This is a genomic window from Streptomyces spiralis (assembly GCF_014654675.1).
In the GTDB taxonomy this organism is placed as follows: domain Bacteria; phylum Actinomycetota; class Actinomycetes; order Streptomycetales; family Streptomycetaceae; genus Streptomyces; species Streptomyces spiralis.
Genome location: NZ_BNBC01000008.1, coordinates 170,615 through 222,330, shown reverse-complemented (window position 1 = coordinate 222,330; position 51,716 = coordinate 170,615). Strand labels below are relative to the sequence as shown.

The following is a 51,716-nucleotide window of genomic DNA, read 5'->3' as shown; positions in this document are numbered from 1 at the left end:
GCCTGGTTCGGTACGTAGCCAAGTTCCGCCACCGCTTCCCGAATACGCTCGGCGACCGCTTCCCGAACCCTCGGCTCACCGTTGATCACCCGCGACACCGTGGACTTCGACACACCTGCCCTCCGCGCCACTGTGTGTCACGTGTGACGGTGATCGTGCGGCCAAGGTCGTGGGCAGTCCGCGCCCGGCTCCGGCTCCACCGATGAGTTCTTGCGAGCTGCCGGGTCAGTACGGACATGACTGCTGAGAACAAGCCGCCGGTCGTCTTCCGCAAGGAGTGGCTGGCCGCGATCGACACCCTGCGCGTGAGGGAAAAGGCGCACACCCGCGAGGGCGATGCGATCGCCGCCGCCCGGCGACGGCTGCCCATGACCGAGGTGGACCCGTCAGCTCCGCTCGTCGGAGGCGACGGCCCCGTCCCCCTGATCGACGTCTTCGAGGGCCGCACCCAACTGTTCGTCTCGTATCACATGTGGCACAACGGCCACACCGCCGCCGACCAGTGCGAGGGCTGCACGTTCTTCACCGGCCAGGTCCGCGAACTGTCCTATCTGCACCAGCGTGACGTCACCTTCGCCGTCTTCTGCCAGGGCCCCTACGACGAGTCCGACCGCTACCGCCGCTTCATGGGCTGGGACATGCCCTGGTACTCCGTACCCGCCGAGTCCCACGAACGGCTCCTCGCCGACCGCCACTTCGGGATGAAAGCGATCTACCTCCGCGATCGGGACCGCGTCTACGAGACGTACTGGACCACCGGACGCGGCGTCGAACCCATGGCGCCGTCCTACGGCATCCTCGACATGACCGTCTACGGACGGCAGGAGACCTGGGAGGACTCCCCGCCAGGCTGGCCGCAGCCGTACGAGACCCTCGGCCAGCAGTTCCGCAAGGACGGACGGCCGACCGCACAATGGGCACGGATCGCCGCCGGCCACGACGACGACCTCCACGGCGGACAGTCCAGCACAGGCGGCTCAGGCTGTTGCTCGTGAACCCGCGCCCGACGGCCGTCGCGGCGGCGTGGTCAGGGCGACCTCGACCTCCGCCTTCGCCAGCAGCGCGCCGACGCAGAGGTGCCCGCTACGACGTTGCTCAGCAACACCGCGGTGGCATCACCCGCGGTGTAGTCCTTGGCCTCGACCAGAGGACCGGTGCCACCGACGTTGTTGATCAGCACGTCGAGGCGATCCTCGGTCGTCCCGACGACCTCGGCGGCGGGATCGATCTACGCATCCGACGTCACATCCGCCGGCGGCTGCTGGGTCGGGTGTCTCGACTGCGCTTCGCTCAGGCGTCGTTGAAGGAACAGAGCGCCCAGTCCGAGTGCCCCCGCGCCGAGCAGGCAGGAGCCGATCAGGATGTCGCAGCGCTCCTCGCGCTGCGCGGCCCACTGCTGCTCGTAGGTCCTCATCGCTTCGCCCGGTCCGGGTTGGCACCGGTCCTCGCGCTGCATCGGCGAGGGGTGCTCCTCGCCGTCCGGCCCCTCGTTGTACCACGGGCACACTACATCGCTGCTGAGCCCGTGGTTCGCCATTCCCCCGACGGCCTGGAACAAGCCCCAGAGCACAAACGCCCACATCACCAGCCGCGCCCGGTTGCGCAGTCTCACATCGCCCCGCCTCCCCGTACGTCGGCCATACCCCGCAACGCCGTTGCAGCACGATTTTCCCAGACCGGTCGGCCGCTTCGGAGCTGTCGCACCGTCGCACACCCCTGTCACCCATCGTCGTCGGGCCGGAGCAACCACGGCCTGGACATGCTTGAGTCCTTCGCCGCGCTTCCTGAGGCAGAACGCCCGTCTCGGTTGTCACGGCGACCAGGAGCTTCGCCGTGCCTTGGGGTGCTTCCACCGGGAGGTCCTGGGCCGGTGACAGCCGCCGGAACCACCAGGCGGCACCCCTTGTCGTCGCGCTCATCAGCCAACTGGGCTGTTTGGGCGCCGAGCCTTCCATCGCCTCGCTGCACCGAGCCCTCGCCGAAGCCGAGGCGACCGGCGCACCGGCCGGGCCGGAGATCATCCGCCCCGCGCCGACCGACCGACGAGGAATGCCGCGCCGGGGTCTGCCGGCGGCCCGACCTGAAACCGGCCATGGGCGGGACCTGCTCGTCATCAAGACCGTCGTGAGTGCCGAGGGAGAACTGGCCTCTCGCTGAGCAGATCGAAGACGCAACGAAGGACGTCGTGGCCCAACTGCCGGCGCACGCCCAGAACGAGCACGGCCTGGTCCACGGATCGCCGGCCCGGCTCGTCCGCGGCTGCCGTCACAGGCTCAGCAGCAGGTCCCGGACCGCGGCGGGCTGGGAGAGGAACGGGTGGTGGCCGGCGTCGAGTTCGACGATGCTGCCGGCACGGCGGGCGAACTCGCGCTGTAGCCGCGGCGGGGTGCCCCGGTCCTGGGCGCAGACGAGGTACGTCGAGGGCACCTGCTGCCATGCGGCCGCCCCGACCGGCTGCCCGGTCACCTGCGCGCTCTGCCGGGCGAGGTGGTCCGCCGCCTGCGCTTGGAGCTCGGGGTCGCAGTCCTGCAGGAACGTGTCCACGAGCAGCTCGGGGCGGACCCCGAAGGTGCCGGCGTCGGGGTCGACGTCGAGGAACGGGGCGGGGCCGCCGTCCCCGAACTCCGACAGGCTCTGCCCGACCTCGGGCAGGTAGCTGGAGACCAGCAGCAGGTGGCGTACCGACCCGATTCCCGCGGCGGCTTCCGCGGTGACGATGCCGCCGTAGCTGTGGGCGACCACGACCGTCGGCTCGTCGCCGGCCTGCAGCACCTGCCGTACCGCGGCAACGTCCTCGGACAGCCCCGGACCGCCGACGCCACCGGGCAGGCCTGCTTCGCCGCAACTCGGCAGGCCCGGCGCCACGCTCGTCACCCCTTGCTCCTGCAGCAGCTCGGCGGTGGGGTGCCACCACCACGACCCGTCCCGCACGCACGCCCCGTGCACGAACACGACCCTCATCGCTACCTCCACGTCTGCCTTGGCCTTTCGATCAACGGTAGACGTAATAGCCGTTACGTGAAAAAGTAGGGCCATGGGCAGACGGCCAGAACCGCACATCAAGGAGAGGCTTCTCGATGCGTGCGCTGATCACGCCCTTGCGCACGGCCTCCCCGACCGGCTCGAGCCGCTGGCCACCGCCACCGGCACCTCAGCCCGGATGCTGATCTATCACTTCGGCACCCGCGACGCCCTGCTGCGGGCCGTCCTCGGGCGCGCGCGGCAACGTCAGCTCGACACATTCGGCGACCTCCTGCGGGTACGACCCGACGAGCCATACACGGCCACCCTGTATCGCGCCTGGACCTCCATCACCGGCCCGGACGGGCAGCCGTACCTGCGGATGTTCGGCCAGCTGCGCGAGAGCGCGGAGCAGCAGTTGTGGCCCGACTTCCGGCGCACCGCGACGACCGACTGGCTCGGCCCGCTCGAGGACGGCCTGCGCAGCATCGGCCGGCCGGATCTCGCAACGCTCGTTCTCGCCGTCTTCCGCGGTCTCCTCATGGACCTCGACGCCACCGGCGACACCACCCGCACCGACCGGGCCTTCCGCGACTTCCTCGACGCAGTCGAGCACCTGCCCAGCGGCTACCGACCAACCGCATACCGCTCCCAGGAGCGCCAGCAGCAGCACGACCAGCACCGACACGACATCGTGCACGTAGGCCCTCTCGTGCAGCCGCGGCCAGACGGCGAGCAATAGTCACGACCTGTGGATCAAGTCCGTGGCGAGCCCCCGGAGCCTCCCCTGAATGGTGGACACGCGACACTGGATCCACTTGATCCGGAGAAAGCGAGACCACCGCCGATGGAATGAAGGACTACTCGGACGAGTTCAAGGCCGATGCTGTGGCCTTGAACGGCAGCCCAGGCCGGGTGCGTCGACGATCCGGGTCGCGACGGTCGGCTCCCCCGCAGGAGGAGCACCGGGCTCGGGTCGGGGAGTGGGGGTGGATGCGGGCCCGGTAGCCGGTTGTGCGTAGCGGTCCGGCCCGTGCCGGGGTGAGGCGGCGGGGGTCGATGCCGAGGAAGGCGCCCTGTCGGCGATGAACGTCGGATGGCGATGCCTCGCCATTGCTTCAGCCGGTTGATGCACCGCTCGACGGTGTTGCGCTGCTTGTAGGCCTCCTGGTCGAAGGCCGGTGGTCTGCCGCCCCGGCTGCCCCGCCGCATCCGATGTGCCACCAGTTCAGTGCTGGGGATCGGTCAGCTGACCGGAACAGCCCCTCCGTGCTCCGCCGAAGACTCCCCTGCCGCACCGGCCTCTCCTACCCTTGCGTCGAGGGGGTGGGCCGTATGCAGTCCGGCGCTGAGGTGTGGGAAGCGGGAGCCGAGTACTACCGGGTGCCTCCCCTGTACGTGGATCGATACAGGCGGATCAAGAAGCACGGGGAGCCGACGACCGCATCCCAAGCCCCGCGCCGCAACAGGCGCGTTCGGGCGACTCTCGATGACGCCCCTGACGGGTCCTACGAGGCCAAGATCGGCCCGGAGTTCGTGTCCGTCCTTCTGGTGACCTACGTAGTGGCTCCCTTTCTCCAAAGTGTCGCAAGTCAGGCCGCTACGGCCGTACATGAAGCCTTCCGCGCCAAACTGAGATCCCTGCTCGCCGACCGGGAACTGCACGGCCGCTGGACACTCGTGGTCCTGCAGACGTCCGACGGCCGGCTGACGGTCGAAATCCCGGGGAACCTCCCAGAAGACGCGCACACTGCCCTGGAGCGGGACCTCGTCAGCCTCATCGAGGGGGCTCGCGGTCGTTCGACCATTCGGATCGTGTGGCACGCCCGCAAGCGCAAATGGAAACGCGTGCGGAGGTAAGCGGAATCGGATTGGAGCCGGAGGGCGAGAACGAACGGCCCACCACGGCGTTCTCAGAGTGCCGCGTGGGAGCGGAACATGGCCGCCGCCCGGCAGTTCCACGCCCGCGAGGGCCGGCTGGCTCCTGATGAGGGAGCGACTGTCGCTGTTACCGGCATAACTGTGACGCCGGAGCGACCCTACCGGGCCCGTGGCGCCTGTGACGAAGATTGATAGACGGTCTCGCAACGTTCAGTAGCCGGGGGTCAGCAGCTTGCGAAGAAGGGCTGTTGCCCCCGATGGCGGACGACAGGTGGCCCCGAAGGGCATCGGCTGGTCCTGCTCATGGGGGCCGGTCGCAGCCCGACCGCCCGTAAGGCTATGCGGCCACGGTCACCGGTCAGAACGGTCAAGGTCGACTCGCCCGCTGATCTGCTCTGTGGCTGGGGTTCGGCGAAACGGCGCATACGCGGGCAGGGTCGAGTCCTGACTATGGTCTGGCTGTGCCGGTGGAGTTTGCGGAGGGACAGGTGACGACCCAGGCCGCCTCGATCATCTGAAAGATCTCGCCCACCGCGGCCTGCGGATCGGTCGCCTCACGGGCCAGTGAATAGGCGTCGATCACGAACCTCGCGATCGCCCTGGCGGCCGTTGGGGTCACTGACAGGTCGGGATCGGCGGCGATGGCCGTTGCCAGCGACTCCGCGTGGCGCAGTCTCATCGACTCTTCGTACTTCCGCAGGGCGGGTGATGCGTCGATCATGCGCCAGATCGGGGCGACGCTGTCCGCCGTGCAGTGTCGCACCAAGGCCTGGATCTCGTGGCGCAGCGCGGGGATGAGCGGCTCGTGCGGCGCCCGGTCGGTGACCGCCCGCGTGAGGCGCTGCTCGAAGTCTTCGTCCTGTTCGAAGACCAGGGCCTCTTTCGAGGCGAAGTGGGAGAAGAGCGTGGTGACGGCCACGTCGGCCTCGGCGGCCACGTCACGGATGCCCACCGCGTCGTACCCCTGCTCCAGGAAGAGCCGCAGGGCGGCGTCGGCGATCTTCTGGCGGGTCGCGGCCTTCTTGCGCTCACGGCGTCCGGTCGGCACGGTCATGCCCTCACGCTATCAGGTGCAAATCCATAACGGGTTCAAAACCCTAACGGTTAGTGTTACGGTCGCCGCATGAAGAAGGTGAGCTTCGCCGAGTTCGGCGGTCCGGACGTTCTGCAACTCATAGATGCCGAGGATCCCCACGCGGGCCCCGGCCAGATACGCATCGCCGTACGGGCGGCAGGAGTGAACCCCGTCGACTGGAGGCTCCGTGAAGGCCAGGTCCTGGGGGCCCATCCGATCGAGTTGCCCGCCGGAGTCGGGCTGGACGCCGCCGGGGTGGTGGACGAGGTCGGTGAAGGCGTCGAAGGAGTCGAGGTCGGCGACCGCGTGTTCGGCGAAGGCACGAGCACATATGCCGAGTTCGCCGTGCTGTCGGCCTGGGCCCGCATGCCCGAGGGCCTGACGTTCGAAGAGGCGGCCGGCTACCCCTCCGTGGTGGAGACCGCGCTGCGCATCATCCGCGAGGTCGGTGTGCGGCCCGGGCAGACGCTGCTGGTCAGCGGCGCGTCCGGGGGAGTCGGATCGGCGGTGCTGCAGATCGCCCGCGACCGCGGCATCACGGCGATCGGGACCGCTGGGGCAGCGAACCAGGACTATCTGCGCAGCCTGGGCGCCCTCGCCACGACATACGGCGAGGGCTGGGTCGAGCGGGTGCGGCAGCTCGGCCATGTCGACACAGCCCTCGACCTGGCCGGCTCGGGCGTGATCCGCGAGCTCGTCGAACTGACCGGGGACCCGCAGAAGGTGGTCTCCATCGCCGATCTCGGCGCGCCGGAGCTCGGTGTCCGATTCTCCGGCGTGGCCGGGAGCATGCCGGAAGCGCTCGCCGAAGCCGTCCGCCTCATCTCGCGGGGAAAGCTCCACATCCCGGTCGAGAAGTCGTACACGCTCGCCGAGGCCGCGGCGGCGCACATCGACAGCCAGGCCGGTCACACACGCGGGCGGCGGGTCCTGGTTATCTGAGAACCAGCGGGGCGTCGTCCTCAAGCAGAAATTGAGGACGACGCCGGCCAGGATCCCGCTACTTGATCGGAAGACAGCGGGCCCAAGTCGCAGCGGGGCCAACAACCGATCGGAAGGGCCAACCAGCCCTGCGGACATGTGAGCCCACCCTGAGGCATCGGCGCGGGGGTTTCCTGTCGACCGCCGGGCAGGCCGTGCACCTGCACCACCGAGCAGGAAGCGATGTCGATGAGCGCGAGGGTCGCCTTCGGCACACCTGCAGCACCACATGACTGAACGGACGGAAAGGCCGCCACCTGCGATCGGGAATCGAGCTCTCGGTGATCGGTTGCAGGTGACGGCGGTTTCCCGAACGTTCAGAGACTCAGGACAATGGCGGCAGCGATTCCGCCGAGGCCCAGGGCCAAGGCGCCCTCGACCCACCCGCCGGCACCCCAGCGGAAGAACCGGTCAAGGGCGAGCCGCCCGGGACCGATGGTGGCAATGGACAAGGCGACGACGGCGATGCCGACGCTGTACTCCACACCGCCGTCGGTCTCCCACAGGCCGTTGGCACCCGTCACGGTGGCCATCGCATTGATCATGACGCCGATCAGCGCGGCGGCCGCGAGCGGGGTGAGCAGCCCCACGGCCAGACCGAGGCCGCCGAGGAATTCGGACAGGCCGCAGATCACGGCAAAGAGCTTCCCCGGGCGGTACCCGAGGGCGGCGAATCCCATGCCGGTCGCCGTCAGACCCTTTCCGCCGAAAATCCCGAACAGTTTCTGAGCGCCGTGCCCTGCCATCAGCAGTCCGAATGTCAGCCGGAGCAGCAGGAGCCCCCAGTCGGAGGGTGATGACCTCAGCGTGGCGGTGTGTCGCTCTGTCCTTTCCGTAGGGGGAGAAGCCGGGTTCATGTAACTCTTCGCTGTGTAACTTTTCGCAGCCATGGGATGCTCCGATGAGCACGTGCATGGGGTACTCCCCCGGCTCGGATCACGCGCCGAGCCACTGATCGAAGGTGAGCACCTGCTCCATCGCGGAAGGGTGCTTCCAGGCCCCGCCGTCTCCCCCCGGGCCGGCTCACCGCCCGCAGGCGGTTCCGGATTCCGAGGCGTCCTGGCCCACGCCGTCCGCGCGGAGCTCGACGCAGCACGCGTCGGGTCGCGGGGCGAGCACCGCTGTGTTCTTGTCACTCCCCAGGCCGTGCAGATATCCGGCCAGGAAAGCCTGGTTGACGGCGCAGACCAATTCCGGGGCCTTGGCCGCCAGGGGGTGGAAGGGGCAGTTGCGCAGCCGCAGCAAGGTGGGGGCGGCGCGCTCCGGCTCGTATCCGAACTTCTCCAGCATGTCGGCAGCCAGACTCAGCCCTCGCTCGGCGCCGAGCCGCCCGGGGCGTACCCGTTCCCGCTCCGCGCCGCCGAGGGACTCCCCGCGCCGATACGCCACACGAAGCGCGGCGTCGCGGGCCGATTCGTCCCCGGCTTCGGTCATGACGGCTTCAGTGAGGACGTCGGCGAGCATGCCGTAGCGGCGCTCGGGGATGGTGACCGCGATGGCCTCGGCCACCGGCTCGTACATCTTCGGTCTGCGGCCGACCTTCCGGATGCCTGTGGATGATCCGTAGTGGGCTTGGAGCAGGCCGACCGCTACCAGCTTGTCCAGGTGGAAGGCCGCCAGCTTGCGGGAGATGCCGAGGTCGTCGGCCACCTCCTCGCGCGTGACCGGACGCCGCTCCTGCCGGATGAACTCGAACATGCGGCGGCGCAGATCGTCGCCGAGGGCGGCGAGAGTGGTCAACGAACCGTGGTCCAATCCCACGACACGATCGTATCGCTAATAAAAATGGTCGAAACCCCTGAATGCCTATTTCTTGGAGAAAATACTCGAGCTGGCCAGTCGCCGGTGGACCACCGCCTGACCCTGCTCATCCGAGCCGGGCAGCAGCGCCGGCGTGGCGCCCATGCCGGATCGAGGGTGGCCGAGCAGAGTGCCACCGGTCACACCGGTGACTCGGCACGGAGTGTATTGTGGGCGCCTGCGAAGGGGAGTAGCCCCGAGATACCGGTCGTCGACACACTGGAGCCCAGCGCCGGGTTCCCGGTGACCGGGCCCGCGCCGATCGTGTGCGGGTGGGCGAGACCTTCGGCCCTTTATCGACGACGTATGTCGTGTCGGCGGGGTCGAAGCTGCCGCCGTCCCCTTTTCGCGCGGTCGTCTCGAAGCCCCGCCGGTGCGGGAAGGCTGAACGAGACCTGTGATCCATTTCTTGTTGCTGATCGTCTGCGCGGTCGCGATCTACCTCTCCTGCGAGTGGTTCGTCAACGCCGTGGAGTGGCTGGGCGAGCGCCTGAACGTGGGGAAGATGGCGGTCGGCACGATCCTGGCCGCCTTCGGCACCGCCCTGCCCGAGTCCGTGGTCACCCTCGTCGCGGTCACCACCGGCGGCACCGAGGAAGCCAAGAACATCGGAGTGGGCGCCGCGATGGGCGGACCGCTGGCCCTGGCCACCGTCGCCTACGGCGTCACCGGCGCGATGCTGCTCCTCAAGCGCCGCAAGGAGCATGTGCGGGTGCCGGCCCTCGCCGGCATGCCCTCCAGCGTCCCGGACGAGGACGTGGACACTCTCGCCCTGGGCAGTGAGAAGGACATGAAGCGGCTGGCCAAGGACCAGAAGTGGTTCTTGCCGATCTTCGTTGTGAAGGTGGCGCTCGGCCTGGTCGCGTTCGCTTTCAAGCCCGTCCTCGGTCTGCTCTTCTTCGCCGCGTACGCGGTCTACTTCTGGCGGGAGATCCGCGGCGGCCAGGACGAGGACGGTGAGGAGGTGGAGCTGGAGCCGCTGAAGTTCCAGCCCAAGGCCGCGTCCCCGGCCACCTGGGCCGTCATCGCCCAGACGCTGCTCACCCTGGTGGTGATCTTCTTCGCGTCGCAGCTGTTCGTGAAGCAGCTGGATGCCATCGGCCCGATGATCGGCCTGTCCGCCTCGGTGACCGCCCTGCTGCTGTCCCCGATCGCCACCGAACTCCCCGAGATCATGAACGCGGTGATCTGGGTCCGCCAGGGCAAGACTCAACTGGCCCTGGCGAACATCTCCGGCGCGATGATGATCCAGGCCACCGTCCCCTCAGGCCTGGGTCTTCTCTTCACGAAGTGGCACTTCGACGGCGCCCTGCTGTGGTCCGGACTGATCACCATGGCGGCGATCGTCTACCTGCTGTTGACCATGCGCGCGCACAAGCTCACCCCCGCACGCCTGGCCGTCGCGGCCGGCTTCTACGTCCTCTTCGCCCTCGGTCTGATCCCCATCCTCAGCTGACCGGGCATGCCCGTGCCGCCGCCCGGCCCCGGCGGCGGCACGGACCACGCTGCCGCCTGCGAACGCCTGTGGGCGGCAGCCGGGCCACTCCCATGGAACGACACAGCACTCGGCGCGAGCGAAGGAGCACCCCCGGCTATGGCAGGACACGCACGCAGAACCGCCCGTCGGGAGACCCCGGCCGGACCACGCCGGCGCAGGCGTCCCAAGCGGCGGACCGGTCGTTGGGTGGCGCTCGCCGCCTCGGTCCTCGTCCTGGCCACGGCTGCCGTCGGCGGCTGGGCGTACACGCATCTCAACGGCAACATCAAGGGCGCCGACGTCAGCAACGCACTGGGCGACAACCGCCCCAAGGCCGCCGCCGGCGGCCAGAACATCCTGGTCATCGGCTCCGACAGCCGCAAAGGCCTGGGGGATGCCTACGGCAAGAACCTGACCACGATGCAGTCCGACACCCTGATGCTGCTGCACACCGGCGGCAACGGGAAATGGGCCACCGTCGTCTCCTTCCCGCGCGACTCCTGGGTGCAGATCCCCGCCTGCGACCGCGGGAACGGCACGACGTTCGCGGCCCACCACTTCAAGATCAACGAGGCGTTCGCCATCGGCGGCACCACGGGAGACACCGCCAAGGCCGCCGCCTGCACCATCAAGACCGTCGAGGCCAACACCCAGGTGCGCATCGACCACTTCCTGATCGTCGACTTCCGCGGATTCACCGGCATGGTCGACGCCCTCGGCGGCGTCCAGGTCTGCCCCCAGCAGGCCATACACGACAAGAAGGCCCACCTCGACCTCAAGGCCGGCTGCCAGATCGTCAAGGACGACAAGGCCCTCGGCTACGTCCGCGCCCGCTACAGCATCGGCGACGGCTCCGACATCGGACGCATCGGACGCCAGCAGGAATTCATGCAGTCCCTCGCCGACCGCGCCAAGTCGAAGCTCTACGACCCCACCGCCCTCTACGGCTTCCTGAACTCCGCCACCAAGTCGCTGACCACGGACCCGGACCTGGCCGGCATCAAGCAGCTCTACGGCCTGGCCTCCAGCGTGAAGGGCATAGCCACCGACCGGATCTCCTTCCTGACCGTCCCCAACTACCCGCGCGAGCGCGACGTGCCCACCGACAAGGCCAACGTCACCTGGCAGCAGCCCGCCGCCCGGCAACTGTTCAGCGCCCTGAACCACGACCATGAGACGACCAAGGTCGACCTGAAGAAGGCAACCGCCCACCTGCCCGTCCCGGCGAGCACCGTGCACGTCACCGTCCTCAACGGCACCGGGACCACGGGCGCGGCGCTGAAGGTCGCCGACCAGCTGCGCGCCCTCGGTTTCCAGATCACGGCCACCGGCAACGCTCCCAGCTCCGTTGACAACACGACGCTCTCCTACGCCCCGGGCCGGTCGGAGCAGGCCCAGGCACTCGCCGGCCACCTGCCCGGCCTGACACCCACCCCGTCCACACAGGCGGCCACCACCGTGACCTTGACGATCGGCCCCGACATGCCGGCCATCACCGGCTGAACCACCGCACCCGCACGCCAGGAGTACTGACCAGATGACCGGCGAGTACCACCGACCGCAGCCGGACGCTCACCACAGCAGCACCAGGGCCTTGACCGGCACGGTCAAAGCCCAGCCCAACGTCACGGTGCGCTCCGCCGCCAACACCGGCTCCGCGGCGCTGGGCACCGCAGCCACCGGGCAGCGCTACACGGTCTCCTGCTACGCCACCGGGGCCACCGTCTCCGGCTGGGGCGGCACCAAGTCCTACTGGGACCAGAACAGCTGCAACGGAGGGACCGGCTACATCGCGGACGTGTGGCTGGACACCGGTGGCGACGTCACCCCCCAGGCGCCCGCCTGCGGCGGCCAGTCCGGCGGCGGCACTCCTTACCCCAACACGCTGGCCCGCTGCACCGACTGGCCGATGAACAAGTACCTGCAGGTGCCCTGAACCCGCCAGGCCAACACCGGCAGCTGGGTGGCCTACCAGCAGGGCGGCTACTTCGGGCAGGGCTACCACGTCGGCTGCCACGCGCCCGGGTCGATGAACCAGCAGTACGCCCTGGACTTCACCCTCAACCAAGGTGATGCGGTGCTGGCCCCCGACGGCGCCGACCGCGTCGTCTACGCCGGCCCCGCCACCGACGGCTGGTCCACGTGCGGCAACACCGACGTCGTGGACCACGGCGGCGGCTGGTGGAGCGTGGTCTGCCGCCTCAGCCACGTCGATGTGACAACCGGAGCCCGCATCGGCAACAACACCGTCATCGGCAAGGTCGGCGGCACCGGCGGCTTCGAACCCCACCTGCACTTCTCGCTCATGCACAACGCCCAGATCGACATGGCCCACGGCGGGGTCTACGGCGGGCAGAGCGCCAAGCCACACCACATGTCCCACCTCGGCGACGGCGGCGGCTACTACGAGAACTTCACCCACGGCATGCGCATGAGCTACTGACCGGCGCCACCACAGCATGCCAAGCCCTCAAAGCCCCGCCTCACGGGAGTCCTGTTCCTGGTGATCTCCGCTCTCGCCCACACCCCCAACGCGGCAACCACCTGAAAGGGCGGTTCACGAGTGCAGGTCTGTACAGATGGCGACGCAGCTCCATCGCCGCCGGGCGTCTCAGGCAACACGCGTTCGAGTTCATCAGCCCAAGCCACCTGTGAGAGATGCCGCTGCCGTGCATATGCATTCGCGGTGATTCAGTGAAGGAATAAATGAGGAGCGCGTTCGAATTCACGAACACTCCATCTTCTTCACGGAATGTCTTGTGCGGATTGGGGTGGAGAGGCCCGTTCTCACAGTCGGGTAGAGGCCGAATATGAGGCAATGAAACGGGCGATTAACTGACGCGTATTGGTCGGGAGACCTCGTAACGCTCCACTCCTGGGCACTGCCTTTCACACACAGCGTCAGGAGGGGGCATGTCCTTGTTCGCCAGGGCGTCCTGGCCGGGAGACCATCGCGACGAGATCGTGGCCGGTGCCCTGGTCGCCGCGGTGATCGTCGTGCTCGGATACGCGTCCGGCATTGGCGCACCCGCACCCACGACCTTCAACACAGCCGCACCGCCGGCAGCCCCGCCTCCATCGGCCTCGGCCGGCCCGTCGCAGGGGATGGCGCCCGGGGACGCCGGCAATCCTGGCGGTGATATGGCCGCGGGTTCATCTGGGAATTCCTGGACCGGAGGCGGCGGCGCCGGAATTCCTGTCGCAAGCGACACGTCGTCCGCCGACGGGGGCAGCGGCCAGGAGGCAGGCAACGGAGACGAAGGTCAGATACCGATGCCCGGGCCCTCCGCTTCGGCATCGGATTCCCCCTCACCGCAGCCTTCTTCCACCCCCTCTCCAACGCCGTCGAACGGCTGCCAGAAGGGCGAGGTACACGTGGTGCAGCCGCTGCTGAGCGGCGCGCTCACGTCCGTGACCGGCTTGCTGGACGGCCTGCTTGGGCCGGACGCTCCCGAAGTCACGGCCTCCCCGACGCCGTCTCCCTCCTCGTCGCCGTCAGGCGCAGACCTCTGGTCGCTGTGCGTCGGCGTTGCACCGTCACCCTCGGTATTGCCGGAGGTGCTGCCGTGAGACTTCGTGCTGTGCGCCTATGGGCCACCGCCCCGGCCGCTGTTGTGGCTCTGCTGCTGTTCGCTCCAGCCGCCTCGGCTCACACCGAACTGGAGTCGTCCTCACCCAAGGACGGCACCCGGATCACCCACACGCCCGCCACGGTACGGCTGACCTTCAGCGAACCTGTCGACCTGCCGGAGGTCCGTGTCACCGCAGGTGGCGGGCAGCAGCTCCCTCTGTCTCGTCCGGACCACGGCGATCGTCGGGGAAATGTTGTCGAGGTCTCCGTTCCGAGGATGGTCGGTCAGGACCGGCTCGCCCTGGTTTGGCGGGTGCGGGACATGGAGGACGGCCATCCGACCTCCGGAACGCTCTCCTTTGCCCTCACCGCGAAGACGAAGGACGCCTCCGCCTCCGATGCCGCCGCCGTACCCACGCCTTCTGACAGCGTGCGCACGGTTTGGGCGGCTGCGCGCTGGGCCGGATACCTCGCCCTCGCCCTGTACGTCGGTGGCCTCGTCTTCCTCGCACTTCTCTGGCCGCAGGGCACCCAGGACCGCCGTACCCGCCGCATCCTCACGCTTGCCTGGGCAGGTGGGCTCGCGGCAAGCCTGGTCACACCGGGACTGCAGGGCGCGTACGGGGCCATGGGCGCCCTCGGCGACGCGTTCCACCTGGCCACGTACCGGGACCTGCTGGGCACGGAGGTCGGCATCGTGTCCGCCTGCCGGGTGCTGATGTGGGTGCTTGCCGCGGTCGTGCTCGCCGCGCTGCTCCAGGGAAGTGAACGGGCCGCGCGCTCGCCGGGCTGGCGGGTCGGCGCCCTCGCCGTCACGCTCGGGCTGCTTCGTACGACGGGCATGGCCGGCCACAACGCCGAAGGCACGCATCCCGGTTGGGGCGCCGTGGCCGACCTGGTACACCTGCTCGGTGTGTCCGTGTGGCTGGGCGGTCTGACCCTGCTGCTCCTCGGGGTACTGCCCAGGCGCCGCCCGGAAGAGCTGTCGGCCGCCGTGTCCGGCTACTCCGCCCTCGCCGGTGTCTCCGTCGGGGCGATCGCGGTGGCCGGCGCGGTGCTGGCCTGGCAGGTCGTCGGCTCGTTCGGGGCCCTGTTCCACACCGGGTACGGCCGTCTGCTGCTGCTCAAACTCGCCATCCTGGCCGCGGTGTTGCTCATCGCCCAGGGCAGCCGGAGCTGGGTGCGCACCCGGCTCGACATCGCGGTCCTGCTGCGCGGCAACCGCGCCACCGTACGGCCCTTCATCTACTCGGTCGCAGCCGAGACGGGGCTCGTCCTCGTCGTCCTCGCCGCGACGAGCCTGCTGGTCACGTCCGCTCCCGGCCGCTGACCGGTCCCGCCTACCCCCTCTCATCTGACAAGGAGAGACACACGATCATGCGCACCGACGACACCACCGCGCCCCCGCCGCGCCACCGCCGCTCCCAGGCCGGCAACCGGGTACTGCTGGCCACCGGCGTGGGCGCCGGCATCACGGCCGCCGCCTGTCTGGGCCTCCTCCAGGCATCCAGCGGCGCCGCCGCTCCGGCCACCGCCGCCCCGGCAGCCGAGGCCCACTCCATTGCCCAACCGGCCGCGGCGCAGGCCAAGGCGGCCGATCACACCATCAAAATCACGAACTACAAGTTCGCCCAGCAAGCCCTGACCATCAAGGTCGGCCAGACCGTGAAGTGGGTCAACGAGGACTCCGCTCCGCACACGGTCACCACCACCAGTGGCCCGGCGAAGTTCGACTCCGGCACCCTGAACAAGGGCGACAGTTGGTCGTACACCTTCACCAAGCCCGGCACGTACAAGTACTACTGCGCCGTCCACCCCGACATGACCGCCTCCATCACCGTCGTCGCCGACAGCGGCGGCGGTACGGGCGGCTCGACCGGCGGTTCCGGTGGTTCGACCGGCGGCTCCACGGGCGGCTCGACCGGAGGCTCCACGGGCGGCTCGACCGGAGGCTCCACCGGTGGGTCTACGGGCGGCTCCACTGGCGGCTCGACCGGAGGCAGCACGGGCGGATCGAGCTCTGGCGGCGGCTCGACCGGCGGCAGCAGCGGCTCGGGCGGTACGAGCGGAGGCAGCGGTGACGGCGGCAGCGAGCAGTGCGTCAGCATCCAGCAGGTTCTGCTGCCGATCCTCCAGCACATCGACAAGGCCCACCTGGAGGAGTCCCCGGGCCAGCAGGTCCAGGACGCGCTCAGCCTCGACAGCTACATCAAGATGCACACCGTCTGGGTGGAGTCCATCCTCACCCCGGCCGTGAACGGCGCCGGCTCCGTCGGCGACTCCACCCTCACGGTGCTTCTCCAGCACGTCAACTCCGCGCACCTGGAGGAGTCCCTTGGCCAGCAGGTCTCGGACATCCTCAACCCCGACGCCTACGTGAAGATGCACACCGTCTGGGCCGAGCACATGCTCGCCCCCACCGAGGACTACCTCACCAACTCCTGCTGACACCGGCGCGATGAAACGTGGCGGGCCGGCCGAGTCGCAGTCGGCCGGCCCGCCACCACCGCCATTGTCCCCGATCCGGCAGGCGCCCGCCACGAGCCCGAGGTACCGCCATGACCACCGAACGCCCGCCCACACAACCGCTGCCGGTGCACGCGTCGTCCGCCGCGGCACCGCCTGAGCAGCCAGACCGTGACTGGCTCCCCCGCCCCGGCGCGTACGCAGCCGCCGCCGACCACTGCATCACCGAACTCACCTACCGCATCGGCCCGCTGGTCACCCTGCGCCGACGCGCCGACGTCGAGGAAGTGGGGCTGACCGTCGCCCCCGACCCCGCCCACTGTCTCCTGAGCCTCGCGCTCGGCGGCGATGCGCTCGGCGGCGAGCTGCTCACCTTTGTCAGTACGGCGATCGAACCGGTGGCGGGCGGGACGCGGCTGCGCGTGCCCGGGTCCCTCGGCACCGGCGACGCCTCGCTCGAACCACTTCCCGCCACGCTGCTGCTGCGCGTCGTCGAGCGTACCGGCGCCGGCCTGCTCGTCGTCGGCACCGCGCGTGTCCCCTACGGTCCGCTGCACCGCACGACCGGTTTCGCCCTGTCCCGGACACGCCCCGCACGCCACCTCGGCCTGCTCGTCGCCGCGGAGTTCACATGCACCTCCTGACCATCCGCTTCCGGCCCGGCCACGCCGTACACCTGCTGCTGGCAGCCCTGCTCCTGGCCAGCACCTTCACCTTCCTCGCCCCCCGCCCCGCGCACGCTGCCACCTCGTACCGCGTCGTGATGTCCGGCTACGCCTTCAGCCCGCGCAGCCTGACCATCACAGCAGGAGACACCGTCACCTGGGTCAACCAGGACCAGGCCCCCCACAACGTAAAGACCACCTCCGGTCCGGAGTCGATCCACTCCCCGCTGCTGAGCAAGGGCGGCTCCTGGAGCCACACCTTCACCACGCCCGGCAGCTACGGCTACGTCTGCACCGTGCACCCGGGTATGTCCGCGCAGCTCGTCGTCAAGGCCGCCGCCGCACCCGCTCCCACCACGCACCCGACCACCCAGCAGCACGCCGGTTCCACCCCCTCAGCCGCACAGCCCGCCCGGTCCGCTCCCGCGGTTGGGTCCACCACGCACCCCGGCCACAGCGCGTCAGCCGCCGCGCCCGCGCCGGGCAGTCCATCTGCCTCAGCCACAGCGGCAGCCGCCGCGGCAGCACCCACCCAGCAGGCGGCCGCACCGGCCGACAGCACCACGTCCGCGGCCCGCCCGCTCGACCCGCTGCTCCTCCTCGCCGGGGTCGTCGCCGGGGTCGCCGTCCTCTGCCTGCTCCTGGTCGGTTCCCGCTCGGCCGCCGCCGGCGCACGCCGCGACACCGCCTCGCCGAGCTGACGTACCAGTGGCCGCTCACTCTCTGCGTGCAGGCAGCATCAGTGACGACCGTCCACAGCGACATCCGGTGGTCGCGGGCGGTGATCGACTCCTCCCACGTGCGGGCGGCCGGGCGGGGCCCAAAAGCGGACCCAGCCCGGTCGACCACGCGACTTCACCGCAGACGGACCGAACCGCTGCGACCGAACAAGCGAACCTGAAACCACGTCAACCCGCTCTGACCAGCTAATCGGCCACTCCCGCACTGCGGGGGAACTCAGCGTGAAGAAGGCCGCGCGGCATGCGACGGGGGGGGCGGCTCCTAGCGGCGGCGCGTCGAGAGCCGGTACTCACCGGTCGGCCCCTGCCCGTGCATGGGTGTGGCCGGCAGCCGGCCGGGCGGCGGCTCGTTGCGGTGACGGCGCAGGATCTGCCCCAGCGCACAGCCGCGGGCAGGGCAGGGGCGATGGGCCATGCTGCACAGCATGGCGGGCGGTCAGCCCTCGCCCGGCCACGTCGTCAACACGCTGCCCTGCTCCTCATCGGTGAGAGTGATGCGGGCGCCGGGCATGCTGCCGTACTCCCCCACCCACGACGTGAACTTGCGACGGGCGGTCTCCTCCCCCGCATCACCAGGCGGCCGGTCACGGTCAGGTGGAACCGGTGCACCTCACCCACGGCAGCCGCCCCTGTCGTCGATCACCACGGTCAGCTGCACCCCGGCTTCGGCAGCGGCCGCACGCAGGTCGGCGACGATCCCGTCGACCGTGCCCGGCACCCGGGACGGCTCCAGGTCGACGGCGGCCAGGAAGCACAGTCCCGGCAGCGGTCCAGCCACCGGCGGCCGTAACCGGGAACGTCGACGATGCCCGTCACGCGGGCCGGTTCACCACAGCCCGCACACGGGCACGGGTTCCGGCCGATACGGGCCGCCGCCTCCCGGTGGACCTGCCGGCCCGGCGCCTGGGTCAGCTCGGTGGGGCCCACGCCGAGGCGGTGCAGCACGTCGTCGATCGTCATGCCTGCTCCTCCTTTCCGGCTGACCTGTCTCATCGAAGGTCGAGCGTTCTCACCGAACCTTGAGCGGCCCGCGACAGGGACCGGACTCAGAGTTCAGGCTGTCTCTCCTTCGGTATGAGCCCCCCTGATTCGAGGTCTCTACTTGCCGAGGGGCTCCTTTCCGGAGGCCTTCTTGTCAACGGTCGCCGTCACACCTCATGCGGATCTCCCGCTCACCTCCACGCGCTCCCAGCCCGTTCCTCCCGCGGGGAGCGGGATCCTGCCGGCGCGCCACCAGTGGCGTGACGCCAGTGCGGCCAGACCGGCGCCGACGGTGTTGAGCAGTACGTCGTCCACGGACGACACCCGGTCCAGTTGCAGGACGTACTGCGCTGTCTCGACCAGGATCGAGCAGCCCGCCCCGAGTGCGAGAACCCGCCGTACCGATGCCAGCGCCGCGAACCGCAGCGGGCCGAGGAACCCCAGCGCCGCGAACACCAGCAGGTTGCCGACGATCTGGCCCGCGTCCATCGTGAGCAGGTCCCGCAGCGGCACCAGGTTCACGACCGCCCCGTCCTCGTCGCCCGGCAGCAGGATCAACCAGACCGGCGGCACTGTCCCGTAGACGATGCCGACCTCGGCGAGCGACATGCGCCACGCTCTCGCCGCCCTGGCACCGGTGAGCCTCCGCCAGCGGGCCAGAGCCCACGCCGCCAGCGCTGCCAACGGCAACGCGGCCACCGTGAGGAGCACCACCCCGGTGAACGTACCGACCCAGCCGTGCCACCCTTCGAGTCGCACCCTGCCACCCCTCTGCTTCCATCCGGTTTCATGGGCAGTCTCACCGACGGCACGTATCGGCAGCGTATTGATCGGCGTTTGATCCCGTGACGAACAAGATCATCGCGACGCCGAACCCTGAACTCAGCGCCGCTCAAGCTTCGGTGGAGAACGCTCAACTTTCGATGAGACAGGACACCGGTGTCCTGTGCCGTCGAACTTCGAGTGAGTGTCGTCGAACTTTGAGCGGTAGTTGTGAGCGACACCGCCCTTCTCTCAGGACAGCACGCGATAGGTCACGTGTGTGACCGAGTCCGCTGCTCTCGACTCCACCTGCTCAAGATTCAGTGACGGCACGCCGTCGAACAGCCGTGTGCCGGCGCCGAGTGTGAACGGCACAATGTGTAGCCGCAGCTCGTCGATCAAGCCTGCGGCGAGGTACTGGTTGATGGTGGTCGCGCCCCCGTGGATCGACACGTTGCGCTCCCCCGCCGCCTCGCGAGCCTGCCGCAGTGCGGATTCGATGCCGTCGGTGACGAAGTAGAACGTGGTGCCGCCGTCCATCGGTTGCGGGTCGCGCGGGTGGTGGGTGAGCACGAAGACCGGTGCGTGGTACGGCGGATTGTCGCCCCACCAGCCCTTCCACTGTCGATCCCACGCGCCGCGTACGGGGCCGAACATGTTGCGCCCCATGATGAAGGCGCCGACCGCCGCCAGCCGGTCGAGCTCGGCCTGCCGCTGCTCCGGGGTTTTCGAACATCCAGGCGTGCAGCCTGTCGCCCCAGCCATCACCAGCGTCGTCGCCGAACGGGCGCTGCTCGGTCTGGTCGAGCCCGGCCGAGTACCCGTCGACGGAGATCGAGAGGTCGCATGTCACCCTGCCCAAACGTTTGGTCACTGTGCCGTCCTCTTGGTGGCGATCTTCCGTCGCCTTCGCGGTGAGCAGTCTTCCGTTCATCGCTGGGGTAGACCGTTCCGGGCCCGCGAACTCATCGCGCGGCCGTATCGCCGTTCCCGGCGCCACCCAGCTTGCCCGCGACCCTTGACGCTGTGCTCAAACTTCGACGACACGAACTCGCGTCCGTCAAGGTTCGATGGCACGCGATCAAGGTTCGGTGCCACGGGACAACCTGTGACCTCTCTCAGGGAACGTTGAGCGTTGTCACCGAACATTGAGTACGAGATCGCTGCTGGTCAGAAGCCTGTTGAGCCCTCGGGGCGCGTGCTCGCGGCGAGTCAGCACGCGGCGGAAGTCGCGACGGCCGCCGCGGTCGCCGCTCGGCGCAACGCTTTGACCAGCGCGCTTAATCATCGGTGAGAAAGAGTGCTGGTCACCAGCCTTCGTCGAGAATCGCTCAGCCTTCGCTGCGAGCGATCAACCGGCCCCCTTGGCAGCAGCACCCGCCCCGGCTCGGCCTCCGGCTCCGGCGCGGCCGACGACTCGCGGTGCTCACGCTTGGCCTCGATCACCTGCTCCAGCGCCTCGGTGTAGTGATCGACGAAGTCCGCACCCTCGAGAGCATCAACGGCCATCGTGTCCATCAGCGCCAGGGCACCCTCGTCCTCGCCCACCTCCACCGGCGGCGGCAGCAGCTCGGCCGGGTTGCGGACCTCGGCCGGGAGATGCCGTGGCTCCCGACCGTCCCGTTTTCGACGAACCCCTTCGCGCTCACCGCTGCACCCCCGGATCGTAGCCCGTCGCCGCACCTGCCTCGTCCCACGTCGCGGCGCACCGTCCTCGATGTTGCCGCACCGCAACGACCGAAGCAAGACTCGAAACTTTCGACATGGGGAGCATCTACCGGTCCGTCAAATCTGCGTGGTCGCATAGCAGTTGATCGTCGAGAACGGGTGAGCAGCAAGAATCATCCTCTGACCAGGTGTTATGCGTCGTCAGTAAACCGTCTGCCGCGTAGAAAGTTTCGAAACTTCTACCGAAAGTGTTGACACCCCGGGGCGGCGGTCCAGACTGTTCGCCATCGCCGGTGCTCAGTCGCCGGTGATCCGGGCCGCACGCTGACCCGGTTTCCGGCCGCATTGCTCTTGGCGGTCGGAAGTGTCATGCCCATGTCCTGGCCAACGGTGACGGCCACGGGGCGATGGCGCGCGGCACCCCCACACCCGCACTAGGAGGAACACTCCATGAAAACGCTGACCCACGAGATGCGCCGCAGACGCGGCCTCGTGGCCGCCCTCCGAGGGCTTGTTGCCACGGCGGTGGCGGTCGTGGTGGCCTTCGCGCTGCCCGGCGCGGCCCAGGCCGACACGACCATCAGCTCGAACGGCACCGGTACCAACAACGGCTACTTCTACTCGTTCTGGGAGCAGTCCAGCGGCGCCACCATGACCCTGGGGTCGGGCGGAAACTACAGCCTGACCTGGAACACGGGCTCGCAGAACGTCGTCGCCGGCAAGGGCTGGAACCCGGGCAATTCTGCCAACCCCGTCACCTACTCGGGCACGTGGAACTGCAACGGCAACTGCTACCTGTCGCTGTACGGCTGGTTCCAGAACCCGCTGGTCGAGTGGTACATCGTCGACAACTACGGCAGCTACAACCCGAGCTCGGGCGCGACCAAGCTGGGTTCGGTCAGCAGCGACGGCAGCACGTACGACCTGTACAAGACGACCCGTACCAACGCTCCGTCCATCGAGGGCAACAGCTCGACGTTCGACCAGTACTGGGCGATCCGCCAGGCGAAGCGCACCGGCGGCACCATCACCGTGGCGAACATCTTCAACGCCTGGAAGAGCCACGGTCTGACCCTCGGCACCCCTAACTACGAGATCCTGGCCACCGAGGGCTACCAGAGCAGCGGCAGCTCCAACATCACCGTCGGCAGCAGCAGCGGTGGCAGCACCGGTGGCGGCAGCACTCCGCCTCCGAGCGGCGGTGGCGGCTGCACCGTGAACGTCACGGCCGGGGACTCGTGGAGCGACCGGTACAACCTCAATGTCTCGGTCTCCGGCTCCAGCACCTGGAAGGTGACAGCCAAGGTCCCGTCCCCCGAGAAGGTCAGCGCGACCTGGAACGTCAACGCGTCCTACCCCGACGCTCAGACGCTTGTCGCCACGCCCAACGGCAACGGCAACAACTGGGGCCTGACGATCATGAAGAACGGCAGCACCACCTGGCCGACGTTCTCCTGCAGCACCAGCTGAACCACCGCTGATGCGCCGTTGAACCGGCAATGACCGATGCGGAAACGAGGGGTGGGTACCGGAATTGCGGTACCCACCCCTTCGCGCGCGGCTCGTCATGCGGAGCACGGGCGAGGAGCCGCTCGCGACAACAGCACATGCCAGGGGGCGGCCGGAACACCGGCCGCCCCTTCCCATCCTGTTCGGCTGCGCTCGCCCCGCTCGCCGATCAGGAGGCTCTGCGATCCGCGGGTTGCGGATCGGTCCGCGGGTTGCGCGGATCAGAAGGTCCTGCGCATCAGGACGCCGTGCAGCTCAGCGTCGGGGTCGCGGACGAGCCGCTGCCCTGGAGACCGAAGCCGTGGAGCCCTTCGCCGCACTCCATGGGCTGGGCATGATCGTGGCGATCACCAAGCGCATCCGCAGCCGCGAGGGCTCCCTACGTCTGACGCTCGCCCCGGCCACCATCGCCAAGATCTTCAACGGCAAGATCACCAACTGGACGACGAGGCGATCAAGAAGCTGAACCCACGCGACGATCGCCGACAACGAGGAACGGTTCGCGGCGATCCTGACGCCACCACCGGGCAGGTCGCGGAACGTGGAGATCGGGCGTTGTGCGGTGGCGCGGGTGGGCGGCTTGATCTGGGACCACCGCTGGCAGAGGTGTAGAGCGGCGAGCGCCCGATCGGATCTCAACGCGTGCGGTGATCTCCAGCTCGTCGAGCGAGCGCGTCATGCCGTATTCCCGTGGGCGTGGGCGTGGTGTGGGAGCAGGCAGTCGAAGACGAGCCCCGCCAGCCTCCTGGGCCTCTCACTCGTGCCGCGTCGGCGGCCGGCCGTCAGCGCGGCCACGACGATGGCCTGCACGTCTGCTGCGTCCACGTCGTCGCGCACCGCCCCGGCCTGCTGGGCGCGGGAGAGGAGCGCGCCGAACAACTCGCGAAGCTGTGCCGCCAGTTCCTCTGCCTCGACGCCCATGGGGTCGCCCGCCGCAGTGATGGCCTCGGTCAGGTCCTGCTTCGCATCGGCCTCGGCGGTCATCCGGGCCAGAAAGGCGAAGAACGCCGGCCCGGCATCCGCCTCAGCCAGGGCGGCGCGGGCGTCGAGCGTCAGCTGCTCCAGGTGCTCGCGCACGACGGCCTCGAACAGCGCCTCCTTGGTGGGGAAGTGACGGTGGACTGTGCCCGGCCCGACCCCGGCCCGCCTCGCGATCTCGTCCAGCGGGACCGCGAGGCCCTCGGCGGCGAAGGCTGCGCGGGCGGTCTGCAGGATGCGCTCCCGGTTGCGGCGTGCGTCGGCGCGCAAGGGGCGCTGTCGCTCGGTGGTCAAGTGCCCTCCAGGGACGGGGGTTTGGAGCATTGATAACCGGGGCCTGCGCCCCGTATGTTCAACCACGTAACTGGGGCAATCGCCCCGGTTACATCGAGAGGAGTGTCCCATGACCGCTGCAGCACCGTCTGAAGTCCTCCAGCATTTCCTCCGTCTGACCGCCGACGGCCCCAGCGAGGCGATGGCCGACCCGTTCACCACGGACGCCGTCTTCGAGACGCCCTACCTGCCGCCGGGCGCACCCGTGCAGGAGCCGGGACGGGACGCCTTCCGGGCCCACCTGCAAGAAGGGGCAAAGCTGCAGAAGTTCACGGCCGTGGACCACGTCCAGGTGCACGAGACGACCGATCCCGAACTCGTCGTCGCCGACTACCGCCTCCACGGCCGCGTCCTGGCCACCGGGAAGCAGTTCGCCTTCGACATGGTGATGTTCGCCCGCATCCGAGACGGACTGATCACCTGGTCGCGCATCTACTCCAACCCGCTCGACGGGGCGATCGCCTTCGACGCGGCCGAGGGGCTGCTCGCCGCGATCACGGCTGCATAGCCCCTCGTTCCTGCTGATCGCAGGCGATCACTTGGTCCCGTTGTGTCGACGGTCGCGTAATTCCCCAGGGTTCATGGTCACGTAATTCCCAACGTGGTGGTTGTGGCGACGTTCGAGCACCGGGAGTCACGTGATCTAGTGACTAGTAGTCTGCGGCCATGCCTGATCCCGTCCCCTTCGCCATGCCCACCCGTTTCGACGGAGGCCGAGATCGCGTCGCAGTTGTCGTTCCAGGTGTCGGTTACTCGCCTGCCCGGCCGCTGCTGCACTTCGCCCGGAGCGTCCTGCTCCAGCACGGCTGGACGGTCCAGGAGCTGTGGTGGCAGATCCCCGATGGGTTCGCGCAGTTCACGGTGGACGATCGGATCGCATGGGTGGAACGGCAGGTCGCCGAGGCCATCGAAGCAGAGGCGGGGGCTTGTCGGCTCGTCGTCGGCAAGTCCCTGGGCTCCCTCGCCTGCGGCATCACAGCCGACAGCAACATCCCGGCAGCATGGCTCACCCCGGTCCTGACCATCAACCACGTTGCCGCGGCTCTCCGGCGAACCATGGAGCCGACCCTCCTCATCGGTGGGAGCGCCGACAAGCTCTGGGATTCACGCATTGCTGCGTCCCTGCGACACGACGTCCTGGAAGTGCCCTCGGCGGACCATGGCCTGGAGCTTGCGGACGATGCCGCAGGATCGGTTGACGTCCTGCGGCAAGTCGTCTCTCGGCTGGACCGCTTCATCGGCTCGCTCGACCGCTGAGGGCATGTGACAAGATCGGCTCGGGCGAGTTCCGATTAGCAGCTGCGGGTGGTGTCCGGCTTGCCGGTGGGGCCCTTGGGTCGCTTGTCGGGGCGGTAGCTGGGGCCATTCATGATGGTCTGGTGACTGGAGTTGATGAGTCGGTCCAGCAGGGACTCGGCGACGACCGGGTTGGGGAAGAGGGGATACCAATCGCTGTGCGCCCGGTTGCTGGTGATGATCAGGGACCGGCCCTGTCGTTCGGAGACGAGTTCGTAGAGGTCATCGGCTTGGGATGCGGACAGCTGGCGCATGGCGAAGTCGTCGAGGATGAGCAGGTCCGGGCGGATGAGTTCGCGGATGCGTCGGTCCCAGGTGCGGTCCGCGTGGCCGCCGGCGAGCTCGGCGAGGATGCGGCTGGTCTTGGCGAAGTGGACGTTCGCGCCCTGACGGACGGCCTGGTGGCCGAGGGCCTGGGCGACGTGCGTCTTCCCGACGCCAACGGGGCCGAACAGAATGACGGACTCACCGGAGTGGAGCCAGCGCACGGCGGCCAGGTCGCGGATCTGGGCGGCCGACAGCTTCGGGGAGGCGTTGAAATCGAAGCCCTCAAGGGTGGCCTGCTGCTCGAACTTGGCCTTGCGCAGGCGGCGTTCGAGCGCGACGCTCTCGCGTCGGGTGATCTCGTCGTGGCACAGTAGGGCCGCACAGCTCGACGACGGTGAGCCGGAGGTGGACCGCGCCGACATCACCGTCGCGCTGAGCCTCGTCCCGCTGGTTCGCGGAGAGATGGACGAACTGGAAACCGGACTCCTCCAGATGGCACGTGGCCGCGGCATGACTTGGCAAGAGATCGCCTTCGGCCTCGGGCCCGGCACTCCGCAAGCAGCCGGACAGCGATACGAACGCCTTGCCAGCCGCGGCACACCCGACGCGGAAGGCCCGGAACAGGAAGGGTTCGGCCCCTGGCTTGCGCGCCGGCCAGGGGCCGGGCTCTGAGGACGTGGCGCCCGAGCGCACGCCGACGCTCCGCGCCATGGCGTCAGCCGACGCTGGATTGCTCGCCTTGGGGTGCGCCGGTTGTCCAGTCCCAGCGGGTGATCATGGTGCGCATCAGGCGGGCGGCGGTTGACAGGTGGCTGTCGGCACCCCAGTAGAGCGTGACGGTACGGCGGCAGTGGGCGCTGTCGACGGTGATCCAGGAGACGGGGGCGTGCGGGGCGGTGCGGCGGGCGAACGCGGGGACCAGGCCGATACCGAGTCCGGCGCTGATCAGGCCGGCGATGGCGCTGTGTTCGTCGCTTTCGCAGACGATGTGGGGGGTGAGGCCGTGGGCGGCGAACAGACGGTCGAGCAGCCGACGCAGCCAATGCCCCTGGCGGGCGGTGATGAAGGGCTGGTCGGCGAGTTCCTCGACGGTCACCGTCGTGCGACCGGCGAGCGGATGGCCGAGCGGTACGACCACTGACACCGGTTCGTCGAACAGGTGCGCCGATTGCAGGCCTTCCGCGTGGATCGGCTGCGAGGCGACGCACAGATCGACGTCCTGGGCGCGCAGGCGGCGGGCCATGTCCTCCGACGACGACCATTGGAGCTCGATCTCGAGGGCAGGATGCTCGCGCTTGAACGCCGCCAGCGGCCCGGTGAGCGTGAGGAAGGTCTCCGACGCGAGTCGCACGCCGCCCAGGCCCTCGCTGGTGGCCTCGGCGACGGCGCGTCGACCGGCGTCGAGTTCGCCGAGGGCGCGTTCGACGTGATCGCGGAAGAGCTTGCCGGCGTCGTTCAACCGGAGCCGTCCGCTCCGATCGAACAGCGGCACCCCCACGTCACTCTCCAAACGGGCGATGGTGCGGCTCAGTGACGGCTGGGCCACGCGCAACTCGTCGGCGGCCCGGCTCAGGTGCTCCAGTCGCGCCACCACCAAGAACTGCCGAAGTGAGTTCAGCTCCATCATGCCCCCACCGACATAACGTCATAGCAATATTAATCTTAGACAGCATAACTCGCGGGTCATAGTGTCCAGGGCATGGGAAACCACGAGGAAGATGCGATCCGTCGCCGGATCGACGCGATCGTCCAAGCAATCGGCTCCAAGGATCTCGAGGGCCTGAAGCAGGTCTACGCCGTGGACGTCGTGTCCTACGACATCGACCCGCCACTTCAGCGCGTCGGGATCGAGGCGAAGCTCAGGAACTGGGCGAACGTGTTCACGGTCTTCGACCGCGTGACGTACGAAGTGCGCGATCTGGCCGTCGTGCTCAGCGACGACCTCGCCTTCGGATACGCCTTCGCCCGCCTCAGCGGAACGCTGAAGAACGGGACGGCGACGAACGGCATGTGGGTCCGGGTCACCTACTGCTTCTGCAAGACCGATGGCGCCTGGCTAATCACCCACGACCACGTCTCCGTGCCGCTGGACGTCCGCAGCGGCAACGGCGTCGTCGACCTCGAGCCCTGAGCCGGAACGGGAGGACTCTCATCATGTTCCTGGTCACCGGCGGCACTGGAAACGTCGGCGCCAACGTCGTGCGTGAACTTCTCGACGCGGGCGAGGAAGTACGTGTCCTGAGCCGCGAACCAGGTGACCGTTCCTTCCCGGACGGCGTCGAGGCCGTGCCCGGCGACCTGACCCGGCCGGAATCACTGCCGGCGGCGCTGTCCGGCGTCGAGCGGGCGTTCCTGATGTCCCCGGCCTTCGCCGGCGTGGGCGGTTTCCTCGGCGCGGCGCGGCGAGCTGGTCTGCGGCATGTCGTGGTGTTGTCCTCGGCGAGCGTCCTGGCCGAGACCGCCGGATTCGTCGGCGAACAGCACCAGCGCCTGGATGCGGTCGAGGAGATCACCGGGCGACAGGCCTTCACCTACGCGCAGTGGGCCGCGCACCGCGCGGCAGCCTTCGACCCGGCAATGGTCTGACGGTCACCACAGCGGATCGCACCCCGGCTCCCCCTCCCGGGGCCCGATCGTCCCATCGACCGAATCGAGAACGGAATCAGGAGGGCGCCTCATGGCGACCACAGCCGAGCACATCGGCCGGGCCCGCGCCGATGCCGCGCACCGGATGAGCCCTGCCGGGCGGGTGCTGCGGGGCATTGTCAGCGCGCACATGGTGGCGATCTTCGGGCAACCCGTGTTCGCCGGCATCTATCTCAGCGGCGACTTCGACGGCCTGCGCTGGCACCAGGTCGGCGCCAACGTCGTCACATCACTCGGCTACCTACAGCTCATAGCGGCGATCGTGGTCTGGGTCCGGCTGCGTCTGGCCTGGCCGTGCCTGTCCACACTGGCCTTGGTGGCGGCCGAGACGGTGCAGTACTTCGCCGGGATGGACGGGGTGCTGTGGCTGCACCTTCCGCTGGGGGTGGTGACCGTCGTCGGGATCGTCGTGCAGTTCATCGCCGTGTGGATCCGGCCGATCGGGCCGACCATATCGACCGGCCCGGCCACGCCGACCACCGGTGAGGAGGACGACAGTGAGTGAGAACCCTGGAATACCCAGGCGGCGGCTGCTGGGTATCGGCGGCGCACTCGGGCTGACAGCGGCCACCGGGCTGTCGACCGCGGCCGCGCTGTCCCGCCGCCCGGCGGTCACCGGCGCCGAGTTGCGCAGCGCTCTTCCGCTGCCGCCCGCGTACCGCGCGCCGTTGCCGCTTCCCTCGGTGCTGAAGCCGGTGAGTACGGCCGGCGGCGTCAACCGGTATCAGGTGACGCAGAGCGAGACGAAGGTGGAGATCCTGCCCGGTGTCAGGACACCGATGTGGACATACGGGGGGACGTTCCCCGGGCCGACGATCGAGGCGCGGCGCGGTCGGCCGATCACCATCACGCACCGCAACGAACTCCCCGTCCCCACGGTCGTGCACCTGCACGGCGGACGGAACACGCCGAACTCCGACGGGTATCCGACCGATCTCGTCCTGCCCGATGGCTGGCCGGACCCGACCGGAGGCACGTCGGCCACACATCGGATGCCTGGCATGCCAGGGATGAACGGCATGGACTCCATGGCCGACCCGAGCATGACCGGCATGGCCGGGATGCGCGACCCGCGAGCGGTGGTGACCAGGCTGACCCGGGACTACACGTTCCCGACGGAGCAGCGGCCGACGATGCTGTGGTACCACGACCACCGGATGGACTTCACCGCACCCGCCATCTGGCGGGGACTGGCAGGGCTGCATTTCGTGCGTGACCACGCGGAAGAGACGCTCGGCCTGCCCGCCGGTCCGCGTGAGCTGCCGCTGATGATCGCCGACCGCGCGTTCGACGGTTCCGGCAACCTTCAATACCCCGCCCGCGACCCCACCCTGCGAGACCGGCCGGGAGTCCGTGAGTCCTTCCTCGCCGGAGTCCTCGGCGACGTCATCCTGGTCAACGGTGCCCCCTGGCCACTGCACGAGGTCGACGCCGCCCGCTACCGGCTGCGCATCCTCAACGCCTCCAATGCCAGGCACTATGAGCTGGAAGCCGTCACCGACGACGGACGGCGACTCGACCTCGTCCAGATCGGCGCCGACCAGGGCCTGCTGGCGGCGCCGGTCACCCACAGGACCCTGCCGATCGCCCCAGCCGAACGCTACGACCTGATCGTCGACTTCGCGCAGGTCCCCGTCGGCGGCCTCGTGCGCCTGCGCAACCGGCTCGGCTCCGGCCGCACCCGCGACGTGATGGCCTTCCGCGTCGTCCGCAAAGCCGCCGACGGCAGCCACATCCCGCCCGTCCTCGCACGCGACCTGCCGTCCTTGCGCCGGTCGGATGCGGTCCGGGTACGCGAGTTCGCCTTCCGCGCAGGGCACATGCACGGCCGCCACGGCTGGCTGGTCGGCGGACGGCCGTTCGACCCGGCCCGCACCGACGTGACCGTCCGCCTGGGCGACATCGAGGTATGGCGGCTGATCGCCGACGTCCACCACCCCGTCCACCTGCATCTGGTCGGCTTCCAGGTGCTCTCCCGCGGTGGCAGGCAACCGCTCGCGCACGACGCGGGCCTGAAGGACACCATCTCGCTGCGGCCCGGCGAATCGGCGGAGATCATCACCCGCTTCGACGGCTACCGCGGCCGCTACCTCTTCCACTGCCACAACGCGGAACACGAAGACATGGGGATGATGGCCAACCTCGAGATCAGCTGACCCGTCGGCGCCCTCACCAGTCGTTGGCGAGCGCCGCCACGAGGTGTGCATCGACCCACCGGCAGTTTCACAACGGCGTCTGCCGTTTCGTCCCTTCTTACCGATGAAGACCCCAGCACGCCATCCAGCGCACAGGAGACATCATGACCACCCCGATCCCGACGCCCCCGTTCACCGAACCTGCGCCCGTGCAGCGCCTGGAGCGGGCGGCCGCCGCGCTGACCGAACACGGCTTCGTCGTCGAGATCCTCGATGATGTCCCGCCGCGCGAGCCCGCATCCAAGAGTTGATCCCCGAGGGCGCCGCTGTGTTCACCGGGGCCAGCGAAACGCTACGCCTGTCCGGAATCGACGACGACATCAACACCAGCGGGCGGTACGACTCCGTCAAAGCACGCGGGGTACGCATGGATCGGGCCACCCAACGCAATGACATTTGGCGGGCGCTGTCGGTCCCCGACTTCATCGTGGGCAGCGTCGCTGCGGTCACCGAAACCGGGTCCCTGGTGGCCGGCTCCGCCAGCGGAAGCCAACTGCCCGGCTACGTCGGCGCCGCAGCCCGCGCGATCTGGGTCGTCGGCGCGCAGAAGATCGTTCCCGACCTGCCCTCCGCGCTGCGCCGCGTCGAGGAGCACTGCCTGCCGCTGGAAAACAAGCGCGCCAAGAAGGCATACGGGAAGCCCAGCGCCCTCAACCGCGTGCTCATCCTCAACGCCGAAACCGAACCCGGGCGCGGCACCGTCCTGCTGCTCCGCGAGGCCATCGGATTCTGAAGCCCCCAGGACATTGCGGAGGAGGCTCAGTCACGGCAGCTGTAGTTCTTGATCACGGTTGGTCGTGACGGTGGTGTCGTTGCTGGTGGCAGGCGGCCGCGACGGCTTGGTGACGGCGTCGCCAGGCGGTCCGGTGCAGGATCGTGCTCGCGGTCGCGGACGGTGGCGGCAGCGCGAGGGCTCGCAGGAGCCGGATGGACACAGTGCTGCACAGAGTTGACCGAAAATCGCTGGAGCAATTGTCAAGACCTGTGGATCGGTACTGCTGGGAGAGGCGTTCAGGAGTCGGCGATGGCGGCGAACAATGCCGCGGCCCGGGCGATCACGGCACGGTCCTCGACGTCGAGGGCGTCCAGTCGCGCTTCGAGCCAGGCGTTCCGGCGCGCCTGCGTGGCGCCGCCGAGCCGGTCGCCCTCCTCGGTGGCGCTGAAGAGCACCTTGCGGCGGTCGTCCGGGTCGCGGGAGCGCACGGCGTAACCGGCCGAGGTCAGGCGGTTCACCGTCTGGCTCATCGAGGCGGGCGAGACCCCGCCGCGCTCGCTCAGGGCAGTCAGTGTCTGCGGTCCGCGCTTGTGCAGATGGACAAGTACGTCCAGGGCGACGTCGCCCAGTTCCCCGTCGGGCCGCTCGCTACGGAAGCGGCGGAACAGGCTCCAGACGGCGGCGCGCACCTGTCCGCCGAGGTCGTGGTCCGCGGTCTCGGCGGCGGACCGCTCGGCCGTGGGGTCGTCGCAGGTTGCGCGCTTCTCCATAGCTGCTTAGTATACCTAAAGAATTGTTTCGTATGCCTAATCAATTACCGTAAGGAATTGCCCCAGCCATGCTGGCAAACCCCCTCGGTGTCGCACTGCGCAACCGGCGCGCCGGTCACCACACCCTCGCCTGGGCCCATCCTGACCTGCAGGCCCCGGACAACCTCACGCTGGCCAGCCCCGCCTTCGGCCACGGCGCCCCCATCCCGGCCCGGCATCGCGGCCGCGTGTTCGGCGCGAACGTCTCGCCGGCCCTCGCCTGGACCCCGCCTCCGGCGGGCACCGTCGAGCTCGCGCTCATCGTGCAGGACCCCGACGTCCCTTTCGGTAAGCCGGCCACGCACGGGCTCGCGCTCGGCATCGCCCCGACCCTGACCGGCATCGCGGAGAACGCCCTCGCGAACCCCAGCCCCGTGCCCGGCCTCCGGCTCGGCAAGGGCCCGCTCGGGCGCCGTGGCTACGCCGGACCCATGCCCATCCGGTCGCACGGCCCCCATACCTACGTCTTCCAGATCTTCGCTCTGTCCCGGGCCACAGGACTGCCGGACGGTTTCTCCCTCGACCAGATGCTCACCGCCCTCGCGGGCAATGTCCTCGGGCGAGCACGGCTTGACGGGACCTACGAAGTCTCCTGAGCAACAGTGGCAGCGGGCACCAGGGCTGATTCAAAGTCGTGATGATCATGTGGCGTTGCCGGTCAGGGCAGGCCGATCAGGTTCAGCGGGCGGGTGAAGGGCGTGTAGGAGACCTCGCGCAGGCTGGAGGCGATGCCGCGATGCCCGGCGGTGCGCAGGGTGCTGATCGCGAAGCTGCGCAGCGTGGCCATGCTCTCCGGACCGTGCCCGGTTCGGATCTTCGAGGCGTCCTCGCTGAAGGTGGTGTCTCCGACGTGGTGCACAGCCTCGATACCCCACTGCGAGCGGGCGAGTTGGCCGATGATTTGCGGCGATGCCGCGCGTGCCGGGAGATCGGTGATGGTGTAGACGGTCTCGTGGGTGATCTTGCCGGTCTTGAGGTCGGTGCGGTGCCGGTGGATCTTCGCGGCCTGTGCCACGTGCGGGAAGTTCAGTCCGAGGTCGGTGACGGTGAGGGTGCGCACCGAGCGGGTCTCGCGCCGCCCGTGTCCGCTCTCGCGCTCGTAGCGCCGCGCGGTCACCTGTTTTCACGGCAAGGAGCGCAGCGCATCGTGCAGCGTCGGCCGGTTCCGCTCGACCACGAGCACGTAGTGCGCTTTCTTCTCTTCCACCAGCCACCTGGCGTGGTCGCGGTGGGTGTGCAGGGCGTCGGCGGTCACCACGACGCCAGCCAGGTCGAACGGCGCCAACAGGCGGGTGAAACGGGTGACCTCGGTGGTCTTGTCCGGCACCCGCAGCTGACTGACGGTGCGTCCGCCGGTGAGAACGGCGGAGAGCAGGTGGGCGGCCGGGGCGGCATCGGTGCGCGAGCCGCGGGCGCACTTGCCGTCAACGGCCAGGGTCCGGGCGCCGGCGGGGTCGCATCCGAGCAGGTCGGCGAGCCCGCCGGGACACACCAGGGTCAGGATGCGGCGGATCGTGGAGCCGGATGGTGCGCGGCGCACGCCCAGCGGGCCCGCGGCACGTACGCCGAGGCGGGCCAGGGTGTCCTGCGGCGCATGGCGTGCCCACTGGCCGATGGCCAGATAGGAGCAGGCTCCGGCCGGCACCGCGCAGCAGGCGGTGAGCAGGACTGCCACCAGCGCGTGGCGCCGTCCGCGCCGATCCCGCGGATCGCGAATAACCCCCAGCCGCTCGGCGATGCCGTGCGCGGCGCGCTGGGCGGCGGTGGGCGACTTGGTCAGACAGACAGTGGCAGACTGGCGGCACATCGAAGCTCCGGAAGGCAGGGCGACTTGGCAAGGTCACCCCGTCAACCGGAGCTTCGTTGCGTTCGTGACGGCCTCCCCCCGGATCGTCACACCCCTGCGACCCGCACACTCTCGTGATCACCACGACTTCGAATCAGCCCTGGGCTCTCCTGGGACTCCGCTGACCAGCACGGACGCGTGAACAGTCGGGCACTTGGAAGCCACCCTGCCCCCAACCCCAACTCCCGCCGCAGTACGAGCCTCTGAGCAGCCTGTATGGCAGCTCTGAACGTCGTTGACAAGATCACGACAGGGCCGCAGACTGTGCCTCTCACGCAGGGCATCTCGGAGGGGACCACTCGAAATGGCTCGCACAACAGCAAGGCTCGGCGCACTCGCCGGAACACTCGCTCTCGCAGCCGGCATGACGCTGACGAACGCCGGACCCGCTTCCGCCGCTCCCTCTTTCACCTTCAGTTACTATCCTTACTCCAACGGCGACTACACGATCAACGTCTACAACGACGGCGTGTACGCAGGGTCGGTGGATTGGTACGCGGACCCCCACGGTGTCTACGGTCCCGGAACCGGAGACACCGTTTGTGCGTCGGACTATCTGGCCGACGGTTACGGGATCGAGGCCCATCTGAACGGCACCTTCCGGCAAGCCACGACCGCCGGGCACAACTCTCCGTACACCGACTGCACATCGGGTGACATCGCCGAAGACACCCCGCTGACCCTGCGCGCGTACGTCGTGAAGGGCGGCGAGGTCGCGTATTCGCTGGGGAAGACCGTGTACTCCTGACCGGAGGCCCTGGGGAGTGGAAGCCCCACGCGTGCATCCGCTCGTCGCGGTGCTCGGGGCGGTGCGAACGGTGACGACGGACACGGTCCGGGGCGCCGAGCCGGGCCAGGGTGTCCTGCGGAGCGTTTCGCGCCCGCTGTCCGATGGCCGAGAAGGACCGGGCCCCGCACATTCGCCAGTCCCGATGGCTGGTCGTCGACCGCGCGATGCCGACGCCAGGCCGACTTGACCAGACACACCGTGGGTGGCCTGGGGAAACACCTCCGCAAGCCCCCCACAGGCCCATCGCGCCGTCCCCGACGACGAGCTACGCATCTGCATGCCGCGCCGCCGGCAGTCGCGCAGCAGATCGGCCCAGGACTCGGCCGACTCCCGCAGCCCTTCCGCGAGAGCAATCAGCTCCTTGGTCCCGTCGACGCGCACGCCCATGAGGACCAGGACGCAGGAGTGGGCCCGGCCCAGCCGGACCGTGGGGTGGACGCCGTCGGCCCACGCGTAGACGTAGTCGCTGCCCGACAGGTCACGCTGCTGGAAGACGGCGTGATCGTCCTGCCACTGCTTCGTCAGCCGGGTCACCGTCGCAGACGACAGGCCCGCCGAGGAACCGAGGAACTGCTCCATGGCCGGCACGAAGTCACCGCTGGACAGTCCGTGCAGGTAGAGCAGCGGAAGAACCTCGCTTGGCTCTGCCCTGGGCTTCTGGAAGGCCCTCGCGGAGGTGTTCCCTGACACCCATGAGCAGAGGTGCTGGGTTCACAAGACAGCCGACGTCCTCGACTCCATGCCGAAGTCCGCGCAGCCCGGCACGAAAAAGGCCGTCCAGGACATCTACTACGCCGAGGACCGTGACCACGCGGCACGACCGATCAAGACATTCGAGAAGCTCTACGGTGCGAAGCTCCCCAAGGCGGTCAAAAAAGGCCGTGAACGCGCCCCACTTCGTCGCCCTCGTCCGCGCCGGAGCCCGCTTCGAGGGCGGCCGCCTTGTCGAACGCCCCGAGATCCGCGCGGCCTGATCGAAGCCGCGAGGAGCGGGCCGGCCGCCAGGCGCGGGACTACTCCACGCGGGATGGCTGCCCGGTGCCGGCGCGCAAGGCTTGCGTGAACCACGTGAACACCGGAGCCAGGCTGGGCGGGACGGGCCATCCGTTGATGACGGCGAGCAGATGCCAGTAGCGTTCCGCGCGGGGGTCACCGGCGACCTCCAGGCGTGTCAGCAGCCAGCGGCGCAGGTCGGCGTCGTCAGCGCGGCTGAAGGTCTGCGCATAGCGGGCGGTGAGAGCGTCGATGACGGGTGCGGCCTCGGCCGAGGCTGGGGCGATGCCTGCATCGATCGCGCGGCCGACGCTGTCCCGGACGGTCTCGGTGAGGTCGTGGTGCAAGCCGGTGTGGTCGCTCTGGGCGCGCTCGGCCGCCTGGTACTGCGCCATGCGGCGCACGGCCGCGCGGAAGTCGGGATCCTGGGTGAGCTCGGCAAGTTCCACCCAGGCGTCGACCTGCTCGGGTTCGGGATCGTCCGGCAGCTCTGGCATGGCCGAGCGCATCATGTTGACGAAGTCGGCGTTGGCATCGAGCCCACCGAACGTGTCGTCGATGAAGTCGGTGATCAGGCGTCGGCGTTCGTTGTCGGAAAGCTTGGCGAGCTTGTGCATGAGATCCATCTCCTCGGGGCTGGAGCCACGTTTGGCCACCGCGCGCAGCACAGCGCGCCGCAGTCGCAGCGTGCGGATCTGCACCTCCAGGGCATCGGCGTGTGCGGCAGCAACCTCGGGAACCGAGACCTCCCGATCCAGCAGCTGCCGGATGATGCCAAGGTCGAGCCCCAGGTCACGCAGGGTACGTACCAGATCCAGACGTGTGAGCGCGCCGACGTCGTAGAGCCGGTAGCCAGCCGGGCTGCGGTCTGTCGGCGGCACGATCCCGGTGTCGGAGTAGAACCGGATGGTCTTGACCGTCAGCCCGGTCCGCCGGGCCAGGTCACCGATCGTGAAGAGCGTGTCGCCGTCCATGCCCTCACTCTCTCGCCTCCCCCTACGGGAGACTCAAGCCTCCCTCTCCCCGCTGGTTCAGCAATGCTGACGAAGCGTCCCTCCGACACACACTTCTCGAAGTCGAGCACCCCGGGCGGAGAGAGCCCGCTGGCGTGGGATGACAACAACGCGCTCAACACGCACGCCGTGCTGTTCGACGGCACCAAGACGGCCCTGGTGATCCTCGGCACGGGCGTCGCGCTGGGGGCCGCTGCGATGAAGGCCGCGCCGCACGTCAAGAGCGGGCTGATCAGCCTTAAGTCGAAGTTGCGCCGCCGGGCGGAGGAGACTACCGACGCCGAGGCCCCCGGTCCCCTCCGGGTCGTTGCGGAGGTCGAGCCGGAACAGCCTGACCCCCCTCGACTGCGCGCTGTCTGACCGTCCGGCCAAGCGCCGGCGCGGGCCCGGGTAGAAGTCCAGGTCAAAGCGCTCTCAGGTGCGCGGAGGCTTAGCGCCGGTTTTCGTTCCGATGTTCCTCAACCCCCGTCGCGGCCTGGCTGGGGCGCCGTTGCGAGCGGCGAGCCAGGTGGCAAGCAGCCCGCCACTGGCTTTCGGGTTCGGGCAGTCCTGCACAACCAGCCGGAGTGGCCGGGGTGTTTCGCTGTCATGAAACACCGAGGCCGGGCCGAACGGGTCGTCGTCCTTTGGGAGGCCACGTCGTCCCCCCTCGCCATGGTGTTCGTGAATCTGTTCCGTGCGCCGCTGGGACGGGCGATGAGCTACCCAAAACGCCAAGCAGCTCTTCGACCGCCTGGCAAAGTGGGCCCAGATCGTGGCGCGGCCGCACCTCGGGCGGCTTGGCGAGCACACCGCCATCCGATCGCCAGCCTCCTCGCCGACCCGCAGCGCCCTGTACGAGCCGGCGTCTCTCACGGGCGGACCAGCGGCGGAGCCCGGTGCGGCGAGCGGTGGCGGCCGGGGTGATGACGAGGTCGTGGACACCGAGATGTCAGCGAGAACGCGATCTGCAAGTGCGTACCGGAGCTGATGGGCGGCGGCCGAGTCGCGCTGCTCGAGTACGAACTCGTGATCCAGCGGTCCTGAACCAGGATGGCCTGGACCGGCTGTGGTCAGCCGGTCCAGGCCATCCTCGTAGCGGCTACTCGTTGCGTGCCGTTTCGGGTCCCGTGATGCGTCTGAGCAGCGGCATCGTGGACGCGATCACCGCCAGCGAGGCGACAAGCCCGGCGAGCACGATCGCGTAGTACTGGATCCCCGGTGGCTGGATCGAGTACCTGAACTGTGCCTGTACGAACAGCTGGGCAGCCAGGAAGCCCATCCCGATCGCCACTACGGCGACCGACAGGAGCGGGACCGCGCTCTCCAGGAGGACTACCCGGCGCAGCACCCCGAGCTGGGTGCCGGTCAGCCGCAGCAGGCTAAAGGGGCGCTTGCGGTCGTTCAGGCCCGCAGCCACGCTCACCGCCAGGCTGCAGCCGGCGATGGGGAAGCTGACCAGGATGACCACATTGGCCAGTTGCTGGTATCCGGCGAGCTGTGCGCCACTTTGGGCATGGTCCTCGCGGACGGTCCAGGGGACGTCCTGGTCGGGATACGTGTTCGCGAGGATGGTGCGCGCACGTTCGATCGCCGACGTCGACCCGTTGGTGGCCACGACGATCTCCTGGACCGGGAGGCGGGCGAGGCGCTGGGCGGAGATGTCGGCGGCGGGCCATGCCGTGGGCCAGCGCATCCAGTGGTACGTTCCGAAGCTGCCGTAGTTCTGGGCGACCGACACCGTTTGGGCTCCGGCGGGGCATCCGCTGTTGGCCGGCATCCTTGCGAGCTCCGTGCATGAGGCCAGGCCTGCGACCGGAGGGGTTCCGACGCCCTTTGGGCCGTGAATGGTCGGGTCCGTGGTGCCGAGCGGATTCGTGTGGATCATCAGGACGCCTTTGACGCCCGGTACGGAGTTCAGGTCGCCGACGGCAGCCTTCGAGAGTGGCGGCACACTGCCGATCTGACGCCCGGTGGCGCGGTCGAAGCCGTGGGCGTAGTTGGCGTCCAAGGCGCCGGCGACCGCCCGGCTGGCCTGCGGGATGCTGCGCTCGGCGTTCAGCGAGCCGATGACCCCGACGGCGGCGCTGGTGACGCACAGGGCGAGGACCAGCCCGCTGACCGTGCGGAAGCCGGCCTTCGGGTCGTCCGCGAGCCGTCGGCCCGCGACGAGCAGCGCGGGGCGGCTGGTCTGCCGGGCCAGGAGGCGGGCTCCGGCCATGGTCAGCCAGGGGCCGGCGATGACGAGTCCGGTCAGGACCAGCAGGATTCCCGGGACGAAGACCCAGATCTGGCCGTTCGTGCTCCTGGGCACCCGGCCGATGGTGTACGTGAGTTCGGCGATACCGACGGCCAGCGGGATCACCCGGTAGACCCGCGGCGGGCGTGGCGTGACGCGCCGGGTGACCCCGAGCGGGGAGACCTGCACGCGGCGCAGGGCGATCCGGGCCGCGACGGCGGCCCCCACCGGGACGGCGACGGAGATGAGCAGGATGTCGCTGGTCCGGAGCGTGAGGTCGCCGGCGAAGTAGGGCGTCCGCGTGAGGTTGACCAAGGCCAACTGCGTACGGAACAGGTAGAAGAGGCCGAAGCCGACGGCTGTGCCGGCGATCGCTGCGAGCGTCGATTCGACGGTGGAGAGCATCGAGATCTGCCGCGGTGTGGCGCCCACCAGGCGCATCGCGGCGAAGCGCTGCTCGCGGCGGGCGGCTGCAAGCCGGGTGGCCGTGCCGATGAGGATGAGCACGGGGAAGATCAGGGCGGTGCCCGCGACGGAGAGGATGAGCTTGATGCCTCTGCTGTCGATGCCCGCCCTGACCGTGCAGTTCGTGCCGTTGCAGCTGCTGGGGGTCGTGGTGGTGATCGTGGTGACCTGAGTGGCGTCGTGCTGTTTGGCGAGCTGGTCGGGGCGGTGGCCGATGACGACGACCAGGGAGTCGGGGCCCGGGAGCGCCGCGTTGCCGACCGTGCCCACCTGGTGGCCGGGGTAGCGGTCGGCCAGTTCGGCGGCCGGGGTTGAGTGGAGGAGCTTGTCCAGAGCCGGTGAGGCGTAGAACTCGCCCGGTTTGGGAAGGCGTGAGAGTCCTGGCGGGATTGGGGAGTTCGGGCCGGTGGCGGCGACGTCGACACGGCCGATGGTTTTGCCGTCGAAGTGGTCCGCTCTCAGCAGCCACCACAGCGAGTCGGTGTCTGCCTTCGCTGCGGACTGGCTCGTCGCGCTTTTGCCGGAGCCGGTGTTGAGCCAGGCGTTTCGGCTGTTCTGGGTGGCGGTGGCGTTGATGGCCGCCAGGATGCTCAGCAGCAATCCAACGCCGAGGGCGACGGCGGCCACGATGACGGCGAGGCGGGAGCCGGCCTCCCTGCCGCCGCTCAGGGTGAGGCGCAGGCCGAGGCGGATCACGAGGTGAGCCGTTCGACGAAGAGCGGCGTGACCTTGCCGTCGCGGACGATGACTTCGCGGTTCGCGTAGGCAGCCACCCGCGGCTCGTGGGTGACCAGGACGACCGTGGTGCCCTCCTCCCGTGCGGAGGCGACCAGCAGGTCCATCACGTGCTCGCCGGTGAGCGAGTCGAGCGCCCCGGTCGGCTCGTCGGCGAACAGCACCTTGGGCCGGGAGACCAGGGCACGCGCCAGGGCGACACGCTGTGCCTGTCCGCCGGAGAGTTCGCCCGATCGGCGCGCCTCGAGGCCGTCCAGGCCGAGCCGCCCGAACCACGACCGGGCCTCGGCCAGCGCGCTCGCCCTGCGGGACTTGGCAAGCAGCAGCGGCAGAGCGACGTTCTCCTCAGCCGTCAACTCGGGGACGAGCTGACCGAACTGGAAAACAAAGCCGAAGTGATCCCGGCGCAGCGTGCTGCGTTCGGGCTCGCCCTGAGTGTCGATGCGATGGCCGTCGAACCAGATCTCGCCGGAGTCAGGGACGAGGATCCCGGCCAGGCAGTGCAGCAGAGTGGACTTGCCGGAGCCACTCGGGCCGGTGACCGCGAGGATCTCGCCGGCACGGGCAGAGAGGTTCGCGCCCTGCAGCGCGGGTGTCTGCCCGAACGACAGGACAGCATCCTGCGCTTGCACGAGAAAGCCATCGTCCGAACTCATGAGCGCACCTCCGCTGTCAGAGCGGCGAGCCGTGCCACGGTCTGGTCCATCCACCGCAGATCGGCCTCCAAGTGGAACACGCCGTGATCGGCCAGGATGGAGTCGATCGTGCTGCCGGTCCGGCGCAGCTCGGTCAGCTCCCTCATTCGCTCCATGTGGGCGGCACGCTGGATGTCGAGGTACACGCGGGGGTCGCGCTCCAACAGCACCGCCAGTACGACCTTGGTGAACAGCACTGTCTGCAGGTGTGGTTCACCCGCGACCGGCTCGGTCAGCCAGCTCTCGACCTGCGTGACCCCGAGCTCGGTGATCACATAGCGCTTGCGGTCCGGCCCCGAACCGGGCCCGGTCTCACCGACCTCGACCTTCCCGTCACGGGCAAGGCGCCCCAGGGTCGAGTAGACCTGCCCGGCGGGCAGCGGCTTGCCCCGGCCGAAATAGGTGTCGTAGTCGCGCTTGAGGTCGTAGCCGTGGCTCGACTCCCGTTCAAGGAGTCCAAGGAGTGCCAGAGGAACGGTCATACCCCAGTATCTACACTCAGTATCTAGTGGGCGTCAACGGACGGCTCGCCCCGATACCCGACGGGGTTTACGCGAAGAGAGGGACGGTCGGCCAGCGGACGTGATTCCCCTGTCAAGCACATGACCGCCACGGCGGGCCGACTCAATCGCCTTTGAGCACAGCTCTCACCGAACACTTACACCGACTGTTTCTTGCCGCTCGCCGTCGTGCGGGGCACCTTCCTCGCTGGCGTACGGCAAGACCACCACCCGCCTGGTCACCGAGGCCGGCGGAACCTGGAGCCGATACGCCCCCGGCGGTCACTGAGGAGTGTGTCGTCCCTGATGGGCTCCGTGTCTGTCAGCCCTGCTCGACAGGGTCCGCATCACAGCCGGCCGCGGAAGGATCAGGCATGACAACGTTTGACGAGCTCACTGCCTGGGCCGGCACCGGGGACGTAATCAGGGCAGACCCGGCAGTCGTGTCGGGCCGGCAGATCCCCGGGGAACAGAAGGCACTGCTTGTCGATGCCGGGATCCCTGTCGTTGATCAGTTGATCGAGTACGTATCGTTCCAGATGGAGGCGGCTCCAGCACTCCAGACGTCAACTGGTAGGTCGCTCTACCTCCTCACCCAGAATCACCATGGCGACCTCGTGCCGGGTCTGCAATGGTCGTTCGGGGTCGAACCCGGCACAGGGACGGTTTACTACGTCCTTCCTCAGGGCGAGGCATGGTTCGCCAACTCATCCATCGACCTGTGGCTGCGGACCCTGCACCACTACGGCCTGCACGTCAGCGAGTCCGAGGTCCTCCGCGATCCGGATGACCGCGAGGACGAAGCCCTGGCCGAACTCCGCATACTCGCTGACGAACTCAAGAAGATCGATCCACCTGCCTTCGACGGCTACCACGGGTTCATCTGGGCCGAGTTCCTCGACCGCTGGCTCTGGTAGTTGCCCGCGGCCGTCACGATCCCCAAGCGATCACTCACTGTGCCCAGCGCGTCGCGCTCCGTACGGCGCGAGGCCGTTCATGATCGCGGTTGTGGTGACCCTCGGTGGCACTGGCACGGAAAGTGATCCAGAACCACGATGCAGGCGACGCCGACACGCCGGAAGGCCGGCATTGCCCGCCCGCTCAGCGCAGCAGCGCGTCGAGGAACGGGCTGGACAACACGCGGTGGGGGTCGAGCCGGTCGAGAATCGCGACCGCCTCGTCCCAGCCCGGGCCGCCCCCGGCGCGCTGGCTGGCGGGAATGGCCCGGGTGAGGACGTCCGGGTCGGACCACGCGGCGGTGTCGCTGTAGGCCCAGCCCTTGGACCACTCCACGCGAACTGTCGCCCGGTCCCCGTCCAGGGCCAGGAGGAATTGCTCGATGTCGCGGTAGAAGCGGTGCAGGGCGGGTGTCGTCGGCAGGGAGAGGACGTCGATCCACACGGCGGTGTCGACGTCCGGCCGGTCGGGACGCGGCCGCAGGGCGGACAGCAGCGGGGGCCGCGCGCCGGGGACACCGCACACGAACGGGTCCTCCAGACCAGTCACCCGGATCTCCACCTGGCCGTTGACCGGGTACTCGCCGCGCGCCGCGTACTGGGTGAGCAGCGTGCGATAGAAGCCGGTGAACTGGCTGACCACCCACTGCAGATCGGCGCGGCGGGTGAGGACGGCGTAGCCGTTGGCGGTCTCGCGCAGCGTGGTGGGCCGCACGTACTGCAGCAGGTTGCGGGAGGCCCCCCACAGGTCAGAGCGCAGACCGCCTGCCAGCAGGTGGGTGAGCACGTCGCCGGTCAGCACGTCCCGCACTAGGGTCCCCGAGAGCAGGACGTCGGTGATGTCGCCGGTCAACGCGACCTTGGCCAGCAGGTACTGGACCTGCCCGAAGAGCGGCGCACTCGCCCACGCCCCGGAGACCAGGTCCCCGGCCAGCCGGGCTACCGGCTCGGGGAGGGAGTCGGAGAACGGGTAGTTGTACGGTTCGTCGACCGCGCGGGCGGTGAGCGGCCGCTTCGGGGCGACACTCCAGACCTTCAGCCAGGGGCAGTCGGTGAAGGCGAACCAGATCGCCTCGACCCGGCCGGTGCGGTCCACGAAGCCGGCCAGGGTCCGCGTGCCGGCCGGAGCACCGGGGGCGGCGAACAGCTCGGTGGCGGGGATGTCCAGAATGGACTGGCAGCGCAGATGGTGGTCGGTGCCCACCCGCACGACGGCCTCAGTGACGAGCGAGCGGCCGAGGTGAGTGAGGAGCGCAGCACAGTCGGGCTCGGCTCGGCCGACGGTCCGCAGGACGTAGCGGCCGGTGGCGTCGTCCCAGACGACCACGGTCAGCTCGGTGACCAGGTTGCTCAGCGAGCCGTAGCCGTGGCCGGACGACGGGCTCTCGCCGACGGCGGGGACGGCCGTGCCATGCGCGCCGATGGCAAGCGCGCCACCGACCGACAGATCGCCGGGTGCCGGCGCGGAGGCGACCCCGTATCCACCCTCGCCGGCGAACGCGAGCAGCGTCTCCAGCGAGGCGCCGGCCTGGACCCGGACCCGGGCCGACCCGTCGGCGGCCTGCTGCTCCAGCGACATCGCGGTGAGGTGTGCGGTCGTGTCCAGCAGGACGACCCGGGCCGCGGCGGGTGTGCCGTCGGCCACCGTGAGGGGGGCCCAGCCATGCCGCTGCCCTTGCGCGCGTACGGTCCAGCCGGCGCCGTAGGCCCAGTTGACGACGTCGAGCACCTCCTGAGGGCTGCGCGGCGCGCACGTCCACAGCTGGTCGGTACGAATCTCACCGGCCCAGTTCTCGTACGTGCGCTGATAGACGTCGATCCCGGCCGGGAAGCCCGGCGGCGGTGCCGAGGCCGCGTAGGCGCTGCCCGGCCGGACCAGCCCGCGCAGCAACCAGACCGCGCCGCCCGCGGCGGCCGACGACGCGAGCAGCCTGCGCCGCGACAGCCCGCCGCCCTGGTTCGAAGGACCGTCCGTCATCCCCGCACCCTTCTGACCGCGCTCCGAACCGGCCCTGCCGGGCCGGTCGAGCCCGCACGTTACCCAGCAAAGAAGGCCCCACGGTCATACGTTCGGCCTATTCACTTGAACGAGTGAATGACCTGCGAACCGGCCCCTCCCGGGGACTCCTGCCGTTCAAGAGGCCCGATCGGCCCGCCCGCTGCAGTCGAGGGGCAGCGACGACCCGGCCCCCACGGCCCGTAGCGCGCTCTGCCCGCGCCTGCTCCTGGCTGTCCGCCTGGGCGAGTTCGTCGGGGCCGCAACCCAACGATCGGATGATCGGAAAGACACTCCCTAGGGCGAGACGCATGTGTGTGCCACGCCGCGCCCTCGCGATCCGTGTGCGGCTCAGGGCGTCCGGAGCGTCGCCAGATAGGTGGACACCAGCGTGCGGGCCCAGTCGGCGGAGGCGGGCTCGGGGGTGAAAATGGCGCGGTAGTAGAGCGGGCCGAGGAGGAAGTCCGCCGCGGTCTCCACGTCGAGTGCCGTCCCCCCGCGGTCCTGTTCGCGCCGGATGATCGCGCCGAGCTGGCGGTGGCGGTCCTCGACGCAGGCGCAGCCGCCCGCCGGGCCGGAGCCGATGGTCGCCCGCATGAGGGCGAGCGTGTCCGGGTCGGCGACGTCGGTGGCCACGTCGGCGAGCCAGCGCTGGAGGTCGCCGGCGAGGGAGCCGGAGTCGGGGACGACCAGGTCGTCGGTGAAGCGGCTGGTGGCGACGTCGTTGAGTAGCTGGGCGGTGGACCCCCAGCGCCGGTACAGGGTGGTGGGGTGCACGCCGGCGCGCGCGGCCACGGCGGGCAGGGTCAAAGTCTCCGCTTCCTCCTCGGCGAGGAGTTCCGCGACGGCGTGGTGGACGGCCGCCCGCACCTTCGCGGAGCGGCCGCCGGGACGTACTTGGGTCGACGAGTCAGCCATGGGGAAATTATCGCACTGATCGTTGCGTTAGTGGTAGCGTTCTAAACGCATCGATCACTGCTTTTGGAGTCGCGTCGTGTCCGGTCCCGCCCCGTGCCAGCTCCAGCCCTCCCTGGCGCCCACCGACTGGGTAGCGCCACCGGAGGAGAGGCGACGACGGCTGAGCCGTCCCGTCGCCTTCGCCTCCCTGGCGGTCGTCTTCGTGCTGTTCATGGCCGCCTCGAGCGCACCCTCCCCGCTCTATGTCGTCTACCAGCAGGAATGGCACTTCTCCGCCACCACCCTCACCACGGTCTTCGCTGTCTACGTGCTCGGCATGATCGGGGCGCTGCTCGTCCTCGGCGCCCTCTCCGACCACCTCGGCCGCCGTCCGGTCCTGCTCTCCGCGATCGCCCTCGAAGCGGCCTCGATGGTCCTGTTCCTCACCGCGGGCAACGTCGGCCTGCTGCTGACGGCACGCTTCATCCAGGGCATCGCCACCGGGGCCGCCATGACCACGCTCGGCGCCGCCCTGTCCGACCTCAACCCCGCGCACGCCCCGCACCGGGCGGGCCTCGTCACGGGCACCGCGCCCACCTTCGGACTCGGACTGGGCTCGCTCGGATGCGGGCTCCTCATCGAGTACGGGCCGCACCCCACCCGCCTCGTCTACGTGCTGCTGCTCCTCGCCCTCGTGGTGGCCGGCGCCCTCCTGTCGGCCCTGCCCGAGACCTCGCTGCGCCGCCCCGGCGCCGCCCGCTCGCTCCAGCCCCGCCTGCGGATCGCCCCCCACCTGCGGGCCGACCTGCTGAGCCTGGTCCCGATCCTCATCGCGAGCTGGGCACTCGGCGGCCTCTACCTCTCGCTCGGCCCGTCCGTCGCCGTCGTCCTGTTCGGCCTCTCCAGCCACGTCGTCGGCGGACTCGTGGTCACCCTGCTCACCGGCCCGGCCTTCCTCACCGCCCTCGCCCTGCGCGGCTGGCCCGTCGGACGGACCCTCGCCGTCAGCGCGACCCTGCTCCTCGTCGGCACGGCCGTCGCCCTGACCGGTGTGGAGGAGCACTCCCTGACCGCGGCCGCGCTCGGAACCGCGATCGCGGGCGTCGGCTTCGGCGGCTCCGCCCTCGCCAGCTTCGGCACACTGGCCCGGATAGCCCGCCCCGCCGAACGCAGCGAGCTGCTCTCCGTCGCCTTCGTCATCTCCTACCTGGCCTTCAGCATCCCGGCCGTGATCGCCGGCATCGCCGCCACGCACGCCGGTCTGCACGACACGTTCGTCACCTACGCGGCGACGGTCGCCGCTCTCTGCGCCCTCGCCCTGCTCGCCCAGCGCCTGCGCGCGACCCGCACCCCCGCCACCGGAGGCGTTCCCCAGGCGTGAGGAACCACCCGGGAACCGGTCGCCGCGGCCCGCACGAGGCCGCGGCGACCGCGGTGCGTCGGACGTTCGGTTGCCGTCCGCCCGGTCTCAGCCCGGCCGGGAGGCGTTCGCCACGCGCTGGTTGTGCACCCGGAGGCGGACCACGGCGGCGTTCAGCAGCGGAGCGGACAGGCCGAGGCGCTTCGCCGCACGGGCGAGGGAGGCCAGGACGACGTGAGGATGCGGTCGGAGACCTGGACGTCGAAGCCGGCGACGTCCAGCGCGGCGGCCGTGTCGCGCAGACGGGTCGTGTGCCCTCCGTCGAGTTCACTGATCTCGAGGCTCGCACCCGGTGCCGACACGGTGATCGCGCCGTCCGGGGTGAGCTGCGCCGCGACCTTCACGACGGCTCCGAGGACGGCTGGGGGGAACTGGGTGTCGATCACGTCGAGGTGGTCGATGCCGTTGAGGAAGGGGACGATCGCAGTGCGCGGGCCGACCGCCGGCTTGAGGTCCTGGAGGGCGGCCTCGAGGGAACCGGCTTTCACGGTCAGCAGGATCAGGTCGTAGGGACCGTCGAGTTCCGTGGCGGTGATCAGCTTCGGCTCCAGGCGTTCGGATTCCTCCGGTGTGGTGATGCGCCGGCCGCCCACCATCGCCCCCTCCCCCTGACCACCACACAACCGGAACCGGTCAGGTGCGTGGCTGCCCAAGGCACCGCGGTCGGTCACGCTGCGCAACGCACGGCGGCGTGGCCCCAACGATGAGACCCGCACCCCAGGGAAGGTGCGGGTCTCGTCTCCTACCCGGCCGCCGAAGCCGCCTCGCCGGGGGTGGTTCAGCGGTCAGGGGGCCTTCCCCCGTTACAGCAGCGTCAGGCCTTTGGCCATGGGTGCCTCATTACAGGGCGTGAAGGGGTGCCTGCTCGGGATTGCCCGCAAGCCTTACAACGCCGTCGAGGTCCGGTTCGGCGTCGTCGTCCACGACGACGTGCCGAGCACCCGACCAGACGCAGTCCTGGGTCCCCAGCCGCTGCCAGGATGTCGGCCAGTCGGTCAGTTCGGCCCGGTCGCGTGGCAGACCTCGTTGAGTCAGTTCATCGAACTGGTTCGGTTTGCATCGCCTGTGTGCCCACGACGGTCAGCAGCGCGAGCTTCTCGGCGGTGTCGGTCCCGGCGCGTGGGGTGAACCAGAGCAACCGCTGGCGGCCGTCCTCGCTGAAGAGGCTGAGGCAGTTGAGGTCGAGCATGCCAACAGTGGGGTGGACGATCCGCTTGCGCTCGTCTCTGCGCACCTCCACGTCCTGGTCGGCCCAGAGCGCCTGGAACTCCGGCGACTGCTGCAGCAGCTCGTCCACCAGCTTGGTCGCCTCGGCGTCGCCTGGGCTGCGTCGCCCGACTGCCGCGCGCAGGTCGGCAACGAACGAGCGTGACTGCGGGGCGAGGTCCTCCGGCGGGTAGATCTGCCGCGAGGCCGGGTCGGTGAACCATCGGTAGATGAAGCTCGCCGCGCGGCCGTGGTGCGCGGACAGGTCGCCGAGCATCGCGATGGCGAGCGGGTTCTGGACCAGAACGGTGTGCAGGTCGGTGCTCACCATCGCCGGGGTCCCGTCGATTCGCGTCAGCAGGTCGAGCATCGCGGGGTGGACGTGTGACGCCGTCCCGCCCTGGTGCGGGATCGGGCGGTTCGCCAGCCGATACAGATGGTCGCGTTCGTCGCGACTGAGGCGCAGGGCGCGGGCGAGCGCGGCGAGCATCTGGTCGGAGGGCTGCGAGCCGGCACCGCGCTCGAGCTCGGTGTAGTACTCCACCGAGGCGCCGGCCAGAACGGCGACCTCGTCGCGACGCAGACCGGGGACGCGGCGCCGCGGGCCGGGCGCGAGCCCGACCTCCTCAGGGCGGATCCGCTCGCGTCGCGAACGCAGGAAGCCACCGAGTTCGGAGTACCTCGTGTTCGACATAGGCACAGCCTCCCTGGGCGGCGCCGTTGGCGCCAGGGGATGTCGTCCCCACCTTCGGAAGCAACTGTCGCGGGCCCGCGCCGCGCCACAGAGTGGACGCCATGAACACCTCACTCACTGACACACTCACCGACTCCGGCGCATCGCCGGCCGCTGGAAAGACGGTCCTGATCACCGGTGGCACGAGCGGGATCGGCGCCGCGACCGCTCGGCTCCTGCTCGTGCGTGGCCACCGGGTCGCCGTCACCGGGCGCGACCCTGGTCGGCTCAAGGCCTTCCTCGACGAAGTCGGCCACGCGGACCGCGTCCTGGGCCTGGTAGCAGATGCCTCCGACTGGGACTCCACGAACACGGCGGTCACCAGCACGGTGGAGCGCTTCGGGTCGCTCGACGCGGCAATCGCGAACGCAGGCGGCGCGTCCGCCGATCACTTCCGGACGGGCGGTGCCGGCGTCATCGACGGCGGCGATCCGGAGCTGTGGGCACCGATGGTACTGGCCAACGTGCTCGGCCCGGCTCTGCTGGCCAAGGCGACCCTGCCCCACCTCGAGCAGTCCCGCGGCCGGCTGGTCCTCATCGGCAGCGTGGCCGGAATCAAGAACAGCCCGGGCAACCTCTACTCCGCCACGAAGTGGGCAGTGGTCGGCTTCGCCGAGAACCTCCGCCTGCACGCCACGACCCGCGGCATCGGAGTCACGGTCGTGAACCCAGGCATGATCGACACCGCGTTCTGGCACGGCCAGGCTCCCCCCATCGCGATGAGCCCGGATTCGGTGGCCGAGGCGATCGGCTTCGCGCTCGACCAGCCGGCAGGCGTCGACCTCAACACGGTGACGATCCGTCCGATCGGCCAGCCCGTCTGACTCCAGGCGGGCAGCGTGCTCACTGGTGCACCATCCTCGTGTCAGTGATCTTCGATGGATCGCTGATGCACCCGAGGCGCTGCCGGGTCATCGCCCGGCTCGCTTGACGCGTTGGACGTCCAGCATGAGTTCTGCGGGGCCCGGCAGAGGGGGGCGCGTCGGTGGCCGGGTAAAGGTCGAGGACTCCCAATGATGAAGGTCCTGCGACGACGCCAGATCAAGCGCACAAAGCGGTTACACCTTCCACGGCACCGTCACCTCGAGCACCGTCACCGTCGCCTCGATCCGACTCCGGCTCCGCCCATGATCTCCGCCGGATCTAGTCGCCGGTCGTGCCGTCGAGCATCTCGCGCAGGATGTCCAGGTGACCGTTGTGGCGGGCCGTCTCCTCGGTGAGGTGGAGGAGGATCCAGCGCAGATCGACGTGGAGGCCGTTGCGGACAGCTCGCTGGGCCTGCTTGTCCAGACCGTTCCCGGCGACCAGTTCGCGGTAGCGGGCGCTCTGTTCGGCGTATTCGTCGAGCAACTGCGTGAGCGGGAAGTCGACGGCGATACGCATCTCGCGGTCGGGGTCCTCCTCGGTCCAGGGGCCCCCGTCTTCCTCGCCGAGGAAGACCACTTGGAACCAGTAGTACTCGACCCAGCGGAGGTGGTTGATCAGTCCGCTCATGGTCATCAGCGGTGAGCCCGGCAGGAGCGCCTTGCGCGCGTTCTCCGCGGAGACGCCATCGCACTTGGCGCGGGCGGTGTCACGTGCGTAGTCGAGGAACGTGGTGAGCTGGGTGCGCTCGTCCCACGCGGGCGGGGTGTCGTCGATTCTGGTCATCGCGCGAAGCGTCCCCCATCACCGCGACCGATGTCGAGCCATTTGTCGACGGACCCGACCTGCTCCGCCCAGCTCCTTGTCCGGCGGGTCGGGTCGCTACAGCGATTCAGCGCCAGCAGGCCGCACGTCATGATCCGCCGGACTCCCGCAGACAGGCACCCGCGACTGGATCGGCGTCGAGGTATGAGGAACCGGAGGAGATATCGGATTCACTCGGACGGCTCACATTGCCAGCTGCCGGGATGAGGCGCGCATCAGGACGGGGCGGCTGCAGGTCGACGGTTGTGGATGACCTGGCCGATCGCTTGCGTGGATCCCCGGGGTGCCTGGTTCCCACGCCCCGCGATGCCCGTTTCAGCTTCCGAGACCCGATCGGCGGGCTGTTGATGGAGCTGGAGACCCGCAAGTGTTGGATCAGACGCGGAGGCCGTGGGAAATGCGGGCCCGGATCGGCTGCACTGTCTGCCGGAAACAACTCGAATGGTCTAGTACTACTTGGTCGGGTTGATTTTTGTCTTGGATGTTCTGATCAGCTTGCTGTCCGGGTGAACTTGGGGGGAAATAGAGATGGTCTGCCGGAGGAGTTCGCCATTGTGCGCCGTGCCAGATTCGACGCATGAAGAGAAACTGACTTCAGGAGGGACTCGTGGGTACCCGAATAGGAAAGGCCAATAGGATCACCGCGCTCATCGCGGCGCTGGTAACCGTCCTAATGGTCTCCGTCACGGCAAGCACCACAGCATGGAGCCAGAGCCGGGAGGATGGCCCCGGTGCCGGGCAGTCGACTTTCCCGCAAGCGGAACCGCCTCCCGGTTTCCGGTCCAAGTACGCGGAAGTCAACGGCTTCCGCATGCATTACATGCAAGGCGGAAAAGGTTCGCCGTTGGTGCTGATCCACGGGTTCCCTCAGACGTGGGCCGAGTGGCGGAATCAGATGGGCCCACTCGCCAAGAACCACACCGTGATTGCCGTCGACCTCCGCGGCATGGGCAACTCCGAGGTCACCAAGAGCGGTTACCAGACAGCGCAGATGGCCGGGGACGTGCATGAGCTGCTTAAGCAGCTGAAGCTGAACAAGGGAGTCCAGCTCGTCGGCCACGACATCGGTTTGTGGGTCAGCTACGCCTACGCGGCCCAGTGGCCGTCGGAGGTGCGCCGCATGGCCGTGATGGAAGCTCCCATTCCGGACGAGAGCATCTACACCTACCCGGCTCTGGAGGCCGATCCGAACAAGCCGTCGGCATGGCACTTCGGCATGTTCCAACTGCCTCTCGCCGAGCAGCTCATCACCGGCCACGAGCGCGCCTTCGTGGAGGGATTCGTCGGCGAGTACTTGGGGAGCAACAAGTCTGCGTTCACGCCGTCCGACTACGACTTCTACGCCCACTACCTGAAGCAGCCGGGGCGCACGACGGCCTGGATGAGCGTGTACCGACAGCTCCGCGAAGACATCCGGCAGAACGCGAAGTTCGCGGCCGAAGGCAAACTGAAGATGCCAATCCTGGCGATCGGCGGCTCGGAATCGTTCGGTGACAGTATCGCCGACCAATGGCGTAAGTACGCCGTGAACGTCGAAGGCCGGGTCCTGAACGATTCGGGTCACTGGGTGACCGAGGAGAAGCCGCAGGAAGTGACGGCCATGCTGCAGTCCTTCCTGCAGAAGTAGGCTTCTTCCAGCCCCCAACCCTGGTGCGGTGCCCGTCCTCGCGCCTCATGTCGTCGGGCACGGGCTCGGTCAGTTCGTCCCACCACACTGTGTCGGGCTCGAGCGGGTAGCCGTATGCCATTCCGATCGGCTCGCCCTCCGAGGTACGGGCCAAGACAGCG

At 69.1% G+C, this 51,716-nt stretch carries 55 protein-coding genes and 6 pseudogenes; 33 read left to right on the top strand and 28 right to left on the bottom strand.

Annotated features, from left to right (window positions below):
• Window positions 1-131 (bottom strand): LacI family DNA-binding transcriptional regulator (locus IE318_RS11845; protein ID WP_189899476.1); only part of this gene is annotated, 131 nt, incomplete at its 3' end.
• A gap of 105 nt (window positions 132-236) precedes the next feature.
• Here IE318_RS11845 and IE318_RS11840 point away from each other — a divergent pair.
• A complete protein-coding gene (locus IE318_RS11840) occupies window positions 237-995 on the top strand; it encodes a DUF899 family protein (RefSeq protein WP_189899413.1) in 759 nt (252 codons plus the stop codon).
• Window positions 996-1,228: 233 nt separating this feature from the next.
• Here IE318_RS11840 and IE318_RS11835 read toward each other — a convergent pair whose 3' ends face one another.
• Window positions 1,229-1,612 carry a hypothetical protein gene (locus tag IE318_RS11835; RefSeq protein ID WP_189899411.1) on the bottom strand — a complete coding sequence of 128 codons (384 nt, stop codon included), beginning with the start codon at window positions 1,610-1,612 and terminating at the stop codon, window positions 1,229-1,231.
• 221 nt (window positions 1,613-1,833) lie between these two features.
• Between IE318_RS11835 and IE318_RS11830 the strand changes: the two genes are divergently transcribed.
• The gene (locus IE318_RS11830) at window positions 1,834-2,157 is read left to right on the top strand and encodes a hypothetical protein (protein ID WP_189899409.1); all 324 of its coding nucleotides are present in this window, start codon (window positions 1,834-1,836) and stop codon (window positions 2,155-2,157) included.
• A 108-nt stretch (window positions 2,158-2,265) separates the two neighbouring features.
• Here the strand turns inward: IE318_RS11830 and IE318_RS11825 are convergent, their stop codons facing one another.
• Complete coding sequence (locus IE318_RS11825; protein WP_189899407.1) at window positions 2,266-2,961, bottom strand: alpha/beta fold hydrolase; 696 nt, start codon at window positions 2,959-2,961, stop codon at window positions 2,266-2,268.
• A gap of 73 nt (window positions 2,962-3,034) precedes the next feature.
• Here IE318_RS11825 and IE318_RS11820 point away from each other — a divergent pair, with 73 nt between their 5' ends.
• The gene (locus IE318_RS11820) at window positions 3,035-3,703 is read left to right on the top strand and encodes a TetR/AcrR family transcriptional regulator (protein ID WP_229903470.1); all 669 of its coding nucleotides are present in this window, start codon (window positions 3,035-3,037) and stop codon (window positions 3,701-3,703) included.
• 350 nt (window positions 3,704-4,053) lie between these two features.
• Here the strand turns inward: IE318_RS11820 and IE318_RS11815 are convergent.
• A pseudogene (locus tag IE318_RS11815) lies at window positions 4,054-4,176 on the bottom strand (IS5/IS1182 family transposase); the annotation flags it as partial.
• Window positions 4,177-4,296: 120 nt separating this feature from the next.
• Here IE318_RS11815 and IE318_RS11810 point away from each other — a divergent pair.
• Window positions 4,297-4,821, top strand: a complete 525-nt coding sequence (locus tag IE318_RS11810) for a hypothetical protein (protein ID WP_030183235.1) — start codon at window positions 4,297-4,299, stop codon at window positions 4,819-4,821.
• A gap of 469 nt (window positions 4,822-5,290) precedes the next feature.
• On the opposite strand, the gene IE318_RS11805 is transcribed toward IE318_RS11810, so the two are convergent.
• Window positions 5,291-5,896, bottom strand: coding sequence for a TetR/AcrR family transcriptional regulator (locus IE318_RS11805; RefSeq protein ID WP_189899405.1), 606 nt, complete (start codon window positions 5,894-5,896; stop codon window positions 5,291-5,293).
• Window positions 5,897-5,965: 69 nt separating this feature from the next.
• On the opposite strand from IE318_RS11805, the gene IE318_RS11800 reads away from it, so the two are divergent.
• The gene (locus IE318_RS11800; RefSeq protein ID WP_189899403.1) at window positions 5,966-6,859 is read left to right on the top strand and encodes an NADP-dependent oxidoreductase; all 894 of its coding nucleotides are present in this window, start codon (window positions 5,966-5,968) and stop codon (window positions 6,857-6,859) included.
• 356 nt (window positions 6,860-7,215) lie between these two features.
• Here the strand turns inward: IE318_RS11800 and IE318_RS11795 are convergent, their stop codons facing one another.
• Both IE318_RS11795 and IE318_RS11790 read right to left on the bottom strand, forming a co-directional pair.
• The gene (locus tag IE318_RS11795) at window positions 7,216-7,755 is read right to left on the bottom strand and encodes a DoxX family protein (RefSeq protein ID WP_189899475.1); all 540 of its coding nucleotides are present in this window, start codon (window positions 7,753-7,755) and stop codon (window positions 7,216-7,218) included.
• 166 nt (window positions 7,756-7,921) lie between these two features.
• A complete protein-coding gene (locus tag IE318_RS11790; RefSeq protein WP_189899401.1) occupies window positions 7,922-8,659 on the bottom strand; it encodes a helix-turn-helix transcriptional regulator in 738 nt (245 codons plus the stop codon).
• 448 nt (window positions 8,660-9,107) lie between these two features.
• Here IE318_RS11790 and IE318_RS11785 point away from each other — a divergent pair, with 448 nt between their 5' ends.
• The 9 genes from IE318_RS11785 to IE318_RS11745 all read left to right on the top strand — a co-directional run bounded on the left by IE318_RS11785 (window position 9,108) and on the right by IE318_RS11745 (window position 17,578).
• Complete coding sequence (locus IE318_RS11785) at window positions 9,108-10,154, top strand: sodium:calcium antiporter (RefSeq protein ID WP_229903469.1); 1,047 nt, start codon at window positions 9,108-9,110, stop codon at window positions 10,152-10,154.
• 138 nt (window positions 10,155-10,292) lie between these two features.
• Window positions 10,293-11,678 carry an LCP family protein gene (locus IE318_RS11780; RefSeq protein WP_189899396.1) on the top strand — a complete coding sequence of 462 codons (1,386 nt, stop codon included), beginning with the start codon at window positions 10,293-10,295 and terminating at the stop codon, window positions 11,676-11,678.
• Between the two features lie 34 nt (window positions 11,679-11,712).
• Complete coding sequence (locus IE318_RS11775) at window positions 11,713-12,111, top strand: hypothetical protein (RefSeq protein ID WP_189899394.1); 399 nt, start codon at window positions 11,713-11,715, stop codon at window positions 12,109-12,111.
• A 27-nt stretch (window positions 12,112-12,138) separates the two neighbouring features.
• Window positions 12,139-12,618: a M23 family metallopeptidase gene (locus IE318_RS11770; protein ID WP_189899391.1), complete on the top strand. Its 480-nt coding sequence runs from the start codon at window positions 12,139-12,141 to the stop codon at window positions 12,616-12,618.
• 470 nt (window positions 12,619-13,088) lie between these two features.
• Window positions 13,089-13,745 (top strand): hypothetical protein, encoded by a 657-nt coding sequence (locus IE318_RS11765; RefSeq protein WP_189899389.1) that lies wholly within the window; start codon window positions 13,089-13,091, stop codon window positions 13,743-13,745.
• Complete coding sequence (locus IE318_RS11760) at window positions 13,742-15,076, top strand: copper resistance CopC/CopD family protein (RefSeq protein ID WP_229903468.1); 1,335 nt, start codon at window positions 13,742-13,744, stop codon at window positions 15,074-15,076. Before IE318_RS11765 ends, IE318_RS11760 begins: the two co-directional genes overlap by 4 nt.
• Window positions 15,077-15,123: 47 nt before the next feature.
• The gene (locus IE318_RS11755) at window positions 15,124-16,194 is read left to right on the top strand and encodes a cupredoxin domain-containing protein (protein ID WP_189899387.1); all 1,071 of its coding nucleotides are present in this window, start codon (window positions 15,124-15,126) and stop codon (window positions 16,192-16,194) included.
• Window positions 16,195-16,304: 110 nt separating this feature from the next.
• Window positions 16,305-16,856, top strand: coding sequence for a hypothetical protein (locus IE318_RS11750; RefSeq protein WP_189899385.1), 552 nt, complete (start codon window positions 16,305-16,307; stop codon window positions 16,854-16,856).
• Complete coding sequence (locus IE318_RS11745) at window positions 16,844-17,578, top strand: cupredoxin domain-containing protein (protein ID WP_189899383.1); 735 nt, start codon at window positions 16,844-16,846, stop codon at window positions 17,576-17,578. Before IE318_RS11750 ends, IE318_RS11745 begins: the two co-directional genes overlap by 13 nt.
• A gap of 301 nt (window positions 17,579-17,879) precedes the next feature.
• On the opposite strand, the gene IE318_RS11740 is transcribed toward IE318_RS11745, so the two are convergent.
• From IE318_RS11740 to IE318_RS11720, 5 genes and pseudogenes are all read right to left on the bottom strand, one after another.
• Window positions 17,880-18,032, bottom strand: coding sequence for a hypothetical protein (locus tag IE318_RS11740; RefSeq protein WP_189899381.1), 153 nt, complete (start codon window positions 18,030-18,032; stop codon window positions 17,880-17,882).
• 195 nt (window positions 18,033-18,227) lie between these two features.
• Window positions 18,228-18,395, bottom strand: coding sequence for a hypothetical protein (locus IE318_RS11735; RefSeq protein WP_189899379.1), 168 nt, complete (start codon window positions 18,393-18,395; stop codon window positions 18,228-18,230).
• Between the two features lie 377 nt (window positions 18,396-18,772).
• Window positions 18,773-19,357: a VanZ family protein gene (locus tag IE318_RS11730; RefSeq protein WP_189899377.1), complete on the bottom strand. Its 585-nt coding sequence runs from the start codon at window positions 19,355-19,357 to the stop codon at window positions 18,773-18,775.
• 255 nt (window positions 19,358-19,612) lie between these two features.
• Window positions 19,613-20,234 (bottom strand): annotated as a pseudogene (locus IE318_RS11725) (dihydrofolate reductase family protein).
• 410 nt (window positions 20,235-20,644) lie between these two features.
• Window positions 20,645-20,908 carry a Ku family protein gene (locus tag IE318_RS11720; RefSeq protein WP_189899375.1) on the bottom strand — a complete coding sequence of 88 codons (264 nt, stop codon included), beginning with the start codon at window positions 20,906-20,908 and terminating at the stop codon, window positions 20,645-20,647.
• A gap of 570 nt (window positions 20,909-21,478) precedes the next feature.
• On the opposite strand from IE318_RS11720, the gene IE318_RS11715 reads away from it, so the two are divergent.
• Together IE318_RS11715 and IE318_RS11710 are read left to right on the top strand one after the other, a co-directional pair.
• Window positions 21,479-22,498 (top strand): glycoside hydrolase family 11 protein, encoded by a 1,020-nt coding sequence (locus IE318_RS11715; RefSeq protein ID WP_189899373.1) that lies wholly within the window; start codon window positions 21,479-21,481, stop codon window positions 22,496-22,498.
• Between the two features lie 340 nt (window positions 22,499-22,838).
• Window positions 22,839-23,003, top strand: coding sequence for an STAS domain-containing protein (locus IE318_RS11710; protein ID WP_189899370.1), 165 nt, complete (start codon window positions 22,839-22,841; stop codon window positions 23,001-23,003).
• Window positions 23,004-23,212: 209 nt separating this feature from the next.
• Here IE318_RS11710 and IE318_RS11705 read toward each other — a convergent pair whose 3' ends face one another.
• Window positions 23,213-23,809 carry a TetR/AcrR family transcriptional regulator gene (locus IE318_RS11705; protein WP_189899368.1) on the bottom strand — a complete coding sequence of 199 codons (597 nt, stop codon included), beginning with the start codon at window positions 23,807-23,809 and terminating at the stop codon, window positions 23,213-23,215.
• Window positions 23,810-23,918: 109 nt separating this feature from the next.
• Between IE318_RS11705 and IE318_RS11700 the strand changes: the two genes are divergently transcribed.
• Both IE318_RS11700 and IE318_RS11695 read left to right on the top strand, forming a co-directional pair.
• Window positions 23,919-24,356, top strand: coding sequence for a nuclear transport factor 2 family protein (locus IE318_RS11700; RefSeq protein WP_189899366.1), 438 nt, complete (start codon window positions 23,919-23,921; stop codon window positions 24,354-24,356).
• A 182-nt stretch (window positions 24,357-24,538) separates the two neighbouring features.
• A complete protein-coding gene (locus IE318_RS11695) occupies window positions 24,539-25,105 on the top strand; it encodes an alpha/beta hydrolase (protein WP_229903467.1) in 567 nt (188 codons plus the stop codon).
• A 35-nt stretch (window positions 25,106-25,140) separates the two neighbouring features.
• Here the strand turns inward: IE318_RS11695 and istB are convergent.
• Window positions 25,141-25,785: pseudogene (gene istB, locus IE318_RS11690) on the bottom strand (IS21-like element helper ATPase IstB); the annotation flags it as partial.
• Between istB and IE318_RS11685 the strand changes: the two are divergent.
• Window positions 25,778-26,083: pseudogene (locus IE318_RS11685) on the top strand (hypothetical protein); the annotation flags it as partial. The pseudogenes istB and IE318_RS11685 overlap by 8 nt on opposite strands.
• Before the next feature lie 43 nt (window positions 26,084-26,126).
• On the opposite strand, the gene IE318_RS11680 reads toward IE318_RS11685, so the two are convergent.
• The gene (locus tag IE318_RS11680) at window positions 26,127-27,038 is read right to left on the bottom strand and encodes a LysR substrate-binding domain-containing protein (RefSeq protein WP_229903466.1); all 912 of its coding nucleotides are present in this window, start codon (window positions 27,036-27,038) and stop codon (window positions 26,127-26,129) included.
• Between the two features lie 72 nt (window positions 27,039-27,110).
• Here IE318_RS11680 and IE318_RS11675 point away from each other — a divergent pair, with 72 nt between their 5' ends.
• The 6 genes from IE318_RS11675 (at window position 27,111) to IE318_RS11655 (ending at window position 30,985) form a co-directional block, all read left to right on the top strand.
• Window positions 27,111-27,542, top strand: a complete 432-nt coding sequence (locus tag IE318_RS11675; RefSeq protein WP_189899360.1) for a YybH family protein — start codon at window positions 27,111-27,113, stop codon at window positions 27,540-27,542.
• A gap of 23 nt (window positions 27,543-27,565) precedes the next feature.
• The gene (locus IE318_RS11670) at window positions 27,566-27,997 is read left to right on the top strand and encodes an SDR family oxidoreductase (RefSeq protein ID WP_189899357.1); all 432 of its coding nucleotides are present in this window, start codon (window positions 27,566-27,568) and stop codon (window positions 27,995-27,997) included.
• 91 nt (window positions 27,998-28,088) lie between these two features.
• Complete coding sequence (locus IE318_RS11665; protein WP_189899355.1) at window positions 28,089-28,562, top strand: hypothetical protein; 474 nt, start codon at window positions 28,089-28,091, stop codon at window positions 28,560-28,562.
• Window positions 28,555-30,213 carry a multicopper oxidase family protein gene (locus IE318_RS11660; RefSeq protein ID WP_229903465.1) on the top strand — a complete coding sequence of 553 codons (1,659 nt, stop codon included), beginning with the start codon at window positions 28,555-28,557 and terminating at the stop codon, window positions 30,211-30,213. The genes IE318_RS11665 and IE318_RS11660 overlap by 8 nt, the downstream gene beginning before the upstream one ends.
• 143 nt (window positions 30,214-30,356) lie before the next feature.
• A complete protein-coding gene (locus IE318_RS44830; protein WP_229903464.1) occupies window positions 30,357-30,503 on the top strand; it encodes a hypothetical protein in 147 nt (48 codons plus the stop codon).
• A complete protein-coding gene (locus IE318_RS11655; protein ID WP_229903463.1) occupies window positions 30,500-30,985 on the top strand; it encodes an LUD domain-containing protein in 486 nt (161 codons plus the stop codon). Before IE318_RS44830 ends, IE318_RS11655 begins: the two co-directional genes overlap by 4 nt.
• A 278-nt stretch (window positions 30,986-31,263) precedes the next feature.
• On the opposite strand, the gene IE318_RS11650 is transcribed toward IE318_RS11655, so the two are convergent.
• Window positions 31,264-31,737 (bottom strand): MarR family winged helix-turn-helix transcriptional regulator, encoded by a 474-nt coding sequence (locus IE318_RS11650; protein ID WP_189899353.1) that lies wholly within the window; start codon window positions 31,735-31,737, stop codon window positions 31,264-31,266.
• A gap of 68 nt (window positions 31,738-31,805) precedes the next feature.
• Here IE318_RS11650 and IE318_RS11645 point away from each other — a divergent pair, with 68 nt between their 5' ends.
• A complete protein-coding gene (locus tag IE318_RS11645; protein ID WP_189899351.1) occupies window positions 31,806-32,372 on the top strand; it encodes a YbhB/YbcL family Raf kinase inhibitor-like protein in 567 nt (188 codons plus the stop codon).
• Between the two features lie 62 nt (window positions 32,373-32,434).
• On the opposite strand, the gene IE318_RS11640 is transcribed toward IE318_RS11645, so the two are convergent.
• Together IE318_RS11640 and IE318_RS11635 are read right to left on the bottom strand one after the other, a co-directional pair.
• Window positions 32,435-32,893 carry a hypothetical protein gene (locus IE318_RS11640; RefSeq protein ID WP_189899348.1) on the bottom strand — a complete coding sequence of 153 codons (459 nt, stop codon included), beginning with the start codon at window positions 32,891-32,893 and terminating at the stop codon, window positions 32,435-32,437.
• Between the two features lie 6 nt (window positions 32,894-32,899).
• On the bottom strand, window positions 32,900-33,583 hold the full coding sequence (locus IE318_RS11635; RefSeq protein WP_189899346.1) for an ISAs1 family transposase: 684 nt from the start codon (window positions 33,581-33,583) through the stop codon (window positions 32,900-32,902).
• Window positions 33,584-33,986: 403 nt separating this feature from the next.
• On the opposite strand from IE318_RS11635, the gene IE318_RS11630 reads away from it, so the two are divergent.
• Window positions 33,987-34,370 (top strand): hypothetical protein, encoded by a 384-nt coding sequence (locus IE318_RS11630; protein ID WP_229903462.1) that lies wholly within the window; start codon window positions 33,987-33,989, stop codon window positions 34,368-34,370.
• 267 nt (window positions 34,371-34,637) lie between these two features.
• On the opposite strand, the pseudogene IE318_RS11625 reads toward IE318_RS11630, so the two are convergent.
• Window positions 34,638-35,051, bottom strand: a pseudogene (locus tag IE318_RS11625) (transposase); the annotation flags it as partial.
• A 7-nt stretch (window positions 35,052-35,058) separates the two neighbouring features.
• Here IE318_RS11625 and IE318_RS11620 point away from each other — a divergent pair.
• Window positions 35,059-35,289: pseudogene (locus IE318_RS11620) on the top strand (transposase); the annotation flags it as partial.
• 136 nt (window positions 35,290-35,425) lie between these two features.
• Here IE318_RS11620 and IE318_RS11615 read toward each other — a convergent pair.
• Window positions 35,426-36,379, bottom strand: coding sequence for a MerR family transcriptional regulator (locus IE318_RS11615; RefSeq protein ID WP_189899339.1), 954 nt, complete (start codon window positions 36,377-36,379; stop codon window positions 35,426-35,428).
• 63 nt (window positions 36,380-36,442) lie between these two features.
• Here IE318_RS11615 and IE318_RS11610 point away from each other — a divergent pair, with 63 nt between their 5' ends.
• Window positions 36,443-36,778: a hypothetical protein gene (locus IE318_RS11610; RefSeq protein ID WP_189899337.1), complete on the top strand. Its 336-nt coding sequence runs from the start codon at window positions 36,443-36,445 to the stop codon at window positions 36,776-36,778.
• A 721-nt stretch (window positions 36,779-37,499) separates the two neighbouring features.
• On the opposite strand, the gene IE318_RS11605 is transcribed toward IE318_RS11610, so the two are convergent.
• The 3 genes from IE318_RS11605 to IE318_RS11595 are packed head-to-tail and all read right to left on the bottom strand — an operon-like array spanning window position 37,500 to window position 41,013.
• A complete protein-coding gene (locus tag IE318_RS11605; RefSeq protein ID WP_189899334.1) occupies window positions 37,500-39,797 on the bottom strand; it encodes an FtsX-like permease family protein in 2,298 nt (765 codons plus the stop codon).
• Window positions 39,794-40,492, bottom strand: coding sequence for an ABC transporter ATP-binding protein (locus IE318_RS11600; RefSeq protein WP_189899332.1), 699 nt, complete (start codon window positions 40,490-40,492; stop codon window positions 39,794-39,796). Before IE318_RS11600 ends, IE318_RS11605 begins: the two co-directional genes overlap by 4 nt.
• Window positions 40,489-41,013 (bottom strand): PadR family transcriptional regulator, encoded by a 525-nt coding sequence (locus IE318_RS11595; RefSeq protein ID WP_030183273.1) that lies wholly within the window; start codon window positions 41,011-41,013, stop codon window positions 40,489-40,491. Before IE318_RS11595 ends, IE318_RS11600 begins: the two co-directional genes overlap by 4 nt.
• A 392-nt stretch (window positions 41,014-41,405) precedes the next feature.
• Between IE318_RS11595 and IE318_RS11590 the strand changes: the two genes are divergently transcribed.
• Window positions 41,406-41,948, top strand: a complete 543-nt coding sequence (locus IE318_RS11590; RefSeq protein ID WP_189899330.1) for an SUKH-4 family immunity protein — start codon at window positions 41,406-41,408, stop codon at window positions 41,946-41,948.
• Window positions 41,949-42,132: 184 nt separating this feature from the next.
• Here the strand turns inward: IE318_RS11590 and IE318_RS11585 are convergent, their stop codons facing one another.
• Both IE318_RS11585 and IE318_RS11580 read right to left on the bottom strand, forming a co-directional pair.
• Complete coding sequence (locus IE318_RS11585; protein WP_189899328.1) at window positions 42,133-43,965, bottom strand: cholesterol oxidase substrate-binding domain-containing protein; 1,833 nt, start codon at window positions 43,963-43,965, stop codon at window positions 42,133-42,135.
• Window positions 43,966-44,334: 369 nt separating this feature from the next.
• Window positions 44,335-44,901: a TetR-like C-terminal domain-containing protein gene (locus IE318_RS11580; protein WP_030183279.1), complete on the bottom strand. Its 567-nt coding sequence runs from the start codon at window positions 44,899-44,901 to the stop codon at window positions 44,335-44,337.
• Window positions 44,902-44,977: 76 nt separating this feature from the next.
• On the opposite strand from IE318_RS11580, the gene IE318_RS11575 reads away from it, so the two are divergent.
• Window positions 44,978-46,261, top strand: a complete 1,284-nt coding sequence (locus IE318_RS11575) for an MFS transporter (protein WP_189899325.1) — start codon at window positions 44,978-44,980, stop codon at window positions 46,259-46,261.
• Between the two features lie 152 nt (window positions 46,262-46,413).
• On the opposite strand, the gene IE318_RS11570 is transcribed toward IE318_RS11575, so the two are convergent.
• Both IE318_RS11570 and IE318_RS11565 read right to left on the bottom strand, forming a co-directional pair.
• Window positions 46,414-46,896 carry a ketopantoate reductase family protein gene (locus IE318_RS11570; protein WP_189899322.1) on the bottom strand — a complete coding sequence of 161 codons (483 nt, stop codon included), beginning with the start codon at window positions 46,894-46,896 and terminating at the stop codon, window positions 46,414-46,416.
• Window positions 46,897-47,336: 440 nt separating this feature from the next.
• A complete protein-coding gene (locus tag IE318_RS11565; RefSeq protein ID WP_189899319.1) occupies window positions 47,337-48,200 on the bottom strand; it encodes a helix-turn-helix transcriptional regulator in 864 nt (287 codons plus the stop codon).
• A gap of 101 nt (window positions 48,201-48,301) precedes the next feature.
• Here IE318_RS11565 and IE318_RS11560 point away from each other — a divergent pair, with 101 nt between their 5' ends.
• Window positions 48,302-49,063, top strand: a complete 762-nt coding sequence (locus tag IE318_RS11560; protein ID WP_189899316.1) for an SDR family oxidoreductase — start codon at window positions 48,302-48,304, stop codon at window positions 49,061-49,063.
• Window positions 49,064-49,382: 319 nt separating this feature from the next.
• Here IE318_RS11560 and IE318_RS11555 read toward each other — a convergent pair whose 3' ends face one another.
• A complete protein-coding gene (locus tag IE318_RS11555; RefSeq protein WP_189899314.1) occupies window positions 49,383-49,889 on the bottom strand; it encodes a DinB family protein in 507 nt (168 codons plus the stop codon).
• Between the two features lie 646 nt (window positions 49,890-50,535).
• Between IE318_RS11555 and IE318_RS11550 the strand changes: the two genes are divergently transcribed.
• The gene (locus IE318_RS11550) at window positions 50,536-51,555 is read left to right on the top strand and encodes an alpha/beta fold hydrolase (protein WP_189899312.1); all 1,020 of its coding nucleotides are present in this window, start codon (window positions 50,536-50,538) and stop codon (window positions 51,553-51,555) included.
• The last annotated feature ends 161 nt before the right edge of the window (window positions 51,556-51,716 follow it).

What these genes read in the sequence shown, in the direction of transcription:
- IE318_RS11840 (WP_189899413.1), top strand. Translation starts at nt 237, where the DNA reads ATGACTGCTGAGAACAAGCCGCCGGTCGTCTTCCGCAAGGAGTGGCTG.
- IE318_RS11825 (WP_189899407.1), bottom strand. Translation starts at nt 2,961, where the DNA reads ATGAGGGTCGTGTTCGTGCACGGGGCGTGCGTGCGGGACGGGTCGTGG.
- IE318_RS11820 (WP_229903470.1), top strand. Translation starts at nt 3,035, where the DNA reads ATGGGCAGACGGCCAGAACCGCACATCAAGGAGAGGCTTCTCGATGCG.
- IE318_RS11810 (WP_030183235.1), top strand. Translation starts at nt 4,297, where the DNA reads ATGCAGTCCGGCGCTGAGGTGTGGGAAGCGGGAGCCGAGTACTACCGG.
- IE318_RS11805 (WP_189899405.1), bottom strand. Translation starts at nt 5,896, where the DNA reads ATGACCGTGCCGACCGGACGCCGTGAGCGCAAGAAGGCCGCGACCCGC.
- IE318_RS11800 (WP_189899403.1), top strand. Translation starts at nt 5,966, where the DNA reads ATGAAGAAGGTGAGCTTCGCCGAGTTCGGCGGTCCGGACGTTCTGCAA.
- IE318_RS11795 (WP_189899475.1), bottom strand. Translation starts at nt 7,755, where the DNA reads ATGAACCCGGCTTCTCCCCCTACGGAAAGGACAGAGCGACACACCGCC.
- IE318_RS11780 (WP_189899396.1), top strand. Translation starts at nt 10,293, where the DNA reads ATGGCAGGACACGCACGCAGAACCGCCCGTCGGGAGACCCCGGCCGGA.
- IE318_RS11775 (WP_189899394.1), top strand. Translation starts at nt 11,713, where the DNA reads ATGACCGGCGAGTACCACCGACCGCAGCCGGACGCTCACCACAGCAGC.
- IE318_RS11765 (WP_189899389.1), top strand. Translation starts at nt 13,089, where the DNA reads ATGTCCTTGTTCGCCAGGGCGTCCTGGCCGGGAGACCATCGCGACGAG.
- IE318_RS11755 (WP_189899387.1), top strand. Translation starts at nt 15,124, where the DNA reads ATGCGCACCGACGACACCACCGCGCCCCCGCCGCGCCACCGCCGCTCC.
- IE318_RS11750 (WP_189899385.1), top strand. Translation starts at nt 16,305, where the DNA reads ATGACCACCGAACGCCCGCCCACACAACCGCTGCCGGTGCACGCGTCG.
- IE318_RS11745 (WP_189899383.1), top strand. Translation starts at nt 16,844, where the DNA reads ATGCACCTCCTGACCATCCGCTTCCGGCCCGGCCACGCCGTACACCTG.
- IE318_RS11740 (WP_189899381.1), bottom strand. Translation starts at nt 18,032, where the DNA reads ATGGCCCATCGCCCCTGCCCTGCCCGCGGCTGTGCGCTGGGGCAGATC.
- IE318_RS11715 (WP_189899373.1), top strand. Translation starts at nt 21,479, where the DNA reads ATGAAAACGCTGACCCACGAGATGCGCCGCAGACGCGGCCTCGTGGCC.
- IE318_RS11700 (WP_189899366.1), top strand. Translation starts at nt 23,919, where the DNA reads ATGACCGCTGCAGCACCGTCTGAAGTCCTCCAGCATTTCCTCCGTCTG.
- IE318_RS11695 (WP_229903467.1), top strand. Translation starts at nt 24,539, where the DNA reads ATGCCCACCCGTTTCGACGGAGGCCGAGATCGCGTCGCAGTTGTCGTT.
- IE318_RS11680 (WP_229903466.1), bottom strand. Translation starts at nt 27,038, where the DNA reads ATGATGGAGCTGAACTCACTTCGGCAGTTCTTGGTGGTGGCGCGACTG.
- IE318_RS11675 (WP_189899360.1), top strand. Translation starts at nt 27,111, where the DNA reads ATGGGAAACCACGAGGAAGATGCGATCCGTCGCCGGATCGACGCGATC.
- IE318_RS11670 (WP_189899357.1), top strand. Translation starts at nt 27,566, where the DNA reads ATGTTCCTGGTCACCGGCGGCACTGGAAACGTCGGCGCCAACGTCGTG.
- IE318_RS11665 (WP_189899355.1), top strand. Translation starts at nt 28,089, where the DNA reads ATGGCGACCACAGCCGAGCACATCGGCCGGGCCCGCGCCGATGCCGCG.
- IE318_RS44830 (WP_229903464.1), top strand. Translation starts at nt 30,357, where the DNA reads ATGACCACCCCGATCCCGACGCCCCCGTTCACCGAACCTGCGCCCGTG.
- IE318_RS11650 (WP_189899353.1), bottom strand. Translation starts at nt 31,737, where the DNA reads ATGGAGAAGCGCGCAACCTGCGACGACCCCACGGCCGAGCGGTCCGCC.
- IE318_RS11645 (WP_189899351.1), top strand. Translation starts at nt 31,806, where the DNA reads ATGCTGGCAAACCCCCTCGGTGTCGCACTGCGCAACCGGCGCGCCGGT.
- IE318_RS11635 (WP_189899346.1), bottom strand. Translation starts at nt 33,583, where the DNA reads ATGTGCCGCCAGTCTGCCACTGTCTGTCTGACCAAGTCGCCCACCGCC.
- IE318_RS11630 (WP_229903462.1), top strand. Translation starts at nt 33,987, where the DNA reads ATGACGCTGACGAACGCCGGACCCGCTTCCGCCGCTCCCTCTTTCACC.
- IE318_RS11615 (WP_189899339.1), bottom strand. Translation starts at nt 36,379, where the DNA reads ATGGACGGCGACACGCTCTTCACGATCGGTGACCTGGCCCGGCGGACC.
- IE318_RS11610 (WP_189899337.1), top strand. Translation starts at nt 36,443, where the DNA reads ATGCTGACGAAGCGTCCCTCCGACACACACTTCTCGAAGTCGAGCACC.
- IE318_RS11600 (WP_189899332.1), bottom strand. Translation starts at nt 40,492, where the DNA reads ATGAGTTCGGACGATGGCTTTCTCGTGCAAGCGCAGGATGCTGTCCTG.
- IE318_RS11595 (WP_030183273.1), bottom strand. Translation starts at nt 41,013, where the DNA reads ATGACCGTTCCTCTGGCACTCCTTGGACTCCTTGAACGGGAGTCGAGC.
- IE318_RS11590 (WP_189899330.1), top strand. Translation starts at nt 41,406, where the DNA reads ATGACAACGTTTGACGAGCTCACTGCCTGGGCCGGCACCGGGGACGTA.
- IE318_RS11585 (WP_189899328.1), bottom strand. Translation starts at nt 43,965, where the DNA reads ATGACGGACGGTCCTTCGAACCAGGGCGGCGGGCTGTCGCGGCGCAGG.
- IE318_RS11580 (WP_030183279.1), bottom strand. Translation starts at nt 44,901, where the DNA reads ATGGCTGACTCGTCGACCCAAGTACGTCCCGGCGGCCGCTCCGCGAAG.
- IE318_RS11570 (WP_189899322.1), bottom strand. Translation starts at nt 46,896, where the DNA reads ATGGTGGGCGGCCGGCGCATCACCACACCGGAGGAATCCGAACGCCTG.
- IE318_RS11565 (WP_189899319.1), bottom strand. Translation starts at nt 48,200, where the DNA reads ATGTCGAACACGAGGTACTCCGAACTCGGTGGCTTCCTGCGTTCGCGA.
- IE318_RS11560 (WP_189899316.1), top strand. Translation starts at nt 48,302, where the DNA reads ATGAACACCTCACTCACTGACACACTCACCGACTCCGGCGCATCGCCG.
- IE318_RS11555 (WP_189899314.1), bottom strand. Translation starts at nt 49,889, where the DNA reads ATGACCAGAATCGACGACACCCCGCCCGCGTGGGACGAGCGCACCCAG.